This window comes from Synechococcus sp. LTW-G (assembly GCF_054459035.1).
Map to the genome: position 1 here is coordinate 1 of NZ_JBTKYW010000004.1, position 52,627 is coordinate 52,627.

General features: G+C 62.2%; 59 protein-coding genes, 1 tRNA gene and 1 pseudogene (1 of these 61 cut by a window edge). 32 read left to right on the forward strand and 29 right to left on the reverse strand.

Going from position 1 to position 52,627, the window contains the following annotated elements; genetic code table 11:
- The 8 genes and pseudogenes from ACXIQ9_RS07785 to ACXIQ9_RS07820 all read right to left on the reverse strand — a co-directional run.
- The coding region (locus ACXIQ9_RS07785) for a calcium-binding protein (protein WP_459016294.1) at positions 1-980 on the reverse strand (980 nt) is incomplete at its 3' end.
- 200 nt (positions 981-1,180) lie between these two features.
- Positions 1,181-1,420: pseudogene (locus ACXIQ9_RS07790) on the reverse strand (phospholipase D-like domain-containing protein); the annotation flags it as partial.
- Positions 1,421-1,821: 401 nt separating this feature from the next.
- On the reverse strand, positions 1,822-2,832 hold the full coding sequence (locus ACXIQ9_RS07795; protein ID WP_459016295.1) for a carbamoyl-phosphate synthase L chain: 1,011 nt from the start codon (positions 2,830-2,832) through the stop codon (positions 1,822-1,824).
- 116 nt (positions 2,833-2,948) lie between these two features.
- A complete protein-coding gene (locus ACXIQ9_RS07800) occupies positions 2,949-4,358 on the reverse strand; it encodes a phospholipase D-like domain-containing protein (RefSeq protein WP_459016296.1) in 1,410 nt (469 codons plus the stop codon).
- Between the two features lie 42 nt (positions 4,359-4,400).
- Positions 4,401-4,574: a hypothetical protein gene (locus tag ACXIQ9_RS07805; RefSeq protein WP_247479531.1), complete on the reverse strand. Its 174-nt coding sequence runs from the start codon at positions 4,572-4,574 to the stop codon at positions 4,401-4,403.
- Positions 4,575-4,587: 13 nt separating this feature from the next.
- On the reverse strand, positions 4,588-5,652 hold the full coding sequence (locus tag ACXIQ9_RS07810) for a DUF4912 domain-containing protein (RefSeq protein WP_459016297.1): 1,065 nt from the start codon (positions 5,650-5,652) through the stop codon (positions 4,588-4,590).
- 153 nt (positions 5,653-5,805) lie between these two features.
- The gene (locus ACXIQ9_RS07815; RefSeq protein WP_459016298.1) at positions 5,806-6,564 is read right to left on the reverse strand and encodes a phycobilisome rod-core linker polypeptide; all 759 of its coding nucleotides are present in this window, start codon (positions 6,562-6,564) and stop codon (positions 5,806-5,808) included.
- 105 nt (positions 6,565-6,669) lie between these two features.
- The gene (locus tag ACXIQ9_RS07820; RefSeq protein WP_247479525.1) at positions 6,670-7,284 is read right to left on the reverse strand and encodes a phycobiliprotein lyase; all 615 of its coding nucleotides are present in this window, start codon (positions 7,282-7,284) and stop codon (positions 6,670-6,672) included.
- A 53-nt stretch (positions 7,285-7,337) separates the two neighbouring features.
- Here ACXIQ9_RS07820 and ACXIQ9_RS07825 point away from each other — a divergent pair, with 53 nt between their 5' ends.
- The gene (locus tag ACXIQ9_RS07825) at positions 7,338-8,207 is read left to right on the forward strand and encodes a DMT family transporter (protein WP_296416309.1); all 870 of its coding nucleotides are present in this window, start codon (positions 7,338-7,340) and stop codon (positions 8,205-8,207) included.
- Here the strand turns inward: ACXIQ9_RS07825 and ACXIQ9_RS07830 are convergent.
- On the reverse strand, positions 8,188-8,538 hold the full coding sequence (locus tag ACXIQ9_RS07830) for a hypothetical protein (RefSeq protein WP_296416307.1): 351 nt from the start codon (positions 8,536-8,538) through the stop codon (positions 8,188-8,190). The two genes, ACXIQ9_RS07825 and ACXIQ9_RS07830, sit on opposite strands and share 20 nt — an antisense overlap.
- Complete coding sequence (gene sufR, locus ACXIQ9_RS07835) at positions 8,532-9,167, reverse strand: iron-sulfur cluster biosynthesis transcriptional regulator SufR (protein ID WP_459016299.1); 636 nt, start codon at positions 9,165-9,167, stop codon at positions 8,532-8,534. The genes ACXIQ9_RS07830 and sufR overlap by 7 nt, the downstream gene beginning before the upstream one ends.
- 243 nt (positions 9,168-9,410) lie before the next feature.
- Between sufR and ACXIQ9_RS07840 the strand changes: the two genes are divergently transcribed.
- Genes ACXIQ9_RS07840 through ACXIQ9_RS07860 form a run of 5 tightly spaced genes read left to right on the forward strand, consistent with a single transcriptional unit; the run spans position 9,411 to position 14,585 of the window.
- The gene (locus ACXIQ9_RS07840) at positions 9,411-9,764 is read left to right on the forward strand and encodes a ferredoxin-thioredoxin reductase catalytic domain-containing protein (protein ID WP_010313046.1); all 354 of its coding nucleotides are present in this window, start codon (positions 9,411-9,413) and stop codon (positions 9,762-9,764) included.
- A gap of 9 nt (positions 9,765-9,773) precedes the next feature.
- Positions 9,774-11,216: a Fe-S cluster assembly protein SufB gene (sufB, locus tag ACXIQ9_RS07845; protein ID WP_459016300.1), complete on the forward strand. Its 1,443-nt coding sequence runs from the start codon at positions 9,774-9,776 to the stop codon at positions 11,214-11,216.
- A gap of 59 nt (positions 11,217-11,275) precedes the next feature.
- The gene (gene sufC, locus ACXIQ9_RS07850) at positions 11,276-12,073 is read left to right on the forward strand and encodes a Fe-S cluster assembly ATPase SufC (protein WP_029625992.1); all 798 of its coding nucleotides are present in this window, start codon (positions 11,276-11,278) and stop codon (positions 12,071-12,073) included.
- A complete protein-coding gene (gene sufD / locus ACXIQ9_RS07855; protein ID WP_459016301.1) occupies positions 12,073-13,311 on the forward strand; it encodes a Fe-S cluster assembly protein SufD in 1,239 nt (412 codons plus the stop codon). Before sufC ends, sufD begins: the two co-directional genes overlap by 1 nt.
- Positions 13,308-14,585: a SufS family cysteine desulfurase gene (locus ACXIQ9_RS07860; protein ID WP_424163137.1), complete on the forward strand. Its 1,278-nt coding sequence runs from the start codon at positions 13,308-13,310 to the stop codon at positions 14,583-14,585. The genes sufD and ACXIQ9_RS07860 overlap by 4 nt, the downstream gene beginning before the upstream one ends.
- On the opposite strand, the gene ACXIQ9_RS07865 is transcribed toward ACXIQ9_RS07860, so the two are convergent.
- A complete protein-coding gene (locus ACXIQ9_RS07865) occupies positions 14,582-15,274 on the reverse strand; it encodes a class I SAM-dependent methyltransferase (protein WP_459016302.1) in 693 nt (230 codons plus the stop codon). The two genes, ACXIQ9_RS07860 and ACXIQ9_RS07865, sit on opposite strands and share 4 nt — an antisense overlap.
- Here ACXIQ9_RS07865 and ACXIQ9_RS07870 point away from each other — a divergent pair.
- From ACXIQ9_RS07870 to ACXIQ9_RS07880, 3 genes are read left to right on the forward strand one after another with little or no spacing between them, the layout of a single operon-like run.
- Positions 15,273-15,818 (forward strand): DUF1543 domain-containing protein, encoded by a 546-nt coding sequence (locus ACXIQ9_RS07870; protein ID WP_459016303.1) that lies wholly within the window; start codon positions 15,273-15,275, stop codon positions 15,816-15,818. The two genes, ACXIQ9_RS07865 and ACXIQ9_RS07870, sit on opposite strands and share 2 nt — an antisense overlap.
- Before the next feature lie 41 nt (positions 15,819-15,859).
- Positions 15,860-16,948: an S-methyl-5-thioribose-1-phosphate isomerase gene (gene mtnA / locus ACXIQ9_RS07875; protein ID WP_424174380.1), complete on the forward strand. Its 1,089-nt coding sequence runs from the start codon at positions 15,860-15,862 to the stop codon at positions 16,946-16,948.
- Positions 16,941-17,618 carry a class II aldolase/adducin family protein gene (locus tag ACXIQ9_RS07880; RefSeq protein ID WP_247479508.1) on the forward strand — a complete coding sequence of 226 codons (678 nt, stop codon included), beginning with the start codon at positions 16,941-16,943 and terminating at the stop codon, positions 17,616-17,618. Before mtnA ends, ACXIQ9_RS07880 begins: the two co-directional genes overlap by 8 nt.
- Here the strand turns inward: ACXIQ9_RS07880 and ACXIQ9_RS07885 are convergent.
- Positions 17,588-18,973 (reverse strand): sodium/glutamate symporter, encoded by a 1,386-nt coding sequence (locus ACXIQ9_RS07885; protein ID WP_459016304.1) that lies wholly within the window; start codon positions 18,971-18,973, stop codon positions 17,588-17,590. The two genes, ACXIQ9_RS07880 and ACXIQ9_RS07885, sit on opposite strands and share 31 nt — an antisense overlap.
- The gene (locus tag ACXIQ9_RS07890; protein ID WP_459016305.1) at positions 18,973-20,877 is read right to left on the reverse strand and encodes a S9 family peptidase; all 1,905 of its coding nucleotides are present in this window, start codon (positions 20,875-20,877) and stop codon (positions 18,973-18,975) included. The genes ACXIQ9_RS07885 and ACXIQ9_RS07890 overlap by 1 nt, the downstream gene beginning before the upstream one ends.
- A 59-nt stretch (positions 20,878-20,936) precedes the next feature.
- Between ACXIQ9_RS07890 and def the strand changes: the two genes are divergently transcribed.
- From def to ACXIQ9_RS07915, 5 genes are all read left to right on the forward strand, one after another.
- Positions 20,937-21,539: a peptide deformylase gene (gene def, locus ACXIQ9_RS07895; protein ID WP_010313028.1), complete on the forward strand. Its 603-nt coding sequence runs from the start codon at positions 20,937-20,939 to the stop codon at positions 21,537-21,539.
- 9 nt (positions 21,540-21,548) lie between these two features.
- Positions 21,549-21,746, forward strand: a complete 198-nt coding sequence (locus ACXIQ9_RS07900) for a hypothetical protein (protein WP_010313026.1) — start codon at positions 21,549-21,551, stop codon at positions 21,744-21,746.
- Between the two features lie 59 nt (positions 21,747-21,805).
- Positions 21,806-22,423, forward strand: a complete 618-nt coding sequence (locus ACXIQ9_RS07905; protein WP_296416298.1) for a DUF3747 domain-containing protein — start codon at positions 21,806-21,808, stop codon at positions 22,421-22,423.
- A gap of 48 nt (positions 22,424-22,471) precedes the next feature.
- A complete protein-coding gene (gene rpsU / locus ACXIQ9_RS07910) occupies positions 22,472-22,642 on the forward strand; it encodes a 30S ribosomal protein S21 (RefSeq protein ID WP_010304532.1) in 171 nt (56 codons plus the stop codon).
- 104 nt (positions 22,643-22,746) lie between these two features.
- Positions 22,747-22,890, forward strand: coding sequence for a hypothetical protein (locus ACXIQ9_RS07915; RefSeq protein ID WP_010313022.1), 144 nt, complete (start codon positions 22,747-22,749; stop codon positions 22,888-22,890).
- Here the strand turns inward: ACXIQ9_RS07915 and ACXIQ9_RS07920 are convergent.
- Positions 22,887-24,422: a YifB family Mg chelatase-like AAA ATPase gene (locus tag ACXIQ9_RS07920; protein ID WP_459016306.1), complete on the reverse strand. Its 1,536-nt coding sequence runs from the start codon at positions 24,420-24,422 to the stop codon at positions 22,887-22,889. The genes ACXIQ9_RS07915 and ACXIQ9_RS07920 overlap by 4 nt on opposite strands.
- 50 nt (positions 24,423-24,472) lie before the next feature.
- Here ACXIQ9_RS07920 and ACXIQ9_RS07925 point away from each other — a divergent pair, with 50 nt between their 5' ends.
- From ACXIQ9_RS07925 to ACXIQ9_RS07935, 3 genes are read left to right on the forward strand one after another with little or no spacing between them, the layout of a single operon-like run.
- Positions 24,473-24,835 carry a histidine triad nucleotide-binding protein gene (locus tag ACXIQ9_RS07925; protein WP_296416296.1) on the forward strand — a complete coding sequence of 121 codons (363 nt, stop codon included), beginning with the start codon at positions 24,473-24,475 and terminating at the stop codon, positions 24,833-24,835.
- Positions 24,836-24,873: 38 nt separating this feature from the next.
- Positions 24,874-26,865 (forward strand): ABC transporter ATP-binding protein/permease, encoded by a 1,992-nt coding sequence (locus ACXIQ9_RS07930; protein ID WP_459016307.1) that lies wholly within the window; start codon positions 24,874-24,876, stop codon positions 26,863-26,865.
- A gap of 7 nt (positions 26,866-26,872) precedes the next feature.
- Positions 26,873-27,055, forward strand: a complete 183-nt coding sequence (locus ACXIQ9_RS07935; protein WP_371820521.1) for a chlorophyll a/b-binding protein — start codon at positions 26,873-26,875, stop codon at positions 27,053-27,055.
- Between the two features lie 7 nt (positions 27,056-27,062).
- Here ACXIQ9_RS07935 and ACXIQ9_RS07940 read toward each other — a convergent pair whose 3' ends face one another.
- The 4 genes from ACXIQ9_RS07940 to psbX form a co-directional block, all read right to left on the reverse strand.
- Complete coding sequence (locus ACXIQ9_RS07940; protein ID WP_296416295.1) at positions 27,063-27,545, reverse strand: TolB-like translocation protein; 483 nt, start codon at positions 27,543-27,545, stop codon at positions 27,063-27,065.
- Positions 27,542-28,081, reverse strand: a complete 540-nt coding sequence (locus tag ACXIQ9_RS07945; RefSeq protein WP_459016308.1) for a TolB family protein — start codon at positions 28,079-28,081, stop codon at positions 27,542-27,544. Before ACXIQ9_RS07945 ends, ACXIQ9_RS07940 begins: the two co-directional genes overlap by 4 nt.
- 5 nt (positions 28,082-28,086) lie before the next feature.
- Positions 28,087-28,968 (reverse strand): Ycf66 family protein, encoded by an 882-nt coding sequence (locus tag ACXIQ9_RS07950; RefSeq protein ID WP_459016309.1) that lies wholly within the window; start codon positions 28,966-28,968, stop codon positions 28,087-28,089.
- Positions 28,969-29,044: 76 nt separating this feature from the next.
- On the reverse strand, positions 29,045-29,167 hold the full coding sequence (gene psbX / locus ACXIQ9_RS07955) for a photosystem II reaction center X protein (RefSeq protein WP_010313012.1): 123 nt from the start codon (positions 29,165-29,167) through the stop codon (positions 29,045-29,047).
- Positions 29,168-29,304: 137 nt separating this feature from the next.
- Between psbX and ACXIQ9_RS07960 the strand changes: the two genes are divergently transcribed.
- Positions 29,305-29,589: a YggT family protein gene (locus ACXIQ9_RS07960; protein ID WP_459016404.1), complete on the forward strand. Its 285-nt coding sequence runs from the start codon at positions 29,305-29,307 to the stop codon at positions 29,587-29,589.
- On the opposite strand, the gene accC is transcribed toward ACXIQ9_RS07960, so the two are convergent.
- The gene (gene accC / locus ACXIQ9_RS07965; RefSeq protein ID WP_010312998.1) at positions 29,586-30,938 is read right to left on the reverse strand and encodes an acetyl-CoA carboxylase biotin carboxylase subunit; all 1,353 of its coding nucleotides are present in this window, start codon (positions 30,936-30,938) and stop codon (positions 29,586-29,588) included. The two genes, ACXIQ9_RS07960 and accC, sit on opposite strands and share 4 nt — an antisense overlap.
- Positions 30,939-31,150: 212 nt before the next feature.
- On the opposite strand from accC, the gene ACXIQ9_RS07970 reads away from it, so the two are divergent.
- The 3 genes from ACXIQ9_RS07970 (at position 31,151) to msrB (ending at position 32,967) form a co-directional block, all read left to right on the forward strand.
- Positions 31,151-31,232, forward strand: a tRNA-Leu gene (locus ACXIQ9_RS07970).
- A gap of 20 nt (positions 31,233-31,252) precedes the next feature.
- Positions 31,253-32,536 (forward strand): glycosyltransferase family protein, encoded by a 1,284-nt coding sequence (locus ACXIQ9_RS07975; RefSeq protein WP_459016310.1) that lies wholly within the window; start codon positions 31,253-31,255, stop codon positions 32,534-32,536.
- A 29-nt stretch (positions 32,537-32,565) separates the two neighbouring features.
- Positions 32,566-32,967, forward strand: a complete 402-nt coding sequence (msrB, locus tag ACXIQ9_RS07980) for a peptide-methionine (R)-S-oxide reductase MsrB (RefSeq protein WP_247479485.1) — start codon at positions 32,566-32,568, stop codon at positions 32,965-32,967.
- A gap of 9 nt (positions 32,968-32,976) precedes the next feature.
- Here the strand turns inward: msrB and ACXIQ9_RS07985 are convergent, their stop codons facing one another.
- Both ACXIQ9_RS07985 and smc read right to left on the reverse strand, forming a co-directional pair.
- Positions 32,977-33,903: a PRC-barrel domain-containing protein gene (locus ACXIQ9_RS07985; protein WP_247479483.1), complete on the reverse strand. Its 927-nt coding sequence runs from the start codon at positions 33,901-33,903 to the stop codon at positions 32,977-32,979.
- A 35-nt stretch (positions 33,904-33,938) separates the two neighbouring features.
- The gene (smc, locus tag ACXIQ9_RS07990) at positions 33,939-37,544 is read right to left on the reverse strand and encodes a chromosome segregation protein SMC (protein ID WP_459016311.1); all 3,606 of its coding nucleotides are present in this window, start codon (positions 37,542-37,544) and stop codon (positions 33,939-33,941) included.
- Between the two features lie 91 nt (positions 37,545-37,635).
- Between smc and ACXIQ9_RS07995 the strand changes: the two genes are divergently transcribed.
- Together ACXIQ9_RS07995 and ACXIQ9_RS08000 are read left to right on the forward strand one after the other, a co-directional pair.
- On the forward strand, positions 37,636-38,136 hold the full coding sequence (locus ACXIQ9_RS07995; RefSeq protein ID WP_459016312.1) for a glycine zipper domain-containing protein: 501 nt from the start codon (positions 37,636-37,638) through the stop codon (positions 38,134-38,136).
- Positions 38,133-38,543 (forward strand): phage holin family protein, encoded by a 411-nt coding sequence (locus ACXIQ9_RS08000; protein WP_247479477.1) that lies wholly within the window; start codon positions 38,133-38,135, stop codon positions 38,541-38,543. Before ACXIQ9_RS07995 ends, ACXIQ9_RS08000 begins: the two co-directional genes overlap by 4 nt.
- On the opposite strand, the gene ACXIQ9_RS08005 is transcribed toward ACXIQ9_RS08000, so the two are convergent.
- Both ACXIQ9_RS08005 and ACXIQ9_RS08010 read right to left on the reverse strand, forming a co-directional pair.
- Complete coding sequence (locus ACXIQ9_RS08005; protein WP_459016313.1) at positions 38,509-39,846, reverse strand: cation:proton antiporter domain-containing protein; 1,338 nt, start codon at positions 39,844-39,846, stop codon at positions 38,509-38,511. The genes ACXIQ9_RS08000 and ACXIQ9_RS08005 overlap by 35 nt on opposite strands.
- A 21-nt stretch (positions 39,847-39,867) precedes the next feature.
- Positions 39,868-41,046: a THUMP domain-containing class I SAM-dependent RNA methyltransferase gene (locus tag ACXIQ9_RS08010; RefSeq protein ID WP_459016314.1), complete on the reverse strand. Its 1,179-nt coding sequence runs from the start codon at positions 41,044-41,046 to the stop codon at positions 39,868-39,870.
- Positions 41,047-41,490: 444 nt separating this feature from the next.
- Here ACXIQ9_RS08010 and ACXIQ9_RS08015 point away from each other — a divergent pair, with 444 nt between their 5' ends.
- The 5 genes from ACXIQ9_RS08015 to ACXIQ9_RS08035 all read left to right on the forward strand — a co-directional run bounded on the left by ACXIQ9_RS08015 (position 41,491) and on the right by ACXIQ9_RS08035 (position 45,269).
- The gene (locus ACXIQ9_RS08015) at positions 41,491-42,450 is read left to right on the forward strand and encodes a tyrosine-type recombinase/integrase (RefSeq protein WP_459016315.1); all 960 of its coding nucleotides are present in this window, start codon (positions 41,491-41,493) and stop codon (positions 42,448-42,450) included.
- 63 nt (positions 42,451-42,513) lie between these two features.
- Positions 42,514-42,666, forward strand: a complete 153-nt coding sequence (locus ACXIQ9_RS08020; RefSeq protein WP_459016316.1) for a ribbon-helix-helix protein, CopG family — start codon at positions 42,514-42,516, stop codon at positions 42,664-42,666.
- Positions 42,650-43,294 (forward strand): thermonuclease family protein, encoded by a 645-nt coding sequence (locus tag ACXIQ9_RS08025; RefSeq protein ID WP_459016317.1) that lies wholly within the window; start codon positions 42,650-42,652, stop codon positions 43,292-43,294. The genes ACXIQ9_RS08020 and ACXIQ9_RS08025 overlap by 17 nt, the downstream gene beginning before the upstream one ends.
- Before the next feature lie 91 nt (positions 43,295-43,385).
- A complete protein-coding gene (locus ACXIQ9_RS08030) occupies positions 43,386-44,744 on the forward strand; it encodes a hypothetical protein (RefSeq protein WP_459016318.1) in 1,359 nt (452 codons plus the stop codon).
- A 3-nt stretch (positions 44,745-44,747) separates the two neighbouring features.
- Positions 44,748-45,269, forward strand: coding sequence for a hypothetical protein (locus ACXIQ9_RS08035; RefSeq protein WP_459016319.1), 522 nt, complete (start codon positions 44,748-44,750; stop codon positions 45,267-45,269).
- Here ACXIQ9_RS08035 and ACXIQ9_RS08040 read toward each other — a convergent pair.
- Together ACXIQ9_RS08040 and ACXIQ9_RS08045 are read right to left on the reverse strand one after the other, a co-directional pair.
- Positions 45,266-45,781 carry a hypothetical protein gene (locus ACXIQ9_RS08040; protein WP_459016320.1) on the reverse strand — a complete coding sequence of 172 codons (516 nt, stop codon included), beginning with the start codon at positions 45,779-45,781 and terminating at the stop codon, positions 45,266-45,268. The genes ACXIQ9_RS08035 and ACXIQ9_RS08040 overlap by 4 nt on opposite strands.
- 99 nt (positions 45,782-45,880) lie before the next feature.
- Complete coding sequence (locus ACXIQ9_RS08045; RefSeq protein WP_459016321.1) at positions 45,881-47,323, reverse strand: hypothetical protein; 1,443 nt, start codon at positions 47,321-47,323, stop codon at positions 45,881-45,883.
- 435 nt (positions 47,324-47,758) lie between these two features.
- Between ACXIQ9_RS08045 and ACXIQ9_RS08050 the strand changes: the two genes are divergently transcribed.
- On the forward strand, positions 47,759-48,319 hold the full coding sequence (locus ACXIQ9_RS08050) for a J domain-containing protein (RefSeq protein ID WP_459016322.1): 561 nt from the start codon (positions 47,759-47,761) through the stop codon (positions 48,317-48,319).
- A gap of 24 nt (positions 48,320-48,343) precedes the next feature.
- Positions 48,344-49,366 carry a hypothetical protein gene (locus ACXIQ9_RS08055; protein WP_459016323.1) on the forward strand — a complete coding sequence of 341 codons (1,023 nt, stop codon included), beginning with the start codon at positions 48,344-48,346 and terminating at the stop codon, positions 49,364-49,366.
- 225 nt (positions 49,367-49,591) lie between these two features.
- Here the strand turns inward: ACXIQ9_RS08055 and ACXIQ9_RS08060 are convergent, their stop codons facing one another.
- From ACXIQ9_RS08060 to ACXIQ9_RS08070, 3 genes are all read right to left on the reverse strand, one after another.
- A complete protein-coding gene (locus ACXIQ9_RS08060) occupies positions 49,592-49,750 on the reverse strand; it encodes a hypothetical protein (RefSeq protein WP_459016324.1) in 159 nt (52 codons plus the stop codon).
- 310 nt (positions 49,751-50,060) lie between these two features.
- Entirely contained in the window at positions 50,061-50,264 is a 204-nt protein-coding gene (locus tag ACXIQ9_RS08065; RefSeq protein ID WP_296416288.1) for a hypothetical protein, read from the reverse strand.
- 39 nt (positions 50,265-50,303) lie between these two features.
- Positions 50,304-50,474, reverse strand: a complete 171-nt coding sequence (locus tag ACXIQ9_RS08070; protein WP_296416287.1) for a hypothetical protein — start codon at positions 50,472-50,474, stop codon at positions 50,304-50,306.
- Between the two features lie 315 nt (positions 50,475-50,789).
- Here ACXIQ9_RS08070 and ACXIQ9_RS08075 point away from each other — a divergent pair, with 315 nt between their 5' ends.
- Both ACXIQ9_RS08075 and ACXIQ9_RS08080 read left to right on the forward strand, forming a co-directional pair.
- Entirely contained in the window at positions 50,790-51,230 is a 441-nt protein-coding gene (locus tag ACXIQ9_RS08075) for a VOC family protein (RefSeq protein WP_459016325.1), read from the forward strand.
- A 433-nt stretch (positions 51,231-51,663) separates the two neighbouring features.
- The gene (locus ACXIQ9_RS08080) at positions 51,664-52,254 is read left to right on the forward strand and encodes a DUF3747 domain-containing protein (RefSeq protein ID WP_459016326.1); all 591 of its coding nucleotides are present in this window, start codon (positions 51,664-51,666) and stop codon (positions 52,252-52,254) included.
- A 75-nt stretch (positions 52,255-52,329) separates the two neighbouring features.
- Here the strand turns inward: ACXIQ9_RS08080 and ACXIQ9_RS08085 are convergent, their stop codons facing one another.
- Positions 52,330-52,627, reverse strand: partial view of a hypothetical protein gene (locus tag ACXIQ9_RS08085; protein WP_459016327.1) — the 3' end only. It continues 503 nt past the right edge of the window; 298 of the gene's 801 nt are visible here — the last part of the coding sequence; its start codon lies beyond the right edge, outside the window; it ends in the stop codon at positions 52,330-52,332.

The window sequence follows — 52,627 nt, forward strand, 5'->3', positions numbered from 1 at the left end:
GACTTGATGACAATCAGATCAGCAGATCCATCCTTTTCGCTGGTGTAGGTGTTCCATCCCAAATCACCCCAGAGCTCGTCGGCATCAAGACCACCAGTGATGACGTCACGCCCGTTGCCACCGCGAATGAAATCTCGACCTCCACGACCATCGAAGATATCCCAACCTGCTCTGCCTAGTAGTCGGTCATTGTTATCACTGCCGCGCAACACCGAACCAACACCACCTTCATCGGTCTGCTTTGCCTCGATTGTCGCTCCGCCTGCTGCTGCTTGGACCATTCTGTTGATCTTTACAGTATTAGACCAAGTTGCAGTCTTGAATAGCTTCTCTGTATCTTCTTTGGGATCTAGTGAGATGCTTGTTAGGAGTGACTCTTCACCCGCTAACTCTGTAAGAATCTCGCCTGCAGTTGTGTAACTAGACGCTTGAGTGGATGAGTCTCTAGAATCTGGACCTGATTCGACAATGTTCTTCGACAACAAGCCGAATGGGTCTTCTGCCCATTCGGTTGAAGCGTATGCGCGAAAAGAGCTCTTTTCGACAACAGCTCTATCACTGCTTACTGGAAAACTGCGAAGCTTGCTTGTATACCAAGGATTACTCCCGTCTGATGAATAGCTAAAAGAAACTTCACCTTTTTTCTCGGGATCCTGGATGGGAAAGCTCGTTCCCCCTGCAAATCTGTATCCGTATCCAGTCTCCTTTTTGCTCCCGTCTTTGTTCACCTGTGCGAAAAAGTTGCCCACCTCATAGACGGTGCTATTGCTTCTATCAAGAATGCCCCCATTGTAGAGAAACTTCCCTTTGATGATAGTTCTTGTTGAGTATTCTGCTCTCCAGAAAGTTTCCGTCTTTATCTCGGGAGTGCTTATGGTAATGGTGATGAAATTATCGCCTAGGATCCATTGCTGTTGACCTTGGGATGTGTCGAGAACTTTCCCGCTTATTATTCCATTGTAGATTCTCTCTTCTGACATTCTAGGTCTGCTCTAATTGCTTAAGTTGAGCATTGATCGAAACTGATGCTGCTGTTGATCTCGCAGTACTGGGTTGAGTCTCCCTGATAGGCAAGGCTTCTGTGTCTGCGACTTCTTCACCTATTGTATCATGAGCGTCTGCATCTAATTGCTTCCTTTATGCCGATAGCGCATACGTCTTAAGCCACTCCGCTGGCCACTCAGCTCTTCTGAATTCCACTGCCGCAGCGCTGGCGGTTGCATTCCAACTTGCGCCGCAGTCGTTCGGTGATGCCTAGATCCGCAATGCGCCAGAGACGATCCATTTCACGGGTGAAGTGGGCGGCGAGTTGCGGTGAGCGGATCACCAGCAGCACCTCGTCGTTTTGATGGGCGGCAGAGGCGCTCCAGTTGAAGATGCCGGTGATGACGGTCTTGCCGTCGATGACAGCGAACTTGTTTGGCTGGTGGTTCAGAAGTACCGCCCAGCCTTTCTTCTCAGGAATGCTTAGTTCTTTGAGCCGTTTGCTAAGCCAATGGCATCCTTGATGGTGATAGGGAGCGAAGTTATTGGTGAATGTGTTGAGGGAATAAGGGTAGAAGTAAGGAGAGAAGTATTGAGGGTGGTTTTGGTATGCCCTGGTTTTTCGGTTTGGCGCTCAGCGTCTTGATGGGTTTGTTATTAGGCGGCGTTGATGGCAATGGTGCCAGGTATTGGAGGTTGAATGATGGTTCTTGGTGGTCTATTTAAGAAATAAAAGCCCCTGTGGTTGCAGGGGCTTTGGGTGGTTAGGCTGCGAAGGGGTAGACGACGGTATGACGGAGTAATTGGGGGAGGCGGTGTGTAGATTAAAGATTATCGCTATCTGTGTCTCTTTACAATTCGATGCGCTATTCCTCGTTCATCCACTCGGTACCCTGACCCTGCCACAGAAGAATCGTATACCCGTACATCCCTGTTTTTCACGCTCTCAGTTAATGTCTTAATTGTAGGCTTCTTCGACGCTTTCTTCTGCTTCTCGCTTTGCGAAATTCCTGCTGTATTAAAACGCCACTTAATGTCTGCGGAGAAACGCTGCTTAAACGCATCGTCATAAGACAGATTGGCGCCAAGAGTTAGACCATTATTGATGGCACACGCAAGCCTTCCTAAAACGCCTGAGCCATTCACATTCTCCTCTTCTCGCTGCTGGTAGTAATAACCAACAGAAGCTCTGAGGGCTGTTGTGAGGTTGTAGCCCACGTCTAAACCGTAGGTGTTGAGTGCTCCGCCTTGATAGGCGCTATTGAGTTGCTGCTCCTTCACTCCTGTCGGAATAAGACCGTAGGCACTGAGTGCCCACTTATCGCTGACCGCTTCTACATTCACCGCAGCCTGCTGGAAGAAATCAGTGCGCTCGTTAGTGAGCGCCACTCCCGTGTCATCACCCCCAGAGCTCAGCGGGCGGGTGTCATAGCCAGCATTGATGCCATACATCCAGCTGCGGTCGCCGTTCAGCCAGCGATAACCGAGGCGCGATGAGGTGGAGATTGTGGTGCCTCCGACATCGGTATTGACGATGCTGGACTGTCCTTTGATGTCTGCGAAGTTGGCGTTGGCGAGGACATCAGCGAAGAAAACGCTGTTTTTGCCAACGACGAGGGGCAGGAAGCCACCCAGACCTGTCTCGTTGGGAGTGCCAGCTGCTTGAGTTTGTGCCTGGACGCCAACCTGCGGTTTGACGATGTCCTTGAGGTTGATGCTCATCACGCCAAGGTCCTCAGCTGAGCCTTGGGTGATCTCAACGGGCTTGGCGTTGACCTGAGGGATGGATGCCAGTGTCAGAGCTACAGCACCAGTGAGCGACAGGCTTCTACGGGTGAAGAGCTGCATTGCTCAATCTCTGCTTTGCGGACTGTGGCTGCTGATATCCCTGGTTGCCATTGGGTTTAGAGCAGTTGGTGTGTCGTCATCACAGTTTCGAGGGCAGAAGCCAATCCCGTAGCCACTTAGCTCCTCTCAACCCCACTGCCGCAGCGCTGGCGGTTGCGTTCGAGTTTGCGCCGCAGTCGTTCGGTGATGCCTAGATCGGCAGTGCGCCAGAGGCGATCCATCTCACGGGTGAAGTGGGCTGCGACCTGCGGGGAGCGGATCACGAGGAGCACCTCGTCGTTTTGATGGGCGGCAGAGGGGCTCCAGTTGAAGCTGCCTGTGATGACGGTCTTGTCGTCGATGACAGCGAACTTGTGGTGCAGTTTGTCGCCGCGGGCCAACTGCGGTGTGCCGATGCCTTCGGCTGCCCGCTCGAGCGGTTGATTGTTTTTCTCGATCTTGCAGTCGCGATCAGCCATGGCCACCCCCAAGAGATCGAGGACTTCAGAAAAGGGACGGCTGGCAAAGCCTGGATCCGCCACAAGCCGCAGCCGCACCTGCTGCGCCAGTCGCTCGGCCAGTTGGTTGGTGAGTGACTGCGCGGAGAAGACAAACAGGGCTAGATCGATGCGCTCCTGTGCCTCCGCGAGGACGGAAGCGATCAAGGCCAGGCCGTTGTTGGGATCACTGCGGCGCTGGGGCGCAAACAGCACCTCCACCTCGCTGCTTCCCATACGGATGTGCTGCGCCGCGTGCTGACCTTTGCCCAGGCCAAAGCGGCTATCGGGTTGCCCGCCGGGCCCGTCTCCCCACATCTTCTCAAAGTCCTCGCGGAAGATTGCGGCCAACGCTGGGCTCTCGATCTGCAGCAGGTGGTTGGCGTTCCCGCGGGTTCGGGGCGCGCCCGGGTCCCCATGGATGCCTGAGGCGGTGAAGTTGGCCGACCCCGTCACCACGGTCTGCCCATCGACCACCAGGTACTTGCTGTGCATCAGGCCGCTGCCCTTGCTGCCATCGGCGGTGTCATCCAGCAGGGGGACGCGCGCGCGCTGCAGGATGCCCACGGCATCGCCCTGCTGCCGCTCGCTCTCCGAGAGTTGCCCGTCGCCGTTTTGGTCGGCTAAGGCGCGCAGCTGCCGGTGGCGTTGCCGCTGATGGGGGCTGAGCTCGGCTTCGTGCTGGCTGCTCCAGGGTTGGCTGTAGATGTTCTCCAGAACCACCTTCACGGGGATGCCCCGCCGGTGTCGCTCGACCAGGGCCTGGGCGATGGCCGGGAGGGAGAGCTCCTGAACGGCCACCAGAACCTCGGACTCCGCAGAGCGTATCGCTTCGATCAGCAGCGCCTCGAGGTCCTCACCCGCTCGCCACTGCCGGCTGATCGGGCTGATGTAGCCGCGGTCCTCCCGGTGGTTGAAGGCTGCCCTGATCTGCGGGTGCTGCGCCAGGTCTGGCTCCTGCTCGGCGCCGATGAGCTGTCCGGCGCTGCCGCAGCCCTGCAGGAGGCAGGCCAGGGTCAGCAGGCTGCTGAAAGCGGGCCGCTGCAGCATCAAGGTCTCAGGCGGATCTGGAGCGAGTGTTCCCTTCGTGCCTCAGCCGTGCTCGGGCATCTCAGAGGTCAGCAGCATCGAGCCAAACCAGAGGCTGCTGATCAGCACCGCCGCCAGGACCCCGGCACCAATGCCCACCTTGACCATCAGCAGGGGAACGGCGATGGGGAACAGCACGGCTCCCGCCATCGGGGTGAAGGCAACGACGGCTTTCATTGCGGACCTGTGCTCAGAACCACTCGGCCACAGCTTGGTCGCTGGGGTTGCTGTTGTCCTCTGGTGTGCTGCGATCGAAATTCAAGGTGATATTGCGCTTCTGCTCGCCATCCGCCGCAATCGCCTCGATGGCATAGACCTGCTCGCCATCGCGGAAGGGAACTTGAACCCGGAAGGTGCCGTCGCTGGAGAGGGGAACCTCCTCTCCTCCAATGCTCAGCCGGGCAGAGGGATCGGTGGCTCCGTAGACGATCAGCTCGGCATCGGCGACCAACCAGAAGGCGCGCTTGCGTTGCCCGACCACGCCACTGCCGGATTCATTGCGGCCGCTGGCCCAGAGCCCGGCTCCGGAGGCGTTGAGGCCTGAGCCACTGGCGCCCTCGAGTTCATGGAAGGCCTCCGAGCCCCGTCCAATCGTCCGTCCAAAGCTGGTGGCGGTTTGGTAGAGGCGCTCGTGCAGACCGCTGTCTGGAGTGGTGGCGGGTTGGCTGGCGATCCCGGCAGCGTCGACCTGGCCCAGCGGGGCCTCGAGGGAGAAGGGAACGAACTGATCGAGGATTTGTTCGCTGGGGTGGAGCGCAGGCACCCGCGCGATCGATGAATAGGCCAGGGAGATCCAGCCACCAGCGTTGACGCGGTAGCCAAGTTCGACCCGGTAGTCGCGATCACTGAGCGGCACGGGCAAGTACCACTCGGTGGCGTGGCTATCGACGGGCACTTCCTGCAGGGTGTGCGGGTGCACGCCTCCGTCGCTCACCCCAGTGACATCGGCGACCCGCAGGCAGAGCTGGCTGGCTCCATCCTTGAATGCCTGCTGGCGATCGCTTTCAGAGATTTCCCAGAAGACATAGGCCCACTGGGGATCACGCGGCAGAAAGACGACGCGCGTGCTGTCAATGGTTTTGGGCGGAGGACTGTGTTCTTGCTCGACGCTGCTCATGTCGGCCTGGCGCTCGCCGATGGCATCCACCAGTTCAGCCTTGGTTTTGCGGCTGTAGAGCGTCACGCCCAGTTCACTGGCCACCTGGCGCAGCTGGCGCAAGGTCATGCGGGCCAATGAGGTCAGGGCTTGGGTCACAGCGCTTCCGATTCCTTTCGGGATCTATGGACTTACTTTCCCCGATCCCTTGTGCAATCGGCAGTCGTGGTCAGGATCCCGTGACTGCCTCCGGTGTGGAAACACAAAAAAAGCGGCGGATGAACCGCCGCTTGAGAAGTCTTGGACCGTGGATCAGCGGCCGAGGCTGCGGTAGGGGACTTTCGAGAGGTAATCGATGTCGGCACTGCCGCTGGCGTTGGCACCGCGCAGGGCAGGCAGGGTGCGCACCCAGGGCATGTAGTCCTGAGGGAAGCCACCGCGGCGCTGCAGGGAGCGCTCGGGCAGCTTGCGGGCGGTGCCGGTGTAAACGATTTGGGGGAACCCGAGGATGCCGCGGTAGTAGGCGTCGTAACGGGGGCTGGTGATGTTGAAGGGGGTCTCGCCCAGGTCACGGCTGCCGACCACGCGGTTGCGGTGGTAGGGAACGGTGTCGTAACCGAAGGCGTTCAGGTACTCCTCACTGTCGAGGATGTCGTCAACCATGCCCTTGACGCCGCGGGTCATCAGCACAGCGGACCAGGCGATCTCTTCAGCCTTGCCGTGGGTTTGGCGACCCAGCAGCTTTTCCACGAGGTGGCGAGCCACCTTGTAGTTGTTGTTCAGCGTGTAGAAGCTGCGGTTGAAGGTGTCCGAGAGGCACAGCGAGCGGATGAAATCGCGCACCGTGATCTGGCCGTTCCGCACCTGGCTTTCCAGGGTGAGGTCACGGTCCACCTTGAAGGCGTGGAAGAAGATTTGGCGGTAAGCCGCTTCGATCACGAAGTTCTGGTCTTCGCGGTCCATGGCCTTGTCCATGGATACGGCTTTCGGATCCTCATCCGAGCCCACACGCAGGGCGTCAACACGCGAGTTCTGCGTGGTGGGCGCGTACTTCAGAAGAGGAAGGGCCACTCGAACTTCGGCATCCGTCGGGGACGATCGTAGAAGTGTGTTCCGGGCTCAACTCCGCCGTCCCTTTCAGGGCTCACAGTCCGTAACGTTCCACACCGATTCGTTTCACCAGCCCAGCAGCGATAAGGCCGGCTCCGCACTGGTGCTTTCGGCGCTTTGGGGCTTGGCGCTGGGTTGCTCACTGCCGCTGACCTCGCAGCGGGTTTCGATGCAGAACGAGGCGTTGTTGGAGAGCCCCTCGACCGTGCTGCTGCGCACGCGGACGTTGGGGCCGGCGAAGGCAAACCGCTCCCAGACGTTCATCGTTTCGTACTCCGTGCTCAGCAGCAGGCCGTCCCGCTCATCCATCGAGAACAGAGAGCTGGCGGGGGCTTTTTCCGCGTAGCCCAGATCCCGCAACAGCAATCCAGAGCGGCCGCGCTCGTCGGTTGGAATCAGGCCGATCACGCTTTCGCCGGTGTGGTCCTCACCGGCCTTGTCCCAGGCCATCGAGGCGCTCCAGCGCACCCAGCAGCCCCCCACCAGCCCAGCCGGATCCTGGCCGTGGAGTGCGGCGATCTCGGCCAGGCGCTGGTCCGTGCGCTCCAGTTCCTCCACCACGATCAGCGAGCCTCCGGCTTCGGCGCGGCGGTGCAGCAGGTGATGGACGCTGCGCTGGGAGCGCCAGCGGCCGCAGCTCAGCTGGAAAAAGCTGAGGGCATCCTCAATCGCAAGGGTCACGGCGCTGCAGCAGATGCAGCGATGATCGCAAGCCGTAGTCGTCTCCTGCAGCCGTGCTCAGCGGAGTCCTGGCGGCCTTGGCGGGAGCCCTTTGTTGGACCCTTGCCAGCAGTCTTTGGCGGCGCTTGCCAACGGCCCTCAGCGCCAGCCAGCTCAATCTGCTTAAGAACGCTCTGGCGCTGCTGTTGCTGCTGCCGCTGTTGGGCGCGTCCGGCGTTGGCTCCCGATGGAGCGATCCCTGGGCCTTCTGGCTGCTGGTCGCCAGTGGGGTTCTCGGCATTGCCATTGGCGACAGCCTCTTCTTTGCCGCCCTGCGCCGCATCGGAACCCGGCGCACCCTGACCCTTGATGCGGGCGGTCCAGCGGTGACGGCGCTCTTGGGAATGGCGGCCCTGGCCGAGAGCCCCAGCCTTCTGCAATGGCTGGGGATTGCCCTGATCACAGCGGCCCTGGCTCTGGTGGCAGGCCGTGATGCCGGGGCGCCTCGCTCACGGGACTGGGGCCTGGGGGTTGCGCTGGCCCTGGGGGCCTTGGCCTGCGGCAGTGGCGGAGCCGTCTTGGCCCGGGCGGCCCTGCGCTCCGGTGCGATCGATCCCCTGCAGGCGGCCGCGCTGCGCCTCTTGGCGGCAACTCTCGTCCTGTTGCCGCTGCTGCCGTCTCTGCTGCAGCGACGGCAGGGGCCGCTCCCGCAGCGGCGGCGTTGGCCCCTGGGGATCCTCGCCACCTTGCTGGGGACCAGCGCCGGGATTGCCCTGCAGCAAACCGCCCTGCAGCAGTTGCCGGGGGCGCTGGCGGTGTCACTCCTGGCGACCGCTCCGGTGATGGCGCTCCCCTTGGCCTCCCTGGAGGGGGACCGTCCCGGCTGGCGAGGCGCCCTGGCGGCCCTGATGGGCCTGGCTGGGGTCAGTTGTGTGGTGGCTTAAGCCGCGCATCGGCCTGCCGTTGTCCCCAGCGCACCAGGTCGGCGATCTCCAGCTGCAGCGCGGGTTTTCCGAGGTCGTTGCCGATGCTGGCCAGCTGGGCTGAGGCCTTGCCCAATTGCTCCACCAGAACCGGAATAAAGGTCGGGTCCACCGCCAGGTTGGGTTGCTGCTCGGCCCAGGCGCTCAGACGGGCCCCCTCCGGTAGGTCTTCCCCTTGGGCTGCCGCCTGTTGCAGGCAGCGCAGGCTGTGGGCCAGCAGGCGCAGGTGATGGCGCTCGAAGGCCGGGAGCAGCGTGCTCTCGAGTTCGCTGAGGTCCGCTTCGCTCAGCACGGCGTCAGGCGGAATCCGCAGGCCTGGTTGCCCTCGAGCAGCCAGTGGACCCGATCGACCTTGCAATCGGGGAAGGTCTGTCTGATCAGCTCCAGTTCCTGATCGCAGACGCAGGGGAATTGCTGGGCGATGGACTGAACCGAGCAGTGGAACTCGCTCAGTACCCAGCTGTCCTGGCCTGGTTCGGCGTGGAACTCGGCGACGTAACCTTCTCCCCGCCGCAGCTCCACCAAGCGCTCCAGCCGTTCCAGGACCGTGCCGGCGCCGATGTGTCTGCGGTAGTCCTCGGCCTTGTCGCTGGCCTGCCGCTCGAGCAGCTCCTCGACCATCCCGCTGGGCAGGTTGGCGGTCATCGAGCTCAGGAGGCCCAGGGCGAAATGTTCGCTGCCGTTTGGGAAGTGTCCGCGTCCATTGCTGGTCAGCCGCCAGCGGTTGCTGGGCCGACCTTGGCCCTCGCTGGTGGGACTGGCTTCCACCAAACCCTCGTCTTCTAAGGAGCGCAGATGGCGCCGCATGACTTGGACCGACACCTGAAGCGCCTCGGCGAGCTGGGCAGCCGTGAGCTCCCCCTGCCGCAACATCAGGCTGAGAGCGGCTTCGCGTGTCGGTGACTGGGCGGAGACGCTCATGTTGGAAAGCGGTCATCCACACCATGCCACGGCTAAACGGGCGCTGACGAGTGAGCCGAGAGGCCCCTCCCCCCGATTGGCACCGGCAACGCGCAACAATGACCACTCACTGCTGACGGTTCAGGCCTCTATCGTTCACTTACGAAACCCTGGCGTTTCGTAAGTTGTTGATGGACGAGCTGTCAGCCCCGCTGGGCGCCAGACCTCGCCCGGCACGTCCGTTCCAGCTTTGTCTCTGCGCTCATGTCTGCAGCCCCCTCCCCGTCAGCCAGCGACAGCCTTGAGGTGATCCGTAAGTTTGCGGAGACCTACGCCCAGCGCACGGGGACCTATTTCTGCAGCGACCCCAGCGTGACGGCTGTCGTGCTCGAGGGTCTGGCTCGTCATAAGGACGAGCTGGGCGGCGCTCTGTGCCCCTGCCGCCACTACGAAGACAAGGAGGCCGAAGTGGCGCAGGCCTTCTGGAACTGCCCTTGCGTGCCGATGCGTGAGCGCAAGGAATGCCACTGCATGCTGTTTTTGACCGAGGACAATCCCTTCCGCGGTGAGAACCAGACCATCTCGATGGAAGACGTCAAAGCCCATACGGGCGGTTGAGGCTCACCCATGAGTAACGCTCAGGCCGTTGGTGATTTAGTCAGCCAGCCGTACAAGTACGGCTTCGTCACTGACATCGAAACCGAGAAGATCGCCAAGGGCCTCAGCGAGGACGTGGTGCGTCTGATTTCCAGCAAGAAGGACGAGCCGTCTTTCCTGCTGGACTTTCGCCTGCGGGCCTATCGCCAGTGGCTCCAGATGGAGGAACCGGACTGGGCCGCTTTGGGCTACCCGCCCATCGACTACCAAGACGTCGTTTATTACGCCGCCCCCAAGCAGCAAGAGAAGAAGGCCAGCCTCGACGAGGTGGATCCGAAGCTGCTGGAAACCTTTGACAAGCTTGGAATCCCCCTAAGCGAGCAAAAACGGCTGTCCAACGTCGCTGTTGACGCCGTCTTTGACAGTGTCTCGATCGCCACGACCTACAAGGAAAAGCTGGCTGAGCACGGTGTCGTCTTCTGCTCGATCAGCGAGGCCGTCAAGGAATACCCCGAGCTCATCGAGCGCTATCTGGGGACGGTGGTCCCGAGCAACGACAACTATTTCGCGGCGCTGAATTCAGCTGTCTTCAGTGACGGCTCCTTCGTCTTCATTCCCAAGGGCGTCGAATGCCCGATGGAGCTGTCGACCTATTTCCGGATTAACTCGGGAGACACCGGGCAGTTCGAGCGCACCTTGATCGTCGCGGAAGAAGGTGCCTCCGTGAGCTACCTCGAGGGTTGCACCGCCCCGATGTTCGACACCAACCAACTGCATGCGGCAGTGGTGGAACTGGTGGTGCTTGATGACGCCTCGATCAAGTACTCGACCGTTCAGAACTGGTACGCCGGTGATGAGAACGGTGTGGGCGGCATCTACAACTTCGTGACCAAGCGCGGTCAGTGCCGTGGTGCCCGCAGCAAGATCAGCTGGACCCAGGTGGAAACCGGTTCAGCGATCACCTGGAAGTACCCCAGTTGTGTGCTCCAGGGCGCCGATTCGGTGGGCGAGTTCTACTCGGTGGCCCTGACCAACAACATGCAGCAGGCCGACACCGGCACAAAGATGATCCACGTGGGTCCGCGCACCCGCTCGACGATCGTCAGCAAGGGCATCAGCGCTGGGCGCTCGTCCAACAGCTACCGCGGTCTGGTCCAGATCGGACCGAAAGCCACCGGCGCCAAGAACTACAGCCAGTGCGACTCGATGTTGATTGGCGATCAAGCCGCCGCCAACACCTATCCCTATATCCGCTCTCAGCAGCCCCAGGCCGCTGTTGAGCACGAGGCCAGCACCTGCCGTATCTCAGAAGATCAGCTCTTCTATCTGCAGAGCCGCGGCATCGGTTTTGAAGAGGCCGTCTCGATGATGGTCAGCGGCTTCTGCCGCGATGTCTTCAACCAGCTGCCGATGGAGTTCGCCGCCGAGGCGGACAAGTTGCTGGCCCTGAAGCTTGAGGGCTCAGTCGGCTAAGCCCACCGCTGACCCCGGCCCGATGCGGGCCCTTTGTTTCCCTTTCGTCTCCCTTCCCCGTGATTCGCCCTGACGCTCCAGTGCTGCTTGAGATCCGGGATCTCCACGCTCGAGTCGAGGACAAGGAGATCCTCAAGGGCGTCAACCTGACCATCCGTGCCGGCGAGATCCATGCGGTGATGGGCCGCAATGGCAGCGGTAAGAGCACCCTCTCCAAGGTCCTGGCTGGTCATCCCGCTTACACCGTCACCGGCGGCAGCGTGACCTACCGCGGCGAGAACCTGCTGGAACTGGATCCCGAGCAACGGGCCCGCACGGGCGTGTTCCTGGGCTTCCAGTACCCGGTGGAAATTCCGGGTGTGAGCAACCTGGAGTTCCTGCGGGTGGCCACCAACGCGCGCCGCGCCCAGAAGGGTGAGGAGGAGCTCGACACCTTCGCGTTTGAAGACCTCGTTCGTGAGCGGCTGCAGGTGGTCCAGATGGATCCCGCCTTCCTTGATCGCTCGGTAAACGAAGGCTTCAGCGGCGGCGAGAAAAAGCGCAACGAGATCCTCCAGATGGCCCTGTTGGATCCCCTGGTGGCGATCCTCGATGAGACCGATTCCGGCCTGGACATCGACGCCCTGCGGATCGTGGCTGGCGGCGTCAATCAGCTGGCGAGCCCCGACAACGCGACCCTGCTGATCACCCACTACCAGCGCTTGCTCGACGCCATCACCCCGGACTATGTCCATGTGATGGCGGCCGGGCGGATGCTGCGCACCGGCGGCAAAGAACTGGCCCTGGAGCTTGAAGAGCGCGGCTACGACTGGGTGGACCAGGAGCTGGCCGCCTTGGCTGCCGCGGAGGTGGCCTGATGACCGCCAGCCTCAGCGCCCCCACCCAACGGGCAGCTTGGCTGGAGCAATGGCTCTCCCAGCTCCCTGCCGCCTCGGGTGCCCTGGCGGCTGTGCAGCAGCGCGGTCGCGCTGCCCTGGCCCAGCAGGGTGTTCCCTCCTCGCGCAGTGAGGATTGGCGCTTCACCGACCTGAGCCTGCTGCAGGCGCTTCCCTTGGCGGCTGCTCAGCCTGCCCAGCCCACCCTCGCCGCCGGCGGGTCCGTGCTGCGCTTGCAGCTCGATGGCCAAAGTGATCCCCTGGCGGGGGTGACCCTGCCCGCAGGGCTTGAGGTCCTCAGCGAGGCGGAACTGGCCCAAGGGTTGGGCCACACCCTGGCGGCCACGGCTTGTCAGCAGCACTGGCCGGTGGAACTCAATCAGGCCAGCGCCACGCAGGTCCTGGCCCTTCGGGTCAAGAGCCGAGCCTCGGCGGCCCTGGAGCTGGTCAGCGCTAGCTCCGGGGGCATGCTTCCCCTGCGGATCCTGCTGGTGCTGGAGGAGAAGGCCCAGTTGGATCTTTCCCAGCTGATCGAGGCCCGGGCCGCGGGTCTGGTCAGCCTGGTGATCGAGGCCCACCTGGCCCGCAGCGCCAAGCTGCGCCATGGCCTGGTGGCCTTTGGCCAAAGCGATGCCGCCCTGTTCAGTCACATCGCCGTTGAGCAAGAGCCGGAAAGCCAGGCTGCCCTCAGCAACGTCGCTGCGGGTTGGGGGCTAGCGCGGCACGAGCCGCGGTTGGTGCAGGTGCAGGGCCAGGCCCACTCGCTCCTGCGCGGTCTGCAGTTGGTGGGCGGTCAGCAGATCGCTGACACCCACAGCTTTGTGCAGTTCTCTGGCCCCGAAGGGGAGCTCGATCAGGTCCACAAGGCAGTGGCCGCCGGCCAGGGCCGCAGTGTCTTCAATGGTGCAGTGCGCGTGCCCCGGGAAGCCCAGCAGACCAACGCGGCGCAGTTGAGCCGCAACCTGCTGCTCTCGGATCGGGCCCGGATCGATACCAAACCCGAGCTTGAGATCGTTGCTGATGACGTCAAGTGCGCCCATGGCGCCACGGTCAGCAGCCTGCAAACCGATGAGCTGTTTTATCTCCAGAGCCGCGGTATTGGAGCGGAGCAGGCCGCCGGCCTGCTGAAGCGCGCCTTCTGCGAAGAGGTCCTGCGCGCCCTGCCGGAGCCCGCGCGCCAGTGGTGCCCCCTGGATCAGCTGGAGCTGGAATCGGCATGAGCAGCTCCTCCAGCCTGATGAGCGTTCCTGCTGTTGATTTGGCCGCCCAGACGCGGCAGGACTTCCCCCTACTGGCCCAGACGGCCTGCTTGGGGCAGCCGTTGATCTATCTCGATCACGCCGCCACCAGCCAGAAGCCCCATCAGGTCCTTGATGCCCTGCGGCACTACTACGACCACGACAACGCCAACGTTCACCGGGGCGCGCACCAGCTCAGCGCCCGTGCCACCGAGGGCTTTGAGGGGGCTCGGGCCAAGGCTGCGGCCTTCATTGGCGCCTCCAGTCCCAACGAAATCGTCTTCACCCGCAACGCCAGTGAGGCGATCAACCTGGTCGCCCGCAGTTGGGGTGAAGCCAACCTGCGCCCGGGCGATGAGGTGCTGCTGACGGTGATGGAGCACCACAGCAACCTGGTGCCCTGGCAACTGCTGGCGGATCGCACCGGCTGCGTCCTGCGCCATGCCGGCCTGAGCGAGAGCGGTGAGCTCGACCTGGAGGACCTGCGCAGCAAGATCACCGACCGCACACGGCTGGTGAGCCTGGTGCAGGTCAGCAACACCCTGGGCTGCCTCAATCCGATCAGCCAGGTGGCGGCCCTGGCCCATGCCGCCGGTGCCCTGGTGCTGGTGGATGCCTGCCAGAGCCTTCCCCACCTGCCGGTCAACGTCAAGGAGCTGGACGCCGACTTTTTGGTGGGCAGCTCCCACAAGCTCTGCGGTCCCACGGGGATGGGTTTCCTCTGGGGCAGGGAGGCCCTGCTGGAAGCCATGCCTCCCTTCCTCGGCGGCGGCGAGATGATCCAGGACGTCTACCTGGACCACAGCAGCTGGGCTGGGCTACCCCACAAATTTGAGGCCGGCACCCCCGCCATCGGTGAGGCAATCGGCATGGGCGCAGCCCTGGACTACCTCCAGGCCCTGGGTCTCGATCGCATCCATGCCTGGGAGCAGCAGCTCACGGCCCATCTGTTTGAACGCCTGCAGGGCATCGATGGCCTGACGGTTCTTGGCCCCACGCCGGAGCAGCAGCCGGATCGGGCGGCCCTGGCGGCCTTCCATGTCGAGGGTGTCCACGCCAACGACATCGCTGCCCTGCTGGATTCCGCTGGTATCTGCATCCGCAGCGGCCACCACTGCACCCAGCCCCTGCATCGCCACTACGGCCTTAGTGCCTCAGCGCGGGCCAGCCTGAGCTTCACCACGACGATCGAGGAGATCGATCGCTTCGCGGAGGAACTGCAGGGAACCATCAGCTTCCTGCGCGAGCACAGCTAGGCGGGGCTGAGGACGGCCATGGCCTCGGCCCCGTGGCGTCCTTCCCAGACCCACTGCCAGCTCCAGCCCGCCTCCTGGGCGATCCCTTCGATAACGCCCCGCTCGGCGGGGTAATCAAAGCGCTGGATGTGGGCGAGCACCGCCTGGCGTTGGTCGGCGCCAAGGGCGCTCCAGCCCTTCACCCGCCCCCCGTAGCGGGCCAAATAGGCCTCTCGGCTTTCCCCGGCTTCGCGGAAGACATCAACCCAGATCAAGCGGCCGCCTGGGTTGATGCGTCTGCGGCATCCTCTGAGCCAGTTGGCTTTGTCCTGGTCCTGCTGGAGGTGATGCACCGCATAGCTGCTGTGGATCACTTCCACCACCTCGGTCTGCGGCGCGTTGGCCCAACTCAGCAGATCTTCCGCCAGCCAGGAGCGGGGGAAGGGGGCCTGGCTTAAGGCGGCTTGCGCTAGGGGCAGCACCTCGGCGCAGAGGTCCAGCCCCGTGTAGTGCCCCAGGGGCAGCGACTGCAGCAGCGGTGCCAGCAAGCCAAGATCGCCGCAGCCCAAATCCACCAGGCTGGGGGCCTGGGCCGTTGCGCAGACCTGCCGCAGCACCTGCCCGCAGGCCAGGCTCATGGCCTGGTGCTCCATCAGGTCGTGATCCAACACGGCCCGGTAGGTGGCCCACTGCCGCTGAAACAGGTCCATGACGCCGCCATCCCCCAGCGCCCCAACCCTATTTCTGGTGGTCCTGGGTGGACGCACCGCCAGCAGCCTGATCGAGTTGCATGACGTCCGCTTTGTTGCGGGCCGCTCCATCGACGACACCATTCCGGAGCTCAAGCGGCAGTGGTTCGGGAGGCGTGAGGGTCTGCACCTGGATGCCTACATGGCGGTGCGGGCGATCGATGGCTGGGCCGTGAGCCTCGGGCGCGAGCCCGCCGCGCCCCGGCCCGAGCGGCTCTGGTTCGTCAACCTGGGCGCCTACCGCCCGGACTCCCTGGCGGAACTGCACCAGTTCGGCCTGGTGGTGGCCCGCTCCCCGCAGGCGGCCAAGGCCGCGGCGAAACGCCAGTGGCTCCACGGCGCGCTGCAGCAGCACAAGGACGACCTCTGCGCCGTGGACGACTGCCTGGCCCTCGAGCAGCTGGAGTTGCTCGGCGGCCAGCGCTGGCATGTCCAGCTCTCCCCTCATCCCGAGGGACGCAGCCAGCCCCAGGTGCCCGATTGGCAGGGCTATCGCCCGATCTGAGCGGGGCTGCAGGGGATGATCGGTGCAGTCAATCGGTAGCCATGAAGATCGACGGCCAGGCCTGGCGCACCATCTGGCTGGAGCCGGGTGGCCGCTCGATCGGGGTCATCGATCAGATCCAGCTGCCGCATCAGTTCACCACCCGTACGCTGCGCAGCTGCGATGAAGCGGCCGAGGCCATCCGCACGATGGTCGTGCGCGGCGCCCCCCTGATCGGCGTCACCGGGGCCTACGGCCTGATGCTCGCCCTGCAGGTCGACCCCAGCGATGCCTCCCTGGCGGCGGCCTTTGATCAGCTCAATGCCACCCGCCCGACGGCGGTCAACCTGCGCTGGGCTCTGGAGCGTGTTCGTGATCGGGTGGCGCCGCTGCCCCCGGCAGAGCGGGCCGAGGCGGCCCAGGTTGAGGCCGGCGCCATCGCCGATGAGGACGTCGCCATGTGCGAGGCCATCGGCGAGCACGGCCTGGAGCTCTTCCAGGAGCTGGCGGCCGCTCGGCCCGGTCAGACCCTCAATGTGCTGACCCACTGCAATGCCGGTTGGTTGGCCACGGTGGATTGGGGCACGGCCCTGGCGCCGATCTACAAGGCCCACCGCGCTGGCCTGGACATTCATGTCTGGGTGGATGAGACCCGCCCCCGCAACCAGGGCGCCTCGCTCACGGCCTATGAGCTTGGCCGCGAAGGGGTGCCCCACACCGTCATCGTCGACAACGCCGGCGGCCACCTGATGCAGCACGGCCAGGTGGATGCCGTGATCGTCGGCACCGACCGCACGACCCGCCGCGGCGACGTCTGCAACAAGATCGGCACCTACCTCAAGGCCCTGGCGGCGCGGGACAACAACATCCCCTTCTATGTGGCCCTGCCGGCCTCGACGATCGACTGGTCCATCGATGACGGCGTTGCCGAGATCCCAATCGAGGCCCGCAGCCCCGAGGAAGTCACCCACATTCAGGGCCGCAGCCCCGAGGGGGCGATCACCACGGTTCAGCTCAGCCCTGACGGCAGCCCGGGCTTCAACCCCGCCTTTGATGTCACCCCAGCGCGTCTGGTCACGGCGCTGATCACCGAGCGGGGGGTTGTCGCCGCCAGCGCCGCCGGCCTCCAGGAGCTCTACGGCGATGTCTGATCTGGATCTGCGCGAGCAACTGGTCGACTGCGCCCGGCGCATGCAGGCCAGCGGCATCAACCAGGGCACCTCCGGCAACCTCTCGGTGCGCATTGCCGGCGGGATGCTGATCACCCCCAGCTCCCTGCCCTATGAGCAGATGCAGCCCAGTGACCTGGTGGCGCTGGATCTCAAGGGGGAGCCCCTGTTCATCCCGGCCGATGGCCGCCCCCAACGGCGGCCCTCCTCGGAGTGGCGGCTGCACGCCGATGTCCTGGCGAGTCGGCCGGAGGTGCAGGCGGTGCTGCACTGCCATTCGATCCACGCCACAGCCCTGGCCTGCCATGGCCGTGACATCCCCCCCTTCCACTACATGACGGCGGTGGCCGGTGGTCATGACATCCGCTGCGCCCCCTACGCCACCTTTGGTACCCAGGAGCTCTCCGATGGGGTCGTCCAGGCCCTCGAGGGACGGCTGGCTTGCCTGATGGCCCAGCACGGTCAGGTGGCGGTGGGCCCGACCCTCGACAAGGCCCTGGCCCTGGCGGTGGAGGTGGAGACCCTGGCGCGGATCTACCTGCAGGCCCTAGCCCTCGGCGAACCACCCCTGCTGAGTGGGGAGCAGATGGAGCAGGTGCGCCACCAGTTCCGCACCCTGCTCTACCGGGCCTCCTCGAGCTCGGGCAGCTGAGCAATCCAGAGCCCCGCGGCCCCGGCCAGCAGCATCACCGCTGCGCAGACCAGGGTCCAGACCGGTAGTCCCCAGCCGGCCACGGCCAGGGGGGCCACCACCGTGATCACCCCACCGGAGAGCAGGGGCTGCAGCAGCAGTTGCTTGAGCGAAAAGGCCGGCAGGGCGTCGCTGTGATTCTCCGGATCCGCCATCCGCAGCAGCAGCAGGCCGGAGGCGGCGACGCCGGTGGCTTGGCCAAATTCCACCAGGGCCCGCTCAAACCAGTCCTTGGGCAGCAGCTTCGGGGCTAGCCAAAGACTGATCAGCAGATTCCAGCTCAAGCCAGCTCCCGCCAGCAGGGTGATCGGTAGCCAGTTGGCCTGGAGTAACTGCAGGTTCAACCCCGCGGTGGCTGAGGCGATCAAGAGATCGGCTGCCAGGGTGCTCACTTCGCTTTGGATTGGGGTCGAGGCCCACTGGCTGCGATTGCTCAGCTCCAGCAGCCAACGCACCAGCAGCGACCCCAGGATCGCCAGCGGGAACACCGGTAGGGCCTGGCCCACCGTGGCGACGCCCCCTCCGATCCAGCCTGTCCCCAGCCGCAGCAGCAGTTGCAGCAGCCAGCCGATGGCTACGGCGATGCCCACCAGGCCCAGGTTGCAGAGCCAAGCCGCCCAGGGATTGCTCGGGCCCTCGGCCCCGCTCGCCGCCGCTGGAGCGACCTGAATTGCTTCCGGCGCCAGGTCCGCCACCAGCCATCCCCGTGCCCGCCCGAGCACCACCACCAGTCCCCCCACCAGGGTTGAGGACAGCAGGCCCACGGTGGCCAGGGCCAGACCCAGGTCCTGGCCGCTCTCAAACCCCAGGGCCGCATAGCTCGCCCCCATGGCCGCAGCGGAGCCATGGCCCCCCTCAAAGGCCACCTCGATCAGGCAGGCCATCACCGGGCTGAAGCCCAGCAGGGGCTGCAGCACCAGCAGCACCGCCAGCCCGGCCACCACGTACTGACCGAAGGCCAGCACCAGCGCCAGGGAGACGTGGCCGCCCACGGGCTTGAGCACGCCCGAGAGCTTGGGCAGTGGCTTGCCCAGCATCAAGGAGCCGAAGACCAAGGTGAGCAGCACCAGGGGCAGTTGGGCCCAGAGCTCCATCAGGTGCTCGGGCAGCAGCGGGAAGGGCCCCTTAGGGGCGACCAGCAGACCCAAGACGCCCGCGACCAGGGCCTCGGGAATGCCCCAGAGCTGCAGCTGTAGCCGCCGGCCAATGGCTCGGCCCGTCGCCAGGATTCCCGCCAGAACACCCCCCGCCAGGACGAGCCAGCTGATCCCATCGACGAGGTCAGCGCTCCAGAGTCCCGGCAGAAGCTCAGCCATTACAGGGCGAAGTGCGCGCGGAAGAAGGCCTCCGTCGCCTCCAGAACCTCAATTTGGGTGCTGCCCTTGCGGAAGCCGTGGCCCTCTTCCGGGAACAGGCGCACCTCCACCGGGATGCCTTTGTTGCGCAGGGCCTCGGCCATCCGCTCGGTTTGCTCCGGGGGGACCACCACGTCCTCGAGGCCCTGGAAAAAGATCACCGGGCAGCTCATGCGTTCGGCGTGGTTCAACGGTGAGCGGGCGGCGTAGAGCGCGCGTTCCTCGGGCCACGGGCCCACCAGGCCATCGAGGTAGCGGGCCTCAAAGCGGTGGGTGTCCTCCGCCAGGGCACTCAGGTCGGCCACGCCGTAGCGGCTGGCACCGGCAGAGAAGCAGTCGCTGAAACAGAGGGCCGCCAGGGTGGTGAAGCCCCCGGCGCTGCCGCCTTCGATCGCCACCCGTTTGGGGTGGGCCTGCCCCTGCTCGATCAGGGCCTGGGCCGCAGCGGCGCAGTCCGCCACATCCACGACGCCCCACTGGCCGTTGAGTCGTTCGCGGTAGGCCCGGCCAAAGCCGGTGGAACCGCCGTAGTTCACATCCACCACGCCCCAACCGCGGCTGGTCCAGAACTGAATGGCCAGGTTCAGGCCCGTGCGGGCCATGGCGGTCGGGCCGCTGTGGCTCTTCACCAGCAGGGGCGCTTCGCTGTGGCCGCCGCCGGTTGGCGGGTAGTACCAGGCCTGGGTGGCCTGGCCGCCGTGGCCGTCAAACCACAGTTCTTGGGGCTGGCTGATGGCCTCCTGTGCAATCGGGCAGGGGGCCGCTGGTTGATGCCGCCAGCTCCCGGTCTTCAGGTCGAGCTCCAGCAATCCCGAGGGCAGGGTGGGGCTGCTGGCGATGCAGGCCAGTTGGCCCGCCTGGGCGCAGAGCCCCGCCAGATCACTGCAGGGTTGCTCGAGCGGCCGCCAGCTTTGGTCCTTGAGCTCCCCGAGCTCCCAGCGGCCCTGCCGGCAGGCGAGGGCCAGCAGGCGCTCACCGTCCCAGGCATGGGTGCTCATGCCAAAGACCCACTGGGGCATGGCGAATTCGGCCTGCTCGTGCAGCAGGGGCTGCCAACGGGGCGTCTCCAGCGCGTCCTGCTCGGCTGCGGACCAGCGCTCGAGGTTCCAGAAGCCGCTGCGGTCATTGGCCACCACCAGGTCGCGTCCGGCCCAGATCGGCTGAAAGACCGAGATGGCCTGGGGATCCTCGGGGGCGCTGCCGGCAACGCGCCGGCCGGGGCCCAGCTGGCCGGAGGCCTGAACGTCCGCCAGCCAGAGGCTGCTGCAGTCCCAGGGCATGGCCGGCTGCTGCCACTCCACCCAGGCCAGCCGCGCTCCATTGGGGCTCAGGGCGGGATAGCCGCAGAAGTCCGCGGCCTGATGGAGCTCGACCAGCTCCCCGCCGGCCAGGGGTAGCGCCACCAGGTGGTCTTGACTGTCGCGCTCCAAAACGCCAATCCAGCGGTCCCGCTGCCGGTCGATCAGGCCGCCACCGAGGGCCCCCTCAAAACGCTTGCCCTGGGGCGTGAGCAGTCGCTGCGGTTCGGCCCCCGGTTGATCGAGATCCAGCCGCCAGAGGCAGCGGTCGGCGTCATGGACGAACACGGCCACGGCCTCTCCATTGGCGCGCCGGCCGATGGCGCAGGGGCCGCCGCCGTACTCATGGACGCGGCAGCGCAGGTTCCAATCCCCCGGGGTGCATTCGCGGGGCTCCTGCCCCTGGGCTGCGCGCCCCATCAAGGTGGTGCGCCCCTGTTCGTGGGGACGCTGCTCGAGCCAATAGAGCGCCCCATCCAGCAGCACGGGCTCTTTCAGGCTTGGGGTTTTCCCCAGCACCACCTCGGCGGAGAGGGGAGTGAGCGTGGCTGGTGGGGACAGGCTCAACGGAACAGGCCGATTAGGCCTCCTAGAATCGCTGTTCGCAACGCCGTTGAGGACAGGTCTTGGCCAATAGCTTCGCCAAGTTGGCGCGCTCGGCTGAGCTCTCGGGACGCCTGCAGGTGTCTAAGGAGCCCATCGAGAACCCTCCCTACGACATCCACAAGCTGGGTGATGAGGTCCTGCGCGAGCCGGCGCGACGCATCGGCAAGGTGGATGACGCGGTGCGCAAGCTGGCCACCGACATGCTCGTCAGCATGTACGCCGCCAAAGGCATCGGTCTGGCCGCTCCCCAGATCGGCGTGAATCAGCAGTTGCTGGTGATTGACCTGGAGTTGGAGGATCCCAGCAGCCCTCCTTTGGTTTTGATCAACCCGGAGATCACCTCCGTCGGCGGCGGGCTCTGCACCTATGAGGAGGGTTGCTTGAGCATCCCCGGGGTCTATCTGGATGTGGTGCGCCCCAGCGTGGTGGATGTCAGCTACCGCGATGCCTTTGGCCGTCCCAAGCGGATGAAGGCCGATGGCCTGATGGCCCGCTGCATCCAGCACGAGATGGATCACCTCAACGGGGTGCTCTTCGTCGATCGGGTCACCGACGAGGAGAAGCTCGTCGAGGGCCTTAATGAAAAGGGCTTTAATCGCTCCGACGTTCACACCATCGCCTGAGCCTTCGAGATGCCGATGAAACCCCTGGCGGGACTGTTTCTCGCCCTGGCTTGCGTGCTGGGTATTGCAGCCACTGGCTCGGTCTTCGAGTTGGCCTACGGCGACCCTGAGCTGGGGGTCAAGACCACCGGCACGATCTTGGGCCTGGCCCTGCCGGGAACACTGATCAGCCTCCTGGTGGCGATCCGGATCAATAAGCCGGCCTGAGGGACTGGCGCCGCTGGCGATCACTTTTACGATCAGCCCCTGCCAACCCAAGCGACTCTGTGTTTTCTCTGGTCCGATCCCTGGCTGCCCTGCTTCCGCTTGCCGGCCTGATGGCTGGCGGCGTGCAGGCCAAAGCGTTGTTTGACGCTGTGGAGGTGGACCAGACCAAGTTCGTCATCGTCGCGGCTCCGATCGGCACCGGAGAACGGGCTCAGCTGAACATCTACGAACAGCGCAAGGACACCCGGCCCTGCTTTGCCCTGGCCGAGGAAGGGCCGGTCAAGGTCGATCCCCTGCTCTCCAGTTTTGACTTCACGGGGATCTGCAGCCGATACATCGACGGCAATGGCTATTCCCTGCGGGTTGGGGAGGAGGACCTCGCCAGCACCTACCGCATCAGCGTTGTGCGCGAGAAGGGGGACAACGTGCTAATGGCGTTCCCCTCCAAGCCGAGTGCAGGGCCGGAGATGGTGATTGCCCGCAGCGGCGGCCACAGCCAAAACACCGACTACCTGCTGCTCCAGCCCGAGCCGGGCTGGAAGTTGATGCGGCGCCAGTTCGGTGGACGCAACCTGGGGCACGTGTACATCTACCGGGACAGCTGGCCGGTGGCGGAGCAGCCCGCGACCACCGGTGATCAACCAGCGCCTGAGGCTCCTGTTCCAGGGCTCTGGTGAAGAGCACTTGCTACCATCTTCAAACTGCAAAATTCCTAGATCGGTTTTATGACCCAGGTCACCGTCGGCGAGAACGAGGGCATTGAGTCGGCGCTGCGCCGCTTCAAGCGCCAGGTCTCCAAGGCCGGGATCTTCGCCGATCTCAAGCGCCTGCGTCACCACGAGACCCCCGTCGAGAAGTACAAGCGCAAAGCCCAACAGCGCCGCCGCCGCCGCTGAGCCTCGGCTTCAGCCCCAGCGTCCCTGCGGGAATCGGTAGAAACACCGATTCCCGCTTTTTTCATGGCTACCAATGATGGAGAAGGTCTCCGTCGAGGTGCGCTGTGAAGCAGTTAATCAGTGCCATCAACCGCTGGTTTGGCAAGAGCGTGGGCAATGCCTTCGGCAATCCCCTCGAGGAGCGGCAGCACCTGCCCCCCAACGTGGGCGTTCAGCCCTATCGCGATACCCCGCCCCACAAGCACTAGGCCGTAAAGCTGCGGTAGGTCAGGGCCTCGGCCACGGCTTGGGGCCCGACCTGATCGTCGTCGTTGAGATCCGCGATCGTTCGGGACACGCTCAGCAGCCGCTGACCGCTGCGGGCTGAGAGCGCCCGAGCGGCCACAACCTGCTCCCAAAGGGCCAGCGTGTCCTGGCTGAACGCACCCGTATCGCGCAGATCACGGGCGCTGAGCCTGTGGTTGCTCCCTGCACCTGGATTGCGCTGCTTCATGCGCCGGCGCGCCTGCTGGATGCGCTGGGAGGCGGAGGCTGTCGACTCCGGGGGCCTGCGCTCGCTGGAGGCGCTGTCGCAGTAGCCCTGCCGCAGGACCTGCGCGGGCACCCGTTGCATCACGACCTGGAGGTCGATGCGATCGAGCAACGGGCCCGAGAGGCGGCCCCAGTAGCGCTGGCGCTCGGATGTGGTGCAGCTGCAGTCGTGCTCCGGGTCGCCGTACCAGCCGCAGGGACAGGGGTTGGTGGCGGCCACCAGGCTGATGCAGCAGGGGTAGTGGAGCTGCTGCTTGGCCCGGCTGAGCCGGAGGGTTCCCTGCTCGAGCGGTTGCCGCAGTTGATTGAGCACATCGCGGCGGAACTCCCCCAGCTCATCGAGAAAGAGCACGCCCCGGTGGGCCAGGGCCAATTCCCCAGGCCTTGGGCAACTGCCGCCGCCCAGGAGTGCCGCGCTTGAGCAGCTGTGGTGCGGGCTGCGGAAGGGCCGGGTGCTGATCAATCCGCCCAGCTGCTCCAGTTCTCCTGCCACCGAATAGAGCTGGGTGATCTCCAGCTGCTCCGGTGGGCTGAGGGGCGGCAGCAGTCCGGCCAGGCTCTGGGCCAGCAGGGTTTTGCCGCAACCGGGCGGGCCGACCAGCAGGAGGTGATGGCCCCCGGCCGCGGCGATCTCCAGGGCCCGCCGGCCGTGGGCCTGGCCCTGGATCTCCTGCAGGTCCACGGGAATCGGCGTGGGCTGTGGTGTGTCGCTTGAGGGCTGCAGCGGGCCGGGGCTGTAGTGCGGCTGCAGTGCCTCGAGCGCTTCGCACAGGCTGCTGATTGGGCGCACCTCCAGGCCGCTGACCAAGCGAGCCTCAGGGCCGTTGGCCTGGGGGACCAGCAGGGCCCGGGCCCCCGCCCGCTGGGCGGCCAGGGCGATGGAGAGGGCGCCGCGGATCGGTCGCAACTGGCCATCGAGACCCAGCTCGCCGCTACACCAGATCCCCTCCAGTCGGTCGGGCTCGAGCTGCCCGCTCGCACAGGCCAGGGCGAGGGCGATGGGGAGATCAAAGCTGGGGCCCTGTTTGCGCCGGTCGGCCGGCGCCAGGCTGACGATCACCCGCGAGAGGGGCAGCCGTAGGCCGCTGTTGCGCAGGGCTGAGCGCACCCGCTCCCTGGATTCCTGCACGGCCGCATCGGCCAGACCGACGATCACCAGGGCCGGGAGTCCCGGGGCGAGATCCACCTCGACCTGGACGGGATAGGCCTCGATTCCCGCTAACGCGGCGGTGCTTGATCGTGCCAGCATCGGCTCATGGACAGCGCTCTATAGACGTTCCACCGCTGTTTCACCAGCCCATGGCCGACGCCGCTGACCTCGCCAGCAACGACACGATTTTTGGCCGCATCCTGCGGGGGGAGATCCCGTGCGATCAGGTCTATGCCGATGAGCAGTGCCTGGCCTTCCGCGACGTGGCTCCGCAGGCACCGGTGCACGTCCTGGTGATCCCCCGCGAGCACATCGTCAACCTGGCGGAGGCCGAGGCCAGCCAGGAGCAGTTGCTGGGCCATCTGCTGCTGGTGGCCGCCAAGGTGGCGAAGCAGGAGGGACTGAGCGGTTTTCGAACGGTGATCAATAGCGGTGAGGAGGCCGGCCAGACCGTCTTTCACCTGCATGTGCACCTGATTGGTGGCCGTCCCTTGGCTTGGCCTCCAGGCTGAGTTCCCAGCGGCGAGAATGACGGCATCTGAACGCCGTCATGAATCCCCTGCAGGCCTTCCGCCGTCAGCTCATCAAGCTGCAGCGGCTGGCTCAGCCCTATTTCCTTCCCGTCGAGGAGACCAGCGGTTGGCAGTTTCTGCTGCTGATCGTTGCCCTGCTCGCGGTGGTGGCCGGCAGCACCCTGCTGCTGCTCAGCGGGGTGCTGGCCCTCAGCGGTGCGCTGATCCCCGAGTTCCAGGCCCGCTTCCTGCCGGGAGTTCCCCAGCAGATCGCCGCCCTCTGGGGGAGCCCTGCCGGCCCCATCTTGATGGTGCTGTTTGCCGCAGGGATCGGCAGTTTTGTCTCCCTGCGCAGCAAGTTGCGTCAGGGGCGCTGGCTCCCCTGGGTGCTGCTGGGGGTGATCACCCTGTTGATCCTGGTGATCAACGGCATCAACGTCGGCATTAGCTACGTCGCCCGCAACGTTGAAAACGCACTCGTCACCTACAAGGTCGAGGAGTTCTGGCAGATCGTCGCGATCTATGCCTTTTGCCTGGTGCTGGCCCTGCCGATTCGGGCTCTGCAGAGTTATCTGATCCCCCGCTTGGGTTTGCTCTGGCGGGAGTGGCTCAGTGGTCGCCTGTTGCGCCGCTATCTGACCAATCGGGCCTACTACGTCCTCAATCCCAATGATGAGGCGGCTGAAGAGATTGATAACCCGGACCAACGGATTTCCCAGGACACTGCGAGTTTCACCGGCACCAGCCTGAGCGTCAGCGTTGAGGTGGTCTCCGCTGTCTTGACCTTCCTGAGCTTCATCGTTGTGCTCTGGACGATCAGCTCCACCCTGGCCCTGTGGCTGCTGATTTATTCCCTGGGCGGCACCGCCGTGATCGTCTTCGCCAGCCGCAAGCTGGTGGCCCTGAACTATGACCAGTTGAGGCTGGAGGCGGACTTCCGCTACGGCCTGGTTCACATTCGGGACAACGCCGAGTCGATCGCCTTCTACCGCGGTGAACAGCAGGAATCACGGGAGGCAGAGCGCCGCCTGGGTGGCGCGATTCAGAACTACAACAAGCTGATTGTTTGGGAGGCGCTGATCAGCGTGATTCAGCGCTCCTATGACTACTTCTCTCGCTTTTTGCCCTGGCTGGTGATCGCTCCGATTTACTTCGCCAAGGAGGTGGATTTCGGCGTTTTTGCCCAGTCCGGTATTGCTTTCTCCCAGGTGTTGTTCTCGGTGAGTTTCATCGTGAACAACATCGATCGCCTGGCGGCTTTCTCGGCGTCCATCAGCCGACTGGAGGGGTTCCAGGGCAAGGTCGAGGCCATCAGTGAGGTCAACGCTGAGCAGCAGCGCTTGAGCGAGGAGCAATCCAGCACTGGGGCCTCGGGTTCCCTGTTGGTGCGCCACGTGGATCTGGTGCCCCCCAACAGCGATCGACGTCTGATTGAGGACCTCAGCTTGGAGGTGGGGCCGGGGCAGCGTGTGCTTGTCGTTGGTCCCAGCGGTTGCGGCAAGACCTCGTTCCTGCGCCTGGTCAGTGGCCTTTGGCCCGCTGCCCGCGGTGAGGTCCAGCGCCCGCCCCACCAGGAGTTGTTGTTCATCCCTCAGAAGCCCTACATGATTTTGGGCAGCCTGCGGGAGCAGCTCTGCTATCCCCAGGAGCCCCAGCGCTTCAGCGATGAGCACCTCCGCAGCGTCCTCAATGAGGTGCGGCTGTCGGCCTTGGTGCAGCGCTACCCGGATTTCGACATCAAGCAGGACTGGCCGCGGCTGCTGTCCCTGGGGGAGCAGCAGCGCCTGGCGTTCGCCCGCTTGCTGCTGAATTCCCCGCGCTTTGTCGTGCTGGATGAGGCCACCAGCGCCTTGGACGTGGCCACCGAGAAGCACCTCTATGAGCTGCTCTCCCAACGGGAGATGGCCTTCGTGAGCGTGGGTCACCGCCCTAGCCTCAAGAGCTTCCACGACCTGGTGCTCGAGCTCGATGGCCAGGGGGGATGGAAGCTGATTCCCGCCACCAGCTATGACTTCAGCCAAGGAGCCTGATCCGACGATGTCCGAGACGCCCGAGGTCCCTGCGACCAGCGCCACCACCAACGACGCTCCTGCCTTTGGTTGGAGTGGTTACGCCGAGCGGGTGAACGGTCGCTTCGCGATGGTTGGTTTCGTGGCGATCCTCGTGGTCGAGGCGCTCAGTGGGGAGACCTTCCTGCGCTGGGCTGGTTTTGTGGGCTGAGGTTCCCTTAGGGAATCTCCAGGAGATCGATCTGCCAGAGCCCGCCCCGGCTGACCTCCACCGCTAGCACGCGCCCATCGGCACTGAAGCTGACCTGGCGCGGAACCCCGGCGGGCTCCATCGGCAGCAGCTGCGTGGCCTGGAGGCTGCGCTTGTAGAGCACCAATTCCGTGCGGTCCTCCCGTTGGCGCACGACCGCTAGTCGTTCAGCGTTTTGATCCACAGCAACGCTGATCGGTAGGGCATCGGGGCGATTCAGCCCCGGTAAGGGGACCGGGTTGCGGCGGTTGACGTCGATCAGCTGCACCTGCACGCGCCCATTGCCGCGGGCGGCGATCAGGGCCAGCCATCCCCCGGCCAGCGAGGGGCTCCGGCCTTGCCCCAGTTGGTTGAGCTGCTGGTTCAGTCCTGGCAGGGGGCGCAGACGTCCGCCAGCACAGCCGCTGAGCAGCAGCAGCGTCGCGCCAGCACTGAGCAGAAGACGGATCAAGGCTCGACTCCTGGCCCGCCGCCGCTCTCGCGCTGCCCTGGGGCGAGGTCCGGCTCCAGCAGTCCGCTGAGGTCGTAGATCTGAAGTCGGGTGCTGCCCTGGGAGGTGAGCTCCACCGCCAGTTGTCGGGCATCGGGGGCCAGGCTGAGCCGCCTGGGTTCGGCGTTGCCCGGCAGGAAGAGGGGCTGCAGTGCTCCGCTGGCCCGATCTTCAATTACCGCCTCCCGGCGCGCCCCCCGCTGGATCAGCAGGGCGAGGTAACGGCCGTTCCAACTCAGGGAGGGGGAGCTGTGGGGTTGATGCCGCTTCAGGTGGCGCAGGGGCAGAACTTTGCCGCTCCGCCGTTCCTGCAGCAGGACGGTGGTGCGCCCGCCGCGCTCCACAAGGGAGGCCAGAAGGCGACCATCGCCGCTCAGCGCTGGTTGTTCGCGGTTCTCAGTGCCGTTGAGCCCCAGGGGGCTGGCGCTCTGGCGGCGCAGGCCGCAGCCGCCGATGGCCAGCAGCAAGCCAGCCAGCACCAACGCTCTGGCGGGCAAGGGCCTCAGTCGTCGAAACGGGAGCTGTTGTCGCGAGGGGCACCGCCAGCGGCGGGGCGAACGGGACGGAACTCAGCGTCACTCACGTCGGCGTCCGCGTCAGGTTTCGCAGCAGTGGCCTGATAGGGAGCGCCCTGGGGAACGCCGGGATTGCTGGGGCTGCGGCTGCCTTCAGGAGCGGGGGAGCCCATGGGGCTGCCGCGCCGGCTGGAGCGGGGCATCTCCTCGGGCCGGCTGTTGGGGCGGCTGCCGCGGCGCATCTCCTCTCGGCCTTGGCGGCGACTGCCGAATTCCGCTGAGCCAGCTTGGGCTCCACCGGCGCGGAAGCGGCTGGACTGTTCGGGTTCGCGTGCTGGGCGGGCCGATCGGTCCTGACCCTGCCAGTCATCGCGGGAGGCGGCCCGCTCGGGGATGGCTGCTCGGGCTGGACGACGGGGGCGGTAGAAGTCATCTTCTTCACGCTCGCCGTAGCTGTCGTCGCGGGAGCGAATCCGACGCCGAAGCGGCTGGGGATCGTCGAAACGATCGGCGTCATCACGGAAATCGCGACCACCACCCATGCGGGGCCGGGGCGCGGGTTCCTCGTCGTCGTCGAAGTAGGACGAGCGGCGGGCCTGCTCCGTTGTCACGCCACGCAGCCGAACGCTCTCGTAGCCGAAGAAGACGGTGGTAGCGGCCAGCAGGAACTGACCGAACTGGAGGATCGGATCAAGGCGCCAGCCTTGAAAAAAGAGAATGCCGCCGCAGAGAAGCCCAACGGCGGCAAAAAACACGTCATAGTCGCGCGCCAGAGCCGGCTTGAAGCTCCTCATGAAGTAGAGGAGAGCCCCGCCGACGGCCAGCACGATCCCGACAATGCTGGCCCAATTCAGGCTGGCGTTAACCACAGATCGATTTGCCCTTTCAGGTCACTGTAGGCCCGGCGTCGAGGCCAGCAGCTGCCGCAGCAGTCCCGCAGAGGGATCAGAGCTTGCGATCAACGCGGTCGTTCTGGCTGATCAGGATCACGGCGGCTGCCACAGGGATGACCACGATCACGGCGCCCCAGACAAGGCTGCTCAGAAAATTGGCGAGGGAAGGGGTCATGACAGTGCCGAATCCGCGGGCAATCCTAGGCAGTGATGGCAACTTCCTACGATTGCGGAGCAGCTGCTTAGAGCTTTGTGACGGGACCTGATGGCTCCAGCCTGGAACTGCTCCGTCTGGTGCTGCCCCCCTTCACCATGGGCCTGCGCCTGTTGCTGTCGGCTTGGACCCTGCTGTTCCTGTTCCGGATCGTCCTGACCTGGTATCCCCAGGTCGATCTCAGCAAGGGTTTCTTGCGGATCGTGGCCGTCCCGACTGAGCCGGTTCTGGCGCTGAGCCGCAAGCTGATTGCGCCGATTGGCGGCGTCGATGTCACCCCGGTGATTTGGGTCGGACTGGTCAGCCTGATCCGCGAGCTGCTGGTGGGTCAGCAGGGCCTCTTGACCCAGATGGTGATGCGCCTGAGCGTGCTGCCGGCCTAGCCGTTCGGCAACATCTCCTGCTCCACGAACTTGGTGTGGACGTCGCCGGAGATGAATTCCGGGCGCTCCAGCAATTGCAGGTGGAATTCGATCGTGGTGGGAATGCCGGTGACGGCGCATTCCGCCAGGGCGCGCTTGAGCCGCTTGAGGGCGTGGTCGCGATCCTTACCCCAGACGATCAGCTTGCCGATCAGGGAGTCATAGAAGGGTGGGATCTCATAGCCCGTGTAGACGTGGCTATCGAAACGGACGCCTGGGCCGCCGGGGGGAAGCCAGCCGGTGATCTTGCCGGGGGCGGGCCGGAAGTTCTGGCGCGGATCCTCGGCGTTGATGCGGACCTCGATCGCATGGCCCGTGAGTTTGATCTCCTCTTGGCTAAAGGAGATGGGCTCGCCGCCGGCGATCCGCAGCTGCTCGGCAATCAGGTCGACCCCGCTCACCATCTCGGTGACGGGATGCTCCACCTGGATCCGGGTGTTCATCTCCATGAAATAGAAGTTGCCGGTGCGATCCACCAGGAACTCCACTGTGCCGGCGCCCTCGTAACCGATGGTGCGGGCCGCCGCGACCGCTGCGTCTCCCATGCGGCGACGCAGCTCAGCATTGATGGCGACGCTGGGGGCCTCTTCCAGCAGTTTTTGGTGGCGCCGCTGAATCGAGCAGTCCCGCTCCCCGACGTGGACGACATTGCCGTGGCGGTCGGCCAGCACCTGCACTTCGACGTGCCGGGGCCGGTCGATGAATTTCTCCATGTAGAGGCCGGGGTTGCCAAAGGCGGCTTCCGCTTCGCCCTGGGCGGCCTTGAAGAGGTTGTCGAGTTGGTCCGCTGAGGGGACCAGGCGCATCCCGCGGCCACCGCCACCGGCGGTGGCTTTGATCATCACGGGATAGCCCATGGATTCCGCCAGGGTCCTGGCTTCATCCACGTTCTCCAGTAGCCCTTCACTGCCGGGGATGGTGGGAACGCCCACCTTCTGCATGGTGGCCTTGGCCGTGGACTTGTCGCCCATTGAGCGGATGGAGTCCGGCGAGGGTCCGACAAAGGTCAGGCCGTGGTCAGCGCAGATCTCGGCGAACTTGTCGTTTTCCGCCAGGAAGCCGTATCCGGGGTGGATCGCATCGGCACCCCGGGAGGTGGCGGCCGCCAGGATGTTGGGGATATTGAGATAGCTCTTGCTGCTGGGTGCATCGCCGATGCAGACCGCTTCATCAGCGAGCTGGACGTGCAGGGCGTTGCGGTCGACCGTGCTGTAGACGGCAACGGTGGGGATTCCTAATTCCCGGCAGCTGCGCAGGATCCGAAGAGCAATTTCGCCGCGGTTGGCGATCAGCAGTTTGCCGATGGGCATCCAGTGGCAGTCCGGCGAATCCGGCAGGGCGGGCCGGGTGGACTGTATCAGTGATGACTGGGCCCATCCCCTTGCTGGGCGGGGTCAGGCGATGGGTATATTGCCTGGGCAGTGCATCAGTGCTGCACCCCTCACGCCACCAATTTTTGGTGGTGGACTCCCCCCGAGATTCCAGACCAGGACTTCGTTTTGGCTTGGACGCTCACTACCACGCGGATGTGGTGGAATTGGTAGACACGCACGTTTGAGGGGCGTGTGACTTCGGTCTTGCGAGTTCAAGTCTCGCCATCCGCATTGTTTTAGAGCTCCGCAGCGTGAAGCCTGCCGCCGCTGAGCCCAATCCACACGGCGATGCCTGCATCGTCTTGGTCTGCAATGGCCCTGGTGAGCTGGCCACCTGGGTGCGGCCCCTGGCCCAGCGGTTGCACCGTGAGTTGCCCCTGCGGCCCCTGACGCCTGGGGCGCCGATGGCCCTGCAGTTGGTCTTGGTGCCCTGCCCCAATGCCACGGGCATTGAGCACCAGGTGGCGGATCGGATGGGCTTGTTTGAGCGGATCAGTCCGGCCAAGCGCTTCTGGAGCCTGTTGCTCAGGCCCCAGCGCTTGGGCCGTTGGCCCCGTCGTGGCGTTGTGGTGTTCCTCGGGGGCGATCAGTTCTGGACCGTGCTGCTCTCAGCGCGCCTGGGCTATCGCCACATCACTTATGCCGAATGGGTGGCGCGCTGGCCCCGCTGGAACGACCGGATTGCGGCCATGGGGCCGGCGGCGGCGGATCGCCTGGCGCGGCGTTGGCAACCCCGCTGCCAGGTGGTCGGTGACCTGATGGCGGATCTCTCGGAGGCCGCGCGCTCGGAGCGCCCCTTGCCCCAGGGGGAATGGGTGGCGTTGATGCCCGGTTCCAAACGCGCCAAGTTGCAGGTGGGCGTGCCGTTTTTGCTGGAGGCCGCTGATCGTCTGGTGGCCCAGCGGCCGGGTATCCGCTTTCTGCTGCCGGTGGCTCCGACCACCAGTGTTCAGGAGCTGCTGGCCTATGGCAGTGCGGCGAATCCGATCGCGCAGCACTACGGCTCGGGTGAGCCGGTGCTGGAGGGCTCTGACTTAGTGACCCCCGCCGGCTCGCGGATCCGCTTGGTGGAGGAGCAGCCAGCCCACGGGGTGCTGAGTCAATGCCAACTGGCCCTGACCACCGTCGGGGCGAACACCGCGGAGTTGGGTGCCCTGGGGGTGCCGATGATCGTGCTGGTGCCGACCCAGCACTTGCATGTGATGCAGGCCTGGGATGGGGGCATTGGAATCCTCGCCCGCCTGCCCTTCTTGCGTTGGCTGCTGGGGGCGGCCTTGACGGCCTGGCGGATGCGCAACCACGGCTTCTTGGCCTGGCCCAACATCTCCGCAGGCCGTCAGGTGGTCCCCGAGCGGGTCGGGGCGATCACACCCCAGGAGATCGCCGCTGAGGCCGCCGATTGGCTGGCCCATCCGCAGCGCCTGGAGGGGATGCGGGAGGACCTGCGCAGCCTGCGGGGGCAGCCCGGGGCCGTGGCGGCTCTGGCTGGGATGGTGCGGGAATTGCTGCCGCCACCTTCTGCTGGCGCTGCCTAGTTTGAGCGGGTTTCCCAGGCTTCCAAGCGATGGCTGACGCCGCCCAGCACGACAACGAGCAATGGCGCGAGAAGCTCACCCCTGAGCAGTTCCAGGTGGCCCGCATGGGCGGGACCGAGCGGGCCTTCACCGGGATCTACTGGGACAACAAGGCCAAGGGGATGTACCGCTGCGTCTGCTGCGGCAGTGAGCTGTTTAGCTCTGAGACCAAGTTCAACTCCGGCACCGGCTGGCCGAGCTTCTGGGATGGGGCCAAGGAGGGCGCCATCAGCACCCACTCGGACACCAGCCACGGCATGGTCCGCACCGAGATCAAGTGCGCCAACTGCGATGCCCACCTGGGTCACGTCTTCAATGACGGCCCCACCCCCACCGGGCTGCGCTACTGCGTCAATTCCGCGTCCTTGAATTTTGAGGAGGAGAAGGGCTAGGCCCTTCCCTCACCAGGGATCGCCGCCGCCGGAGGGCTCCCGACGCCGCGGCAGGGGTGCCCGCTCGTCGAAGGGCTCATAGGGCTCGACGTCCAGGGGGGACTCATCGCGCACATAGCGGCGCGGTGCGGGCTCCTCATCGAGATAGCGGCGCTGGCGCAGGGGCTCGCGTTCGCGGCGCTGCTCGACCTCGACGTAGTCGTAGTCCTCTTCCGGTTCGAAGCGGCGGTTGGTGGCCGGCTCGATGCGGCGCTGCTCCTCCTGCGCGGTGGGTTGGCCCGCGGCCAGTTGGTTCTCGACGGGAACCATGTTCAGGCGATAGCGCTCGCGTTCCTCCTGCTCCCAGCTGGGGCCACCGACGCCGAGCTTTTCCAAAAGACCGGTGCCGAGCTGCTTGAGCTTCTCCTCGGCGCCCTCATAAACAATGATCCGATCGGGACCGCTGCTGACGATCTCTTCAACGGTCAGCTCCCAGGTGCTGAGCACACCCTCGCCGAGTAGCGGGACACCAACGGCTCCGAGCACCAGGGTGGTGAGTTCGCCGGTCTCGATGTCAAAGCTGAAGCCCAGCACGCGGCCCAGCTGCTCCCCGGATTCAGTGATCACCTGGCAGTTGATCACCCGGGAATAACGGTCCGGATCGAAGTTCTCCGAGAGGGAGTCAGCCGAATCCACCAGGATCACATCGCCCACTTGGCGGATGCTCTCCAGGGGCATCCAGCGGGGCAGGCCCGGCAGAAAACGCGTGAGCGGGTTGTCCCGCAGCCCCAGGGAGACCACCTCGCGGCGGTCGATATCCACCACAACTTCGCCCACCACACCCAGACGCCGACCGGTGTCCCGGGTGATCACCTGGGTGCCCATGAGCTCCGAGCGCAGCCAGAGGCGGTCGCTGGGGGTGGCCGCTGGGTCGCTTCCGGGTGGAGTGCTTGTCATGGGCGCATTGTGACCGAAAACCTGTCGGAGCTTGGTTAGGCCGCCGGGGGTAATCCCACCACCTGGGTGTGGGCCCCGCGGGCTTGGGTCACACCGATGGTGCGGGTGGCGGCCCCAATCATCGGACGGCGGTGGCTGACCACCAGGAACTGGGCGGCATCGGCCTGCTGGGCGATCAGGGCGGCGAGCCGCTCGACGTTCACGCCATCGAGGAAGCTGTCGACCTCATCAAGGGCGTAGAAGGGCGACGGGCGAAAGCGCTGCAGGGCAAAGAGGAAGCTCAGGGCCGTCAGGGACTTCTCGCCGCCGCTCATGGAGGCCAGGCGGCGCACGGCCTTGCCCTTGGGGTGGGCCACCAGGTTGAGGCCGCCCTCGAGGGGAGCCTCCTGGTTTTCCAGCTGCAGGAAGCCCTCGCCGTCGGAGAGGCCGGCAAAGATGTCGCGGAAGTGCTCATCAACGGCGTTGAAGGCCTCCATGAAGGCCTCCTGGCGCAGGGTGGCCACGGTTTCGATGCGCAGCAGCAGCTCCTCGCGTTCTTTGCAGAGGACGTCGAGTCGCTCCTGCAGGTCCGCCAGCCGCGTCTCGAGTTCTTCGAGCTCCTGCAGGGCAAGCATGTTGACCGGCTCGAGGGCCTCCATGCGCTGCTGCAGGCTCTTGAGCTCGGCCTGTAGGGCCTCGAGGCCGTTCTCGCGCACCTCCTCGGGGATCTCAGGCAGGGGATCGGGGAGCTCCCGTTGCAGCTGCTCCAGCCGGCCGCCGCTGCTGCGCTCCTCCTCGGCCAGGGCCAGGAGTTCCTCGCCCAGGCGCTGCAGTTCCCATTCCTGTTGTTGCAGGGCCTGGCGCTGCTTGGCGAGTTGGGCCTCGGCTTCATCGCGGGCGCGGCGCCGCTCACCAAAGCGGGTTTGGAGCTCCTGTTGCTTGGCCTCGAGGGCGCTGCGCTTCTGTTGATCGGCCTGCTGCTGCTCCTTCCACTGGGTGCGCTCAGCGATCAGGGCATTGACGGCCTGGGCGAGCCGCTGCTCTTCCCCGCCCAGGGCTTGGAGTTGGCTGCTGACCCGCTCGGCGGCCAGTCCCCTCTCCCGGCGAGCGGCCAGCAGGTTGTCGCGTTCCTGTCTGGCCTGGGTCAGGGCGGCATCGGCGGCCTCGAGTTCCTGCTGCAGGCCCTGCCAGCGCTCGCTGTCGCCGCTGGCTTGGGCGCTGGCTTCACTGGCCTCTAGCTGCTGCAGGGCTTGCTGCAGCGGGGTGAGTTCCGTGGCGATGGCCTGCAGGCGCTGCTGCCCGCCGCCCAGGTCGGTCTCGATCTGCTTGATCCGCGCGCTGAGCTGATTGCGGCGTTCCTGCAGCGGGCCGCTGGCCCGTTGGGCGGCCGTGCGCTCGGCGTCCAGGGCGGCCTTGCGTTGCTCCAGCCGGCTGAGCTGCGGCCGCAGTTCTTCGAGGGCCCGTCCGAGCTCGGATTCCTTGCGCTTGCTGGCCAGCAGGGTTTCCCCGAGCTCCAGCAGACGCCGGCGTAGGGGTTCGGCTTCGTCGGCGTCGCTGGCGGCACCGAAGCTGAGTTGATTGCCCCGTTGTTGCAGGCTCCCTCCGGTCATGGCCCCGCTCTTCTCGAGCAGTTCGCCATCGAGGGTGACGGCGCGGCAGCGGCCCAGTTCGCGGCGGGCGCTGGCGAGATCCCGGAAGACCAGGGTGTCGCCGAAGACGTAGCGGAAGACCTCGCCATAGACGGGCTCAAAGCGCACGAGCTCCACGGCCCGCCCCACCAGACCGTCGCCGCCCACGGCTGCGCCACCGCGCTCAAAGGCGGCGCCGTTGCGCATCGCCCCGCCCCCGCCACGGATCTTGTTGAGGGGCAGGAAGGTCAGGCGACCCGCCCGGCGGCTTTTGAGCAGATCGATCGCCCGGGCGGCAATGCGGTCGTCATCGACCACCACCTGGCCAAGGCGGGCGCCGGCAGCTACCTCCAGGGCGAGGCGATGGGCTTCGTCCACCTCGGCGAGTTGGGCGACGGGGCCGTGGATGCCCTCGAGTCCAGCCTCGAGCAGCAGGCGCAGGGCTCCGGTGCCGCGGCTTTCCTGGATGGTTTCCCGCCGGGACTCCATCCGGGCGATGTCTCGCTCCAGGCTGACCTGCTCCTGCTCGAGCCGTTGGCGGGTGCGCTGCTGCAGCGCGAGGGCTTCGGCGAGCTCCTGGGCGCGGGTCTGCTGGGCCTTGAGCTCGTCGAGCAGTTGATGCCACTCGTCCTCCAGGGCGGTGAGGGAGCTGGAGACCCCATCGCTGCTGGCGGCGTCCTGTTGCAGTTGCTCCTGCAGTTCTCCCAGGCGTTCCTGCTCTTGGCGCAGGCGCTCGACGAGCTGCTGCTGTTCGGCCTGCAGCGGGGAGAGCTTGGCCTGGAGCTCCTGGCGTTGGCGGCTGCGCTGCTTTTGCTCCTCCAGCCAGCTGCCGCTGCGGCCGGCCACTTCCCCCAGGCGACGGCGTGAGAGTTCGACGGCGGCTTCGGCAGTGCGGCAGCCGGCTTCGGCCTCCTCCAGGCTGGCCTGGTCGTCAGCGCTGTTGAGCTGGCTTTGCTGCTGTTTGAGGTCGGCCTGCTGGCGGCCCAGCTCCATCCGCTGACGCTGGAGTTCCTCGGCGCCTTGTTGGTGTTTCTCCGCTTGGCGGCTGAGTTCCCTGGCGCTTGCCTCCAGGCCAGCGAGCTCGGACTGCACCGCCAGGAGCTGATCTTCCCCAAGGGCTTTGACCTCGGCCTGCAGGGCGTCGAGGGCTTTGGAGGCGGTCTCGAGGGTGCTTCGACCTTCGCTGACGCTCTGGCGCTCGTTCTCTTGCTGGCGCTTGAGCGCCTCCTGGCGGCTCTGCAGTTGTTTGAACTGGGCCTCGGCCTGCTCGAACCCGAGCACCTGCTCCTGCAGACGGCCTCGCTGGAAGCGCTCCCGCAGCTCCTGGTAGGTGCGGGCTTTGGCGCAGTCCCGCTCGAGCTTTTGCCGGGAGACCAGCAGTTCCTGCTGGACGATGGCGCAGCGCTCTTCCCGGTCCTGCACGTCCGAGAGCTTGGAGCGGGTCTGCTCGATGCGGGAGTCGAAGAGGGCCACCCCGGCGAGCTCATCGATGATTCCGCGGCGGTCGCGGGAACTCATCGAGACGATGCGGGTGACGTCGCCCTGCATGACGACGTTGCTGCCTTCAGGGTCCACCCGCAGCCGGCGCAGCTGGGTTTGCAGCTGCTGGAGATTGCAGGGGATGCCGTCGGCGCTGTAGGTGCTGGCGTAGGTGCCGCCGGGGGCAATGCGCAGCCGGCGGGTGACGGTCCACTCTGTTTGCCCGGGCTTGATCCAGGGGCCTTCTTCGGGTGCCTCGAGACCCTGTTCTGCCTCATCGGGCTGCCAGTCGCTCAGGTCGAAGCGAACGGAGACGACCGTTTCGGCCGCTTTGCCCTGCTTGAGCTTGGAGCTGTTGACCAGGTCGGGCAGTCGCTCCGCCCGCATGCCGCGGCTGCTGGCGAGGCCCAGACAGAAGAGGACCCCATCGAGGATGTTGCTTTTGCCCGAGCCGTTCGGGCCGGTGACCACCGTGAACCCCTCGTCCAATGGGATCGACATCGATCCGCCAAAGGACTTGAAGTGGGTCAGCTCTACCTGATTGATGTGAACCAACAGGCCCGAGCGTCGAGCACCAGAAAGGTAGCCGACCCTCTGTCGATTTCAAGGCATGGTCACTACGGTGTGGTGGCTGTCCCACGGCTCCATGGACTCAGGCACGACCAGCAACGGTGTCCCCCAGGAGCCCGTGCAGGAGCAGCCCTGGCGGGCCAAGATCGAGCCGGAGGAGGTGCCTGAAACCGAGCCCCTCTCGCCGGTGGCGAGCCTGTTTCGGGAACGCTTCGAGCAGTTTCTGCCGACGATCCAGCGGGAGTGGCCAGACGTCGCTCGTCACACCCTGGAGGCCACGCGGGGCAGCCTGGACACGGTGGTGGAGGTGATTGCCCGGCAGACCGGCCGCACCAGTGAGGGAGTCAAGGAGCAGTTGCTCGATCTGCTGACGGTGGGCGAGGGCCAGGCCCAGCAGTGGGCGGATTCCCTGCGGCCGCTGGAGGAGCAGCTGGAGCATCTGCTGGATGACCTCAATGCCAACTTGCGGCCCCGCATCGAAAAACCGGTGCGGGAGCGCCCCTTGATGGCTTTGGGATTGGCTGCTGGAGTGGGGCTACTGCTCGGTCTGTTGCTCTCCGGCCGCCGTTCGTCATGACCAGCTCCGACTCCTCTTCTTCGCAGGACGCGCCGCGGCGTGGCGTCCCCTTGAAGGCGGCCTCCCGGATCACGGGGTTGGTGGCCTCGGTGATGGACCTGCATGTCCGGATCGCCCTGAAGGAGGCCGACCGCGAGAAGCGCCGTTTGATTGGCGGGGTCGTGCTGCTGATGGCGGGTCTCTCGGCGCTGTTGATGGCCTGGTTGGCGGCCGATGTGGCGCTGTTGTTCTGGCTGCATCAGAACTGGGGCTGGAGCTGGATCCACTCCGCCCTGGGCTTGATGGCGGTGAACCTGTTGCTGAGTGCTGTGTTCCTGCGGATCGGTGGCCTGATGACCAAGGGCCCCTACCTGCCCGAAACCTTGGCGGGTCTTACGAAGACGACTCGGGCGTTGGTGGGTCGCTGAGCCAGCGGCAGAGGCCCGGTAGGGAGAGCCCCTGCAGGCTGAGGTTGAGGATCACCGTGATGAAAACGATCCCCTGGCAGTTCTGGGCCAGGACGCTCGCGGCTGCATCGCTGGGCACTCCCCGCAACAGCGGGATGGCGCCCATGACGTTGAAGGAGAGAGCCAGGGGGACCGCTCCGCGTAGGCCGCACCAGGCGATCAATAAGGACTCCTTCAGGCTGAAAGGCGAGAGCCGCTGAAAGATCAGGACGCTCAGGGGCCGGGCGACGAGCATCAGGACCGCGGCGGTGGCCAGGCCGGCCGGCAGGGCGGGCAGCAGGTGGGTTGGATCCACCAGCAGACCAAAGATGAAAAAGATGCTGATCTCCGTCATGGTGTTGAACGGCAGCAGCACTTCTTGAATCGTTTGGTGGTTGATCTCGGGGCGTTGGTAGTGCTCATTGGTCATCATTAGACCGGTGATATAGACCGCGACAAAGCCCGATCCGCCCAGGATTTGTGTGCAGCCGTAATCCATAAAGGCGATGGAGATCGCCACGATGAGCAGTTGCTCGCGGTCAACCACCAGGCGGTTGATCATCACCCGGGCGACATAACCAAATCCCAGGCCCACCAGGACTCCGGAACCGATTTTTTGCAACAGGCTTGAGAAGCCGCTAATGACAACATCCGGGAGTGCTTGCCCTTGCGCTCCAACGCTGAAGAGACTGGCGGCGATGCTGAACAAAATCAGCGCCGATGGGTCGTTGACGGAAGACTCAAATTCGAGCAGATCTTGAACATTTTTCGGCACATGCCGTTTGACCTGACGCAGGACCCCGAGGGTGGCTCCGGCGTCGGTGGAACCCAGGCAGGCGGCCACGAGAAGAGCTGCCCCCAGGGGGATGGCATTGCTGAGCCCCGGGGTGATGGCCGCCCCGCTTTGGGAGGTCAGCCAGACAATCGCAGCCCCAAGGACCAGGGTGGAGACGGCGACCCCGGCAATGGCCAGCACAAGGCCGTATTTGAGGAAGCCACGAATGGCCTGCGTATCGGTTTTCAGCCCGGCATAAAACAGCAGTAGGGCCAGTGAGAAGGTCTGAAGCCGTTCGACCTCGGATGGATGGATATCGAGAACCTGCAGATTGATCAGCAGGCCTAAGAAGAGAACCCCAAGAACAGCGGGAATCCCAATTCGAATCGAGAAGCGGCTGATGATCAGCGTGCCCAGATACACCGCTCCGATGAAGAGCAGTTGAATCTCGAGGGGGATCGTCATTAACCCCTGGCTGCTGGCCAGTAGGGGGGTGATCCAGTGACTCATGGCAGAAGCCTAGGGCTGGCTTTAGCGGATTTCGTAGTGGAGCCAGCGGCAATCAATGCCTCCGTTGCTGATCGGAATGCGCCGGCTGGCTTTCATGCGTAGGGCGCCGGTCAGCTCCGGGTTGCCGCTGAGGAGCCAGAGGCTCCAGCCACTGCAGCGCTCTTTCACCATGGCCCCGAGATCGGCATAGAGCTGCTCGAGTTCATCGCGTTCACCAATCCGCTCGCCATAGGGCGGATTGCAGACCAGGACTCCCGGGCCGCTGGGCAGGTCGAGCGAGCGGAAATCGCCGGTTTGGAGGGTGATGGCTTCAGCGAGTCCTGCGGCCTGGGCGTTGTGTCTGGCTTGCTCCGCCACGCTGGCGTTCTGTTCGCAGCCCAGCAGCAGCGGCAGCGTGCTCAGCGGTTGCTCGCGCGATTGGGCCCGGCGCTGCTCCTCGTCCCAGAGCTCGGCGTCAAAGTCCGCCCATCCCTCGAGGGCAAAGGGGCGATTCAGGCCTGGGGCCTGGGAGAGGGCCCAGCTGGCCGCTTCGATCAGGAGTGTCCCCGATCCACAGAGGGGATCGACCAAGGGGATCGATCCATCCCAGCCCGTCAGCCGGATCAGGCCGGCAGCCAGGTTTTCCTTGAGGGGGGCGAGGCCCATGGCGCTGCGGTAGCCGCGGCGATGGAGGCTGCCGCCAGAGCCATCGAGGCTGAGCCGCGCCTCGTGGCGGTTGAGGTGGACGTGGAGGGAGAGGTCAGGCTCCTCGAGGTCCACGGAGGAGCGTTCGCCCCAGATGTCACGCTGCAGGTCGACGACGGCGTTCTTGACCTGTAGCGCCGTGTAGTGGCTGTGGCTCAGGCCGGGATTGCTGCCGCTGACATCCACGCGGAAGCTCATCGAAGGGTGCAGCCAGCGCTCCCAGTCCAGGGCGTTCTGAATGCCGTCGTAGAGCGACTCGCGGTCATGGCAGGGGAACCGCGCGATCTCCCGGAGGAAGCGGAAGGGATAGCGGCATTGCAGATGGAGCCGATAGAGGCAGGCCATGTCCGCCTCAAAGGCCGCGGCGCGCCGCAGGGGTTGCACCTGCTTGGCGCCGAGCTTGATGAGCTCCTCGGCGCCAATTTCTTCAAGGCCCTGGGGGAGCACCGCGATCCCTTGGATCAAGCCGCTCTTGGCGAGGCGTTTGACCGGTTGCCGCTGCCAGGCCTCTGTCATGACCTCAATCGACTGGGGCGGTTGTCCTCCTCGATGGAGGTCTCTCCCATTGTGCGTTGACCCTGCAGAATGAGGGGGTCCGGTCTCGACCGGACTAGGTGGCTCACACCAGTGTTTCGGACAGCGGTTCGATTCCGCTCAGCTCCACTTCAAGGGGCTGCAATGGTTTCGACGGGGCATGAGGAGGGTGACTGAAGCCTGCTCGGTTAGAGCGAACCCGTAACAGCGAACAACATCGTTCGTTTCTCCCGTCAGACCGCCCCTGTGGCTGCCTGACCCTAATTAAGGGAGATGGGGTTAGATCAGCCTTATCAACCAAATGATCCATGGGGGCTGGGAGGCCCCTTCAATCATTCCACTGCAGTTGATCTGGCGATTACGTCAGATGCTCAAAAACGGAGTGTTGCCAAAACTGTTGCCAAGATCCCGCCCGTCCTGAGTGGAATGGATAAGGCGGAGGCATTGGCTTTCGTCTCGCGTCTTTTCGACGCAGCTCAGGCAGGAGCTGTCCTCTGGGGGGATGAGTTGCTGCTGAAGCGTTTCCTTGAGCAGTGCAGCCGCACTGGCAGCCAAGAGACCATCAGCGGCTATGCCCGTGAGCTGCGGCATTTCATCCGCTGGCGTGATGAGCATCACGCCCACCTTCACCTCCGGGAGTTGGACCCGTCCCTTGTTGATGACTGGGTGTCCCTACTGCGGGACATGGTGTTGGCTCAAGAACTGAAGCCCCGAAGCTTCAACAGGCGAGTCAGTGCGGTGAGTGCGATGTACCGCTGGGCTTGTGAGCCCTCCCGTTCTGCTGTCACCGGAGTGCCATGTAATCCCATTCCCCCGCGAGTTCAGCTCCACGCACCGAAGCTGGCGAAGCCATTGCCAGAAGCAGATCTCTCCGCAGTGCTCGGCAGGATCAGCCAAGCCAAGGCTGAGGGCTCCAAAACAGCAGCCAGGGATTTTGTTCTGGTGCGAGCGAGCTACCTGCTTGGTTGCCGGGTCTCGGAATTGGCTCGCCTGAAGTGGGGCGACATTGAGGCTGTCGATGGGGGCGGGCAAGTCACGCTGCTTGGGAAGGGCAGCAAGCAACGCACAGTTCGGATCAGCGTTGAAACCCTGGAGCTGTTTGAGTCCTTGGGGCGAAGGGAGTCAGGGGATTGGGTCTTTCCCTCCAACCGGAAGGACGGTCCTCTGAGTCGGCAGGCGATTGCTGAGCGGATGCGCCGTTGGGGGCGGGAAGCGGAGGTTCATCTCCATCCCCACAAACTGCGCCATACCCACGCCACGCACGCCATCCGCCGCGGGGTGGATGTCTTCACGCTTCAGGCAACGCTTGGGCATAGCAGCAGCGCCACTACTTCTGGATATGTCGCGGCTGACCCAGCGGACTCGAGTTCGCTAAGACTGGGTTGAGTCATCTGGCTTTCGATCTTCTAGAAATGTTCTACTAGTGTTGAGAGCTATTGGGGTTAGCCTATGTCGCCGACTGAACGCATATCAATTGAACTTAGTTCTGAGCTTTTAGAGAGGCTTGACGGGATTCGCCAGCAATTAGGACTTAGAAGTCGTAGTGCATTAATTGAACGCCTTGTGAAAGAAGTTCTTGAGAATAATGGTGAGCAGGACTAGCTTTAATAGAGTTGGATTAAAGCTAGTCATTTTCGGATGCAGCCTTGCTCTCCTAGCAGCCCAGCCTGCCAGAGCGGCCACTGTTATTTCTGTTGGCGATGGAGACACCATAAGGGTTTTTGAAGATTCTTCCCCATTGACAATCCGTATTGCATGTATAGATGCTCCTGAATCTGCGCAGGCGCCTTACGGGACTCAATCAGCTAAAGCACTCAAAGCTCTTTTGCCAGTGGGGTCCACCGTGACTCTCTTTATTCACGCGAAGGATAGATATGGGCGAATAGTGGCTGAAGTTTTTGGTCAAAATGGGAATATTGGGAAGGTCTTGGTTGGACAAGGCAACGCTTTTGTCTATAGGGACTATCTCTCTAGCTGTGAAGCCGATCAGTACCTTCAGCTGGAAAGAAAGGCTTTATTGTCTGGTCTAGGTATTTGGTCAATTGGAACTCAAGGTATTGAAAGGCCCTGGGAATTCAGAAGGAGGAGTAAAGCTTCGGGACAGGGGGTTCGACGAAGGTATCGATGTAGTGAAATCTCTTCTTGGAGCTATGCACAACTCTTGCTGAGAGAAGGCCATTACTACCTGGATAGAGATAAAGATGGAGAAGCATGTGAAGGGCTGAAGTGATAAGGCTCGTCTTGTTGCAGTTCGCAATCTGTTGTCTTTAGTTGCCGACTCTGAGAATTTTTGCTAGTTCTAGGGAAAGGCGTCTGTACCCTTGACTGACGACAAATCCTTTGAACCCCAAAGCGGCCAAGGCCGTATTGAGTTGAACCCCCAGCAACTCATACGATGGATAGATACATCTCCCGACCTTGCTTACTTGCGTGATGCCGCAGACAGGGTGCAAGGTCGTTATGACGCGACTTCAGGCGAGATTACGTTTCAAAAGCCGCGAGTAGATACTATTACAGCAAGGAATAAGGGTTTAATCAGACAAGTAAGAGTCTTCTTTTGGCCAAAACCGACTAGCATTCGAGGCAAATCATGTGCTTCCCAGGAATTTGATCAGAGTTGCAGCAATACAGTTAACTTGATGTCGGCAAGCACGCTATGGGATGCCATAACGACGTACCCGATTATTCAGTTTGCGCTAACAGACTTTGTTGGTGGAGCAGCTTTGCCAACCGCAGTTGTTGTATCACTAGGATTGACAGCAGCAGGAAATGTTGCAGGAAAAGAGTCTTGCAATCGAAGCAAGGGTAAAAAGAACTCCGCTAGAACTGCTCTGACTATTTTTGTCGCAGTCTCAGTGGCCCGTACGCTTTTGTCAGGTGTGGGCCTTGATATGTTGATTAACAGAAGAGGTATTACTCGTGGATATGCAGAGAAGACAGTAGCCGAACAAATTCAAAAGACTGATACTCAGCTCAAGCAGCTAAGTACATTACAAAATCCAGTTCTACAAGAATTCAGAGATGCATGTAATGCAACTGAAGACCAGTTAAAGACGATGGATAGGAGCGACCCACGTTGGGATTCGACCTTCAGAAAGGCACGCGGATCTTTCCAAGAGCAAAGAGCCATGCAAGGTAAATCAGTTGATGAGATAGTCAAGATGTATGGATCTATTTCACTTGTACCTGGCGACTGTAACCGTCAACGATTCCAAACAGAGATAGATAGTCGTGAGGCGACAAGGCTTCGCGGTCTTTTAAAGACGTATCGGATGGATAAAGATCGGCTTAATCCATATCGATTCCTGTCTACACACTTTCCTGAAGTTTATGAGAGCAAATTTGTTGAGCAATCTAATGGTGAAGTAGAGATCAAAGAAGGTGGTCAGCTGGTTCTGACCTCTGTAGAGCAATTCTATGGAACGCTTTTCAGCAGCCGTTGGCCTGCCTTGGGATTCTCTCTATTTGGTATGGCAATCTCCGTATTTCTCTCAATTGGCTCTGCCTGGATGCTACGCCTCAAGTCGAGAAGTAGCGATATGCGAATGTCATACAGTGATCAGATGCTTGACGTTAGAGAAGATTTTCTAAATGGATATTCGGAAACCTTGCAGATTGCTCAGGAGAAGCGAAGAAACAAATTGATTAATGGATCCATTTCAAATCAAAAGGAGGACTGACTAATGCCTGATCAAGTCGAATCTTGGATTGCGCTTAATGATCGAACGGAAGAGCTTCAAATGGCAGTCGCGAAAGTCTCTGCCGAGCTTGGTATGGGATCCGATATGGCAGATAACCTTTATGTTGATATGAACTGGGGCTCGATTGCTAATCATGTTCTGATAACGGCTCTGTATGACATGCAGAGAACGGGTGAACTCCAGGACGCATCAGAGATACTTGCTCAGCGACCCAGCGCGCCGCAAGCACCCAGTAATGGTCCTGGTGTACATGAGGAAGAGCAAGAACCGCCCGAGTCCTGGATTCGAAGGAGGGAAGCCGTCATTACTAAAGATCTCTCTTGGTTTATTAATAATGGAGAAACTGCTGACATTCGTTTAAAGGCTAAGGAGTACCGCGAGCAGGTCTTAATGGACCTCTACCTTGAGCATGTAAAAATGTCTGGAGAGACCTATTTCCCTGAGCTTCACCGCTTGTTAAAAGCAGAATGGGACTTTTCGGTTGAACAGTCAGCTGGTAATTAGCATTTGTTGAGAGCGGACTGCTCTTTGTTCCGAGTTAGTCTGATCTCTATTCTCCGTTTCTCTTGAGGGAGAGATTCGCGGTTGGATACCTGTGGTGGGTCAATCAAGCTACCTGCTGAGTAAGATCTAAATACCAAGTCAGGGTATTCCTGGCCAAGATTTTCTTCAAGAAGCTTCTGCACTGATAAGGCACGAAGTAGTCCTAGATCTGCATTTGAGCCGGCTTTTGCTTTTGGAAAGCTTTGCGCGAGCTTCGTTGAGGTAGAGAAGCTGTCTAGGTTGCTTAGTCCACTGTTGGGCAATCTGTCTGTATGGCCAACGACTTCTACGGTATCAATTGCGTAGCATTGAATTGCACGTTCGATCTCTTTAAGCTCTTCGCTAATAAGCTTTTGCCTGAATGCATAGCTTATCTGGAAGCTTCCTCTCTTGAATCTGAAGTCTTGAGCGTCGCTTAGTCTTATAACAGGTGGTTTTTCATTGGTTAGTTTTGCAAGGACGCTAGCTACCACTACAATGCTAAGGATTAGCAGCGTGCTGCTTAGAAGGTCAGTGTATGCAAGCCATGGCGCAGTCAATCGTGGCCGGTTACTTTTTCTAGGTGCCATTTCTTACTCCCACGTCTCGGTATTTGACTGGCTCAATAGTGCCTCACTTAGTGCATTTAGTCTTCTTCTCTCTTCGTCGGTAAGGCTTGAAGTTCTTAAGTGTGTCTCAACTAATTGTTTCGTTCTTTGGCTCTCTGTAGTTAATCCGCTTAATGCATCTTGTAGAGATCTTAGTGCTTTCAGGGTTTCCTCCCTTTGGCTGTCTTCAGCACTAAGCTTTTTGGCTAATGATGCTGATAGCTCGTTGGTCGTTTTATTTTCGCGGCCAATTTCAAGTCTTGCAGACCGTAATTGCTTTGCCGCTTCCGATATGTCGTCGCCCACTTTTGAGATGTTTTCAATGGCTCTGTCCTGAGTGTCTATTTCGCGCTGTACCAGGGAATTGTATTCCTCTATCCTGCTTTTCAGCGAATCTAGGAGCATGTAAGAATCTTGGTAGCCCTTCAGGGCTTCTTTGTATCCCTCGCTCGAGTAGTCCAGGTCAGCCACAAAACTTGTCAAGGCTTCTTTCCCATTATTTATTCCTAGCAAAAACGAATTCGAGGCATTTGAGAAATCCTTCGCAAACTCTGAGCTAGAGAATGCTTCTGATGCTCTCTTGAACTGTCTGCCGCTCTGGTCTAAGTGTTGAACGCCCTCGCTAAAAGTTTCTGCATAAAGGCTCATTGCCTGAGAGCCTCTTTGGATTGAGTCGAAGGTTTCTTTGATCTTTTCATTCATGGCCCTTTCGATTGCCTGTCCGACTTCGTCGCTGAATCTGGACATGAAGTTCGATAGGCAAAGCTCCATTCTCTCGACTGAAGCTCTGACTAATGAGAACCTATTGCAGTCTGCCTGTACAACTTGTTCCAGGTACGCGGTCAGTAGAGACTCTGTTTCTTCGAGTAGGCGATTGCATCCGAGGACCAATCCGATCAGCCAAAATAGAAGGCTGTAGAAGACTCCACCAAGACTTGACAGAAAAGCTGTGCTCATCGGCCCAAGCACATTGCCTAGTTGATCGACTATTTCTCCTGGGGCTGTGTCATCAGTTGGGGTAAGTAGAAGACCCAGCTCTTGAAGGTTGGCGGCAAGTCCAACAAATGTTCCCAGTAGTCCAATGGTTATGAAGACACCAGGGGCGCTTCCCATTAATTCGCTGAGCCCACCTATATTTACTCTCCATTTCCCAATATGCAGTAACTCGTAGCTGCTGAGTTCACTTGCTGCAATTGAGTGGGCATCAACTTCTTCAATATTCTCGGCTGCTCTTCTATATCGCGTCCGTGCCGAGGTGACGAAGTTTGATTCATCCCCAAATTGGTCCTCGGAAAGGCGTAATGAACGAGCCAAGCCTTTTAGGTTTGGCTGCAGTTTCCGTCTTGCCTTCCAGATGCTTAATAGGAGCCCCAAGAAGAGAAGGGTTTCAAGTCCTAAAAAGATTGCGGCTTGCTCGCTGATCTGCATGCCTTGTGAGCGGCTATTCCAAGTCTGCCAAGAAAAACCGTGCGATCATCACTTGTAGCGTTTCTCTACTCGACTCCGTTTGCTCGTCTTGGGTGTGGGGCGTCTCTTATGTTTTGCTGATGATTAAGGGCAGGAGCAACAATCCGTATGCCAACCCACCCATCAGGACTGGAAACAGAAGACCACTCCTGAGCAGCTCGCACGCTGGCTCGTAATCGTTCATGCATAAAAATGCTTTTCTCCTTTAAGGGGGCAGTGCCTGACTTCGTATTTCTTCTTGTCTGAAAAAGCTGCTTGGCACCGGAATACATTGGGAGCCGGAGAAGTCAACTCAAATCCCAGGGCTACCTTCTGTAAAGAAGTTATTAGATGAACCTAAAACTGGAGGTGGTCTTGCCCTGATCTGGATAGCTTTGAAGAAGCCAATAGGTAGTCGTGGCTGCAGCAAGACCCAAAAAGCTGACCAAGCCAGAGGTGGAGACTTTAATTCAAGATCTCCTCGGCTCAGGGCAGATTGCACGTGATTCATTGCTTGCATTTGCGGAAAGAGTCAACGGCGCGGAGTTTAAAGAGGCACCACGACCGAAAGCAAAAGCAATAACAATGACAACGGCAAAGAAAGCGGTGCTTGATAAGTTTGGCTGCAAAAATGCGACAGAGCTAAGGAAGAATAAAACCTTTGTGATGTCAATGACTGGAGAAGAGATCAGCCTTAAGACAAAAGACGATTGGATGAAGCTCTATAGAAGATGGGTCGCTGTCCCTGAAGACGAAAGGAATAAGAGTGGACCAACATGTATTAACGGCATCGATGTACTTGATAACTTCCGCCCCTGGCATGTCTTTGGCCTAGACCCCAAAAAAGCTACGGCCGAAGACGTGAAAGCCTCCTTTCGAAATCTCGTCAAGGTTCATCACCCCGATGCTGGAGGGGATCCAAGAGTCTTCGAAAGGCTCCAGAAGATGCGCGATTCAGTCCTTGCATTGATGAATTGAGGAGGCAGTTCAATGCGTGATCTATTGACCGACAAGGAAACCGCCAGGATTCTTGGTAAAAGAATCGACACTCTCTATAAGACCATCGACTTCTTTGATGGTGATGATAAAGATGAATGGGAGCTTGTTGAGGGAGAGCATTTTGAGTTCACCACTAAGACTGGTGACTATCGCGAGAGACGATTCTATGAAGAAGGTGTGGAAGCATTAGCTGAATACTTTGACAGAAACACCCCAGGCTTGATCAAGCTCGTTGCTGAGGCTCTCACCCACAGACGCCGCAGGCGTAAGCAAATGCTTGTTTCCAGGCGAATTACACAAGAGTTGATTGAGTCCGGTTCCCTGCTAGAGGTCAGAGGTGAGTTGGGATTCGTCAGCCGCAAGACATGCATCAATATCTTGCAAACTAATGGGCGTGGAATTAATAACTCAATTGAGCGCCTTTGCCAGGCTGGCATGCTTGATGGGGAAGAGGGTCTCGAGCTTGAGCAGCATTTTCTCCTTAGCGAGGAAGGTGAAAAGATTTGGAGTCAAAGAGGATTAGCGAGCATGGCTATTGACATGTCCCACAACTCCAGCATCAACAAATCTCGAAAGGCGTGGGTGGGCGCTGTTGGGGAAGTTGTTGAAGAGTGCTTTAAGACCGAGATTAAAAGGCTCGCTGCAGCCCCACTGCGAATCGATAAAGCGATAGCCAAAGCAAAACGGGCAGCCAGAGATACATGCCAGGTCACAGGAAAGAAAAAGGCAAGGGGCAAGGAGCTAAGCCTTGATGGTCACCATTTGTTCGATAGGCAGAATCGTCCGGATCTCGCCGACTTCCACGACAACATCCTTGTCGTCGAGTCCTCAATACATGCCGACTTTCATAGCTGGAGAGGCGGTGGAGGATGCGAGCCTAGGCATTTCCTTCAGTACAGCTCGGAGATCAGGGGAGACTTGTTTGACTCCTCTAATAGTCGTGCCATGGAGCGATTCAATGGCTTGACAGTGCGCTTAACTCAACTGCAACGAAACTACGAAAATAATCATCTTCGTTACCGCTAGTCTTTTTCTAAGGAAAGCTGCTACTCCGGCGACTGGCGATAAACCCTGACATTCTTTCTGTGGTGAAAGTAAATAGCGTAACCGTTATTGCGTAAGAGCCCTCTGGGCGCCACGTCTTCGTCTTGTGAAATCAGTGAATGTCTTTGCTCTTCGGTAGTTCGTTGGCACATGTTCTAGCTCTGCGTCCAATGATGCAGATGTCGCGGGTGGGGCCGATTTGTATGGCTAGTCAGTTGTTTCGTCGATTTCATCGAAAACCTCTTGCAATATCCGCTCGATGAGGCTGCTCTTTGACCTGAGGTCAAGCTGTTTTTGAATTGCTGTCAGCTTCTCGTCAATGCTTAGCGGCAGCGTGATCTGCAGTGAAACGCGAGCCTCTTCCATAGCGCTTGGAGGATTATCGAAATGATGCCCGAGGTTCCTGCGCCGGAGCAACCAAAAATGCCGTGGCTTCACGGCGGGCTGGGGTGCCCACTCAGGAGTAATCCCTGATGTGGTCTTGGCCTGCTGTGTTCACTCACCTCAAGCTCTTCGCCCTTGAGGTTTGCCCCTACGACCCCTGTCAGCGTCTGGTGTGATCCTGTTCTGAGCTCGCTGGCCACAAAAAAACCGCGGATTCCCAGCCGCGGTTGAGGTTCCCATTTGCCTATCCCATCGAAGCGGAACCGGTCGGGGTTGCCATGGGTATGTCTACTCAGGACTTGGACACGTCTCTTTTTTTGAGAACGCAACCAGCTACCCCACAGACGACTTCGTAGGCCTCGTGACTTTTCTGGCTGAGGACTTTTTTGGTGTAGGCCCGTTTGGATCCCCCCTGGGTGAGGCGGTCCATTGATTGCATCAGGCGCTTTTTGATCGAGCGCAGGCGTTGAAGGGCCATGGATTGGGCGGCATCCATCCCACCTCTAGCGCCTGATCGCCCCAGGTGGCTGCGGCTTCACTCTGTGGTGGGGTGATCCTGGGCATTTCGCAACTCAACGGCCAGTTCCTGCAGGCCGAAACCAGCGAGGGCCAGGAGAATCACCAGCCCGGCCAGCCCCAAGAGTCCGTCTTCCACAGCTTCTCTTCGACTGGTCCTGTCGTAGCCATCGCCGCTGGCTGCTGCCACCGCTGTTTGCGTTCGCTCCTTTGGGTTGGCCGAATTGGAGCAGCGTTCCTAGACCGGGGGCACGCGCTTCAAGGGATCCACTCCGTGTTTCATTCCCCCCACGCTGTGCCAGCCCATGGCTCCAGGGGAGAGTTGCAGTTGGCGTCTCTGCGTTGCCAATTGCAGCTGCACTGTTCTGGTTGCCCCTTCGTCAAGGGTGATCCGAGCTGCCATGGGTTCTGCAGCCTGCATGGGGCGGTGCTGAGTCCCCAGTCCCAGTTCTGGAAAGCCTGCAACGGCCGTTTCTCCAGGCCCGTTTTGGCCTAGGGGCACGCCGTGGTTCGGCCTTGCTTTCATCTCTCGATTCCAGCGATTGACCTGCAACGCAGTCATGACTGGTACGTCCAGGCCTTGGACTGCCAGCCCGGGCGCAGGAGTGAGCAGGCCTCGATTCTTGACTTCCAGGGCCACCAGTTGGTCCTGCAACACACGCCCCAGCTCCAGGAGCCGGGGCAGCCTGGGATCTATCCCCGACATTTCGGGCTGGTCTTTGAGACCTTCACCCGTTGGGAGCAGCTGAGGCTGCAGCTGGAGCGCAGGGGCTGCCTCTTCTCTGTGCCCCCCAAGTGCCGCTACTCCGGTGGCCCGCTGGAGCATCACACCCTGTTTGTTCAGGATCCCAGTGCCAACTGGCTGGAGTTCAAGCACTACACCCACAGCGAAGCGGTGTTGGGCTGCAGGGATCAGCCCCAGGTCGGCGACCAGGACCTGCGCTAAGCGGCAATGGGCATTAACTCGGATTGCCCAGAGCCTGGGGCGGTCCGATGCTGGGCCCATCGATCTCGGAGGCGGATATGACCGACACTCCACCGAACCAGTCCTCAGGAGCGAGCTGACCGAAGGCCCCTGCTCCAACAGTCTTCTACCGCTTGTGAGCGGGCCGTCAGTTTTGACGGCACTCCATCTGCACCGCCTGAGGTGCCCCAGGAGACCCACCGCTCGACACCTGGATCCTTGGCCCCAGGTGTGCCTCCTTCAGAAGCTCCGACCGAATCCATTGCTCGAAGCCGGTGCCCTTGGGTGCCGGCTTTGTTGTTGCCGGCTGTGAGCAAGGTCACAGGGATGGTTGAGCTGGATCCGGCGGGGGAATTTTGTTTCTGGAAAGGTAAATGCATCGAGGAGGTCACCCTCCCGCAACCCCCAGAGATCGATGTTCAGCACTCGCTTTTCCGCCCGCGCCGCCGCCGCTGTTGTGATGGGATTGAGCGCCACGGCTGCCCTGGCACCTGCGGCGGAGGCCTCGGTGTTTACGGCGCAGCCGGTGATCGAGCAGAACTTTGTGATGGTCGCAGCACCAATCGGCAGCAGTGCGCGCTCACAGCTGAACATCTACGAGCAGGTGTCGCAGAAGCGTCCTTGCTTTCAGGAGCATGCAGGAAGCCCGACGGTTGTGAATCCGCTGCTGAGCGAATTTGATTTCAGCGGGATCTGCAGCCGCTATGTCGACAGCAACGGCTACTCGCTGCGGATTGGCAATGAGGACAAGGGCACGAGCTACCGGCTGAGCGTTGTGAAGGAAGAGGGCGATGTGAAGCTGATGGCGATCTCAAGCAGTGGCCGCGAGGGGGCGGCGAGCTATGTCGTGGCGCGTGCCGGCGGCGATGGAGCTGGTTTCCTGAAGCTGAGCTTTGAGCCGGGATGGGAACTGCGCCGTCGTCAGTACGGGAACCGCGGTTTGGGTCATCTGTATCTGTACCGGCAGAGCGCTGATCAGGCTGTGGCGAGCGCCGGGGTTAACTGAGCGCGGGAGTTGAGGTCGCACGAGAAAGCCCCCAGTCGCAGAGCGGCTGGGGGCTTTGGTGTGGGTGGGTTGGTTTTAGAGGCCGAGGCCACCGAGGGGTTGGAATCGCTGCAGAGGAGCCGTGCGGTTGACCTTGAGCAGGTTGCTTTTGCCAAGGCCTTTGATGCTCCGGTTGGGGATGTTCGAAAGACCGGAGAAGCGATTGGCGGAACGGGTGCCCGACTTTTTGCCAAGGCCAGGAATACCGGGCCGTTTGGGGTAGACGGTGCTCTTGCCTTTGGGGAAGTTGGGGAGTTTGACGCCTGGTCGAGTGCCGACGTTGCCCGGGTTCTTGCCGGTGTTGCCAGGCCATTTACCTGCGTTACCAGGCCGC

Bases quoted from the DNA above. Each gene is read 5' to 3' on its own strand.
- ACXIQ9_RS08000 (WP_247479477.1), top strand. From the start codon at position 38,133: ATGACCAGCTCCGACTCCTCTTCTTCGCAGGACGCGCCGCGGCGTGGC.
- mtnA (WP_424174380.1), top strand. From the start codon at position 15,860: ATGAAGATCGACGGCCAGGCCTGGCGCACCATCTGGCTGGAGCCGGGT.
- ACXIQ9_RS08015 (WP_459016315.1), top strand. From the start codon at position 41,491: ATGGATAAGGCGGAGGCATTGGCTTTCGTCTCGCGTCTTTTCGACGCA.
- msrB (WP_247479485.1), top strand. From the start codon at position 32,566: ATGGCTGACGCCGCCCAGCACGACAACGAGCAATGGCGCGAGAAGCTC.
- ACXIQ9_RS08020 (WP_459016316.1), top strand. From the start codon at position 42,514: ATGTCGCCGACTGAACGCATATCAATTGAACTTAGTTCTGAGCTTTTA.
- ACXIQ9_RS07880 (WP_247479508.1), top strand. From the start codon at position 16,941: ATGTCTGATCTGGATCTGCGCGAGCAACTGGTCGACTGCGCCCGGCGC.
- ACXIQ9_RS07800 (WP_459016296.1), bottom strand. From the start codon at position 4,358: ATGCTGCAGCGGCCCGCTTTCAGCAGCCTGCTGACCCTGGCCTGCCTC.
- ACXIQ9_RS07865 (WP_459016302.1), bottom strand. From the start codon at position 15,274: ATGGACCTGTTTCAGCGGCAGTGGGCCACCTACCGGGCCGTGTTGGAT.
- sufD (WP_459016301.1), top strand. From the start codon at position 12,073: ATGACCGCCAGCCTCAGCGCCCCCACCCAACGGGCAGCTTGGCTGGAG.
- ACXIQ9_RS07840 (WP_010313046.1), top strand. From the start codon at position 9,411: ATGTCTGCAGCCCCCTCCCCGTCAGCCAGCGACAGCCTTGAGGTGATC.
- sufB (WP_459016300.1), top strand. From the start codon at position 9,774: ATGAGTAACGCTCAGGCCGTTGGTGATTTAGTCAGCCAGCCGTACAAG.
- ACXIQ9_RS08010 (WP_459016314.1), bottom strand. From the start codon at position 41,046: ATGACAGAGGCCTGGCAGCGGCAACCGGTCAAACGCCTCGCCAAGAGC.
- ACXIQ9_RS07885 (WP_459016304.1), bottom strand. From the start codon at position 18,973: ATGGCTGAGCTTCTGCCGGGACTCTGGAGCGCTGACCTCGTCGATGGG.
- ACXIQ9_RS07870 (WP_459016303.1), top strand. From the start codon at position 15,273: ATGACGCCGCCATCCCCCAGCGCCCCAACCCTATTTCTGGTGGTCCTG.
- accC (WP_010312998.1), bottom strand. From the start codon at position 30,938: ATGCCCATCGGCAAACTGCTGATCGCCAACCGCGGCGAAATTGCTCTT.
- sufR (WP_459016299.1), bottom strand. From the start codon at position 9,167: ATGAGCGTCTCCGCCCAGTCACCGACACGCGAAGCCGCTCTCAGCCTG.
- ACXIQ9_RS07995 (WP_459016312.1), top strand. From the start codon at position 37,636: ATGGACTCAGGCACGACCAGCAACGGTGTCCCCCAGGAGCCCGTGCAG.
- ACXIQ9_RS07805 (WP_247479531.1), bottom strand. From the start codon at position 4,574: ATGAAAGCCGTCGTTGCCTTCACCCCGATGGCGGGAGCCGTGCTGTTC.
- ACXIQ9_RS08005 (WP_459016313.1), bottom strand. From the start codon at position 39,846: ATGAGTCACTGGATCACCCCCCTACTGGCCAGCAGCCAGGGGTTAATG.
- ACXIQ9_RS08045 (WP_459016321.1), bottom strand. From the start codon at position 47,323: ATGCAGATCAGCGAGCAAGCCGCAATCTTTTTAGGACTTGAAACCCTT.
- ACXIQ9_RS07900 (WP_010313026.1), top strand. From the start codon at position 21,549: ATGCCGATGAAACCCCTGGCGGGACTGTTTCTCGCCCTGGCTTGCGTG.
- ACXIQ9_RS07930 (WP_459016307.1), top strand. From the start codon at position 24,874: ATGAATCCCCTGCAGGCCTTCCGCCGTCAGCTCATCAAGCTGCAGCGG.
- ACXIQ9_RS08060 (WP_459016324.1), bottom strand. From the start codon at position 49,750: ATGGAAGAGGCTCGCGTTTCACTGCAGATCACGCTGCCGCTAAGCATT.
- ACXIQ9_RS08080 (WP_459016326.1), top strand. From the start codon at position 51,664: ATGTTCAGCACTCGCTTTTCCGCCCGCGCCGCCGCCGCTGTTGTGATG.
- ACXIQ9_RS07935 (WP_371820521.1), top strand. From the start codon at position 26,873: ATGTCCGAGACGCCCGAGGTCCCTGCGACCAGCGCCACCACCAACGAC.
- ACXIQ9_RS07795 (WP_459016295.1), bottom strand. From the start codon at position 2,832: ATGCAGCTCTTCACCCGTAGAAGCCTGTCGCTCACTGGTGCTGTAGCT.
- ACXIQ9_RS08065 (WP_296416288.1), bottom strand. From the start codon at position 50,264: ATGGATGCCGCCCAATCCATGGCCCTTCAACGCCTGCGCTCGATCAAA.
- ACXIQ9_RS08025 (WP_459016317.1), top strand. From the start codon at position 42,650: ATGGTGAGCAGGACTAGCTTTAATAGAGTTGGATTAAAGCTAGTCATT.
- ACXIQ9_RS07960 (WP_459016404.1), top strand. From the start codon at position 29,305: ATGGGCCTGCGCCTGTTGCTGTCGGCTTGGACCCTGCTGTTCCTGTTC.
- ACXIQ9_RS08035 (WP_459016319.1), top strand. From the start codon at position 44,748: ATGCCTGATCAAGTCGAATCTTGGATTGCGCTTAATGATCGAACGGAA.
- ACXIQ9_RS07985 (WP_247479483.1), bottom strand. From the start codon at position 33,903: ATGACAAGCACTCCACCCGGAAGCGACCCAGCGGCCACCCCCAGCGAC.
- ACXIQ9_RS07920 (WP_459016306.1), bottom strand. From the start codon at position 24,422: ATGCTGGCACGATCAAGCACCGCCGCGTTAGCGGGAATCGAGGCCTAT.
- rpsU (WP_010304532.1), top strand. From the start codon at position 22,472: ATGACCCAGGTCACCGTCGGCGAGAACGAGGGCATTGAGTCGGCGCTG.
- psbX (WP_010313012.1), bottom strand. From the start codon at position 29,167: ATGACCCCTTCCCTCGCCAATTTTCTGAGCAGCCTTGTCTGGGGCGCC.
- ACXIQ9_RS07925 (WP_296416296.1), top strand. From the start codon at position 24,473: ATGGCCGACGCCGCTGACCTCGCCAGCAACGACACGATTTTTGGCCGC.
- ACXIQ9_RS07860 (WP_424163137.1), top strand. From the start codon at position 13,308: ATGAGCAGCTCCTCCAGCCTGATGAGCGTTCCTGCTGTTGATTTGGCC.